The organism is Sphingobacterium thermophilum, from assembly GCF_039541675.1.
GTDB lineage: Bacteria > Bacteroidota > Bacteroidia > Sphingobacteriales > Sphingobacteriaceae > Sphingobacterium > Sphingobacterium thermophilum.
The window spans coordinates 1-57671 of the sequence record NZ_BAABGR010000029.1; the positions used below are offsets into that span (position 1 = coordinate 1).

Annotated in this window: 46 protein-coding genes, 3 tRNA genes and 1 CRISPR repeat array (1 of these 50 running past the window's edge); of the genes, 27 read left to right on the forward strand and 22 right to left on the reverse strand. The window is 39.8% G+C overall.

What is annotated here, in order from left to right:
- Window positions 1–128 precede the first annotated feature (128 nt).
- A complete protein-coding gene (locus ABD873_RS09745) occupies window positions 129–803 on the reverse strand; it encodes a superoxide dismutase (protein WP_345067859.1) in 675 nt (224 codons plus the stop codon).
- A 330-nt stretch (window positions 804–1133) separates the two neighbouring features.
- On the opposite strand from ABD873_RS09745, the gene cas9 reads away from it, so the two are divergent.
- The 3 genes from cas9 to cas2 are packed head-to-tail and all read left to right on the forward strand — an operon-like array spanning window position 1134 to window position 6839.
- Window positions 1134–5603, forward strand: a complete 4470-nt coding sequence (gene cas9, locus ABD873_RS09750; RefSeq protein WP_345067861.1) for a type II CRISPR RNA-guided endonuclease Cas9 — start codon at window positions 1134–1136, stop codon at window positions 5601–5603.
- A 9-nt stretch (window positions 5604–5612) separates the two neighbouring features.
- Window positions 5613–6506, forward strand: coding sequence for a type II CRISPR-associated endonuclease Cas1 (gene cas1, locus ABD873_RS09755; RefSeq protein WP_345067863.1), 894 nt, complete (start codon window positions 5613–5615; stop codon window positions 6504–6506).
- Between the two features lie 27 nt (window positions 6507–6533).
- A complete protein-coding gene (cas2, locus tag ABD873_RS09760) occupies window positions 6534–6839 on the forward strand; it encodes a CRISPR-associated endonuclease Cas2 (RefSeq protein ID WP_345067865.1) in 306 nt (101 codons plus the stop codon).
- Window positions 6840–6947: 108 nt separating this feature from the next.
- Window positions 6948–11779: a CRISPR direct-repeat array (repeat unit 46 nt; unit sequence GTTGTTGTAAATATCGGAAAACCTAAGTTTGAAAGCAATTCACAAC).
- A gap of 330 nt (window positions 11780–12109) precedes the next feature.
- Here cas2 and nrdI read toward each other — a convergent pair.
- The 5 genes from nrdI to ABD873_RS09785 form a co-directional block, all read right to left on the reverse strand.
- Window positions 12110–12730: a class Ib ribonucleoside-diphosphate reductase assembly flavoprotein NrdI gene (gene nrdI / locus ABD873_RS09765; RefSeq protein ID WP_345067867.1), complete on the reverse strand. Its 621-nt coding sequence runs from the start codon at window positions 12728–12730 to the stop codon at window positions 12110–12112.
- Entirely contained in the window at window positions 12730–12966 is a 237-nt protein-coding gene (locus ABD873_RS09770; protein WP_345067869.1) for a hypothetical protein, read from the reverse strand. The genes nrdI and ABD873_RS09770 overlap by 1 nt, the downstream gene beginning before the upstream one ends.
- A gap of 176 nt (window positions 12967–13142) precedes the next feature.
- Window positions 13143–13457 carry a hypothetical protein gene (locus ABD873_RS09775; RefSeq protein WP_345067871.1) on the reverse strand — a complete coding sequence of 105 codons (315 nt, stop codon included), beginning with the start codon at window positions 13455–13457 and terminating at the stop codon, window positions 13143–13145.
- 151 nt (window positions 13458–13608) lie between these two features.
- Window positions 13609–14094, reverse strand: coding sequence for a beta-barrel fold lipoprotein (locus ABD873_RS09780; protein ID WP_345067873.1), 486 nt, complete (start codon window positions 14092–14094; stop codon window positions 13609–13611).
- A 30-nt stretch (window positions 14095–14124) separates the two neighbouring features.
- Entirely contained in the window at window positions 14125–14343 is a 219-nt protein-coding gene (locus tag ABD873_RS09785; protein ID WP_345067875.1) for a hypothetical protein, read from the reverse strand.
- Window positions 14344–15137: 794 nt separating this feature from the next.
- Between ABD873_RS09785 and ABD873_RS09790 the strand changes: the two genes are divergently transcribed.
- Window positions 15138–15554 carry a nuclear transport factor 2-like protein gene (locus ABD873_RS09790; protein WP_345067877.1) on the forward strand — a complete coding sequence of 139 codons (417 nt, stop codon included), beginning with the start codon at window positions 15138–15140 and terminating at the stop codon, window positions 15552–15554.
- Between the two features lie 204 nt (window positions 15555–15758).
- Here the strand turns inward: ABD873_RS09790 and ABD873_RS09795 are convergent.
- A tRNA-Ile gene (locus ABD873_RS09795) sits at window positions 15759–15832 on the reverse strand.
- A gap of 81 nt (window positions 15833–15913) precedes the next feature.
- Between ABD873_RS09795 and ABD873_RS09800 the strand changes: the two genes are divergently transcribed.
- Complete coding sequence (locus ABD873_RS09800; RefSeq protein WP_345067879.1) at window positions 15914–16546, forward strand: HAD family hydrolase; 633 nt, start codon at window positions 15914–15916, stop codon at window positions 16544–16546.
- Between the two features lie 113 nt (window positions 16547–16659).
- Window positions 16660–16854, forward strand: a complete 195-nt coding sequence (rpsU, locus tag ABD873_RS09805; protein ID WP_039053706.1) for a 30S ribosomal protein S21 — start codon at window positions 16660–16662, stop codon at window positions 16852–16854.
- A gap of 84 nt (window positions 16855–16938) precedes the next feature.
- Here the strand turns inward: rpsU and rpoN are convergent, their stop codons facing one another.
- On the reverse strand, window positions 16939–18402 hold the full coding sequence (gene rpoN, locus ABD873_RS09810) for an RNA polymerase factor sigma-54 (RefSeq protein ID WP_039053705.1): 1464 nt from the start codon (window positions 18400–18402) through the stop codon (window positions 16939–16941).
- Window positions 18403–18764: 362 nt separating this feature from the next.
- Here rpoN and ABD873_RS09815 point away from each other — a divergent pair, with 362 nt between their 5' ends.
- Together ABD873_RS09815 and ABD873_RS09820 are read left to right on the forward strand one after the other, a co-directional pair.
- On the forward strand, window positions 18765–20960 hold the full coding sequence (locus ABD873_RS09815; RefSeq protein WP_345067882.1) for a transglycosylase domain-containing protein: 2196 nt from the start codon (window positions 18765–18767) through the stop codon (window positions 20958–20960).
- A gap of 69 nt (window positions 20961–21029) precedes the next feature.
- A complete protein-coding gene (locus ABD873_RS09820) occupies window positions 21030–24059 on the forward strand; it encodes a tolB protein precursor (protein ID WP_345067884.1) in 3030 nt (1009 codons plus the stop codon).
- Window positions 24060–24114: 55 nt separating this feature from the next.
- Here ABD873_RS09820 and ABD873_RS09825 read toward each other — a convergent pair whose 3' ends face one another.
- A complete protein-coding gene (locus ABD873_RS09825) occupies window positions 24115–24432 on the reverse strand; it encodes a GIY-YIG nuclease family protein (protein WP_052258527.1) in 318 nt (105 codons plus the stop codon).
- A 103-nt stretch (window positions 24433–24535) separates the two neighbouring features.
- Between ABD873_RS09825 and ABD873_RS09830 the strand changes: the two genes are divergently transcribed.
- The 9 genes from ABD873_RS09830 (at window position 24536) to ABD873_RS09870 (ending at window position 36155) form a co-directional block, all read left to right on the forward strand.
- A complete protein-coding gene (locus ABD873_RS09830) occupies window positions 24536–25312 on the forward strand; it encodes an XRE family transcriptional regulator (RefSeq protein WP_345067886.1) in 777 nt (258 codons plus the stop codon).
- Window positions 25313–25415: 103 nt separating this feature from the next.
- On the forward strand, window positions 25416–25880 hold the full coding sequence (gene rimP, locus ABD873_RS09835) for a ribosome assembly cofactor RimP (protein WP_345067887.1): 465 nt from the start codon (window positions 25416–25418) through the stop codon (window positions 25878–25880).
- 1 nt (window position 25881) lies between these two features.
- Window positions 25882–27120 carry a transcription termination factor NusA gene (gene nusA, locus ABD873_RS09840; protein ID WP_039052851.1) on the forward strand — a complete coding sequence of 413 codons (1239 nt, stop codon included), beginning with the start codon at window positions 25882–25884 and terminating at the stop codon, window positions 27118–27120.
- A gap of 105 nt (window positions 27121–27225) precedes the next feature.
- Window positions 27226–30216 carry a translation initiation factor IF-2 gene (infB, locus tag ABD873_RS09845; protein WP_345067890.1) on the forward strand — a complete coding sequence of 997 codons (2991 nt, stop codon included), beginning with the start codon at window positions 27226–27228 and terminating at the stop codon, window positions 30214–30216.
- A 90-nt stretch (window positions 30217–30306) separates the two neighbouring features.
- Window positions 30307–31353, forward strand: coding sequence for a 2Fe-2S iron-sulfur cluster-binding protein (locus ABD873_RS09850; RefSeq protein ID WP_345067892.1), 1047 nt, complete (start codon window positions 30307–30309; stop codon window positions 31351–31353).
- A gap of 1 nt (window position 31354) precedes the next feature.
- On the forward strand, window positions 31355–32227 hold the full coding sequence (locus tag ABD873_RS09855) for a hypothetical protein (protein WP_345067894.1): 873 nt from the start codon (window positions 31355–31357) through the stop codon (window positions 32225–32227).
- Window positions 32228–32233: 6 nt separating this feature from the next.
- On the forward strand, window positions 32234–33043 hold the full coding sequence (locus ABD873_RS09860; RefSeq protein WP_345067896.1) for an alpha/beta hydrolase: 810 nt from the start codon (window positions 32234–32236) through the stop codon (window positions 33041–33043).
- An 8-nt stretch (window positions 33044–33051) separates the two neighbouring features.
- Window positions 33052–35370 (forward strand): TonB-dependent receptor, encoded by a 2319-nt coding sequence (locus ABD873_RS09865; protein WP_345067898.1) that lies wholly within the window; start codon window positions 33052–33054, stop codon window positions 35368–35370.
- A gap of 2 nt (window positions 35371–35372) precedes the next feature.
- Window positions 35373–36155 carry a DUF4249 family protein gene (locus ABD873_RS09870; protein ID WP_039053195.1) on the forward strand — a complete coding sequence of 261 codons (783 nt, stop codon included), beginning with the start codon at window positions 35373–35375 and terminating at the stop codon, window positions 36153–36155.
- A gap of 5 nt (window positions 36156–36160) precedes the next feature.
- Here ABD873_RS09870 and ABD873_RS09875 read toward each other — a convergent pair whose 3' ends face one another.
- Window positions 36161–36769: a polysaccharide deacetylase family protein gene (locus ABD873_RS09875; RefSeq protein ID WP_039053196.1), complete on the reverse strand. Its 609-nt coding sequence runs from the start codon at window positions 36767–36769 to the stop codon at window positions 36161–36163.
- 80 nt (window positions 36770–36849) lie between these two features.
- Between ABD873_RS09875 and ABD873_RS09880 the strand changes: the two genes are divergently transcribed.
- Both ABD873_RS09880 and ABD873_RS09885 read left to right on the forward strand, forming a co-directional pair.
- Window positions 36850–37749 (forward strand): ComEA family DNA-binding protein, encoded by a 900-nt coding sequence (locus tag ABD873_RS09880; protein WP_345067901.1) that lies wholly within the window; start codon window positions 36850–36852, stop codon window positions 37747–37749.
- Between the two features lie 3 nt (window positions 37750–37752).
- Window positions 37753–38283, forward strand: a complete 531-nt coding sequence (locus ABD873_RS09885) for an adenine phosphoribosyltransferase (protein WP_345067903.1) — start codon at window positions 37753–37755, stop codon at window positions 38281–38283.
- A 135-nt stretch (window positions 38284–38418) separates the two neighbouring features.
- On the opposite strand, the gene ABD873_RS09890 is transcribed toward ABD873_RS09885, so the two are convergent.
- A tRNA-Arg gene (locus ABD873_RS09890) sits at window positions 38419–38492 on the reverse strand.
- Window positions 38493–38697: 205 nt separating this feature from the next.
- On the opposite strand from ABD873_RS09890, the gene ABD873_RS09895 reads away from it, so the two are divergent.
- Entirely contained in the window at window positions 38698–39222 is a 525-nt protein-coding gene (locus ABD873_RS09895; protein ID WP_345067905.1) for a YceI family protein, read from the forward strand.
- A 91-nt stretch (window positions 39223–39313) separates the two neighbouring features.
- Window positions 39314–39398: transfer RNA gene (locus tag ABD873_RS09900), tRNA-Ser, on the forward strand.
- Between the two features lie 213 nt (window positions 39399–39611).
- On the opposite strand, the gene ABD873_RS09905 is transcribed toward ABD873_RS09900, so the two are convergent.
- The 5 genes from ABD873_RS09905 to ABD873_RS09925 all read right to left on the reverse strand — a co-directional run bounded on the left by ABD873_RS09905 (window position 39612) and on the right by ABD873_RS09925 (window position 44362).
- Window positions 39612–40322, reverse strand: coding sequence for a hypothetical protein (locus ABD873_RS09905; RefSeq protein ID WP_345067907.1), 711 nt, complete (start codon window positions 40320–40322; stop codon window positions 39612–39614).
- 129 nt (window positions 40323–40451) lie between these two features.
- Window positions 40452–40790 carry a DUF2853 family protein gene (locus tag ABD873_RS09910; protein WP_345067909.1) on the reverse strand — a complete coding sequence of 113 codons (339 nt, stop codon included), beginning with the start codon at window positions 40788–40790 and terminating at the stop codon, window positions 40452–40454.
- Between the two features lie 127 nt (window positions 40791–40917).
- Window positions 40918–42090, reverse strand: coding sequence for a Na+/H+ antiporter NhaA (nhaA, locus tag ABD873_RS09915; protein ID WP_345067911.1), 1173 nt, complete (start codon window positions 42088–42090; stop codon window positions 40918–40920).
- A 39-nt stretch (window positions 42091–42129) separates the two neighbouring features.
- Window positions 42130–43452 carry an ABC transporter permease gene (locus ABD873_RS09920; protein WP_345067913.1) on the reverse strand — a complete coding sequence of 441 codons (1323 nt, stop codon included), beginning with the start codon at window positions 43450–43452 and terminating at the stop codon, window positions 42130–42132.
- On the reverse strand, window positions 43439–44362 hold the full coding sequence (locus ABD873_RS09925) for an ABC transporter ATP-binding protein (RefSeq protein WP_345067915.1): 924 nt from the start codon (window positions 44360–44362) through the stop codon (window positions 43439–43441). Before ABD873_RS09925 ends, ABD873_RS09920 begins: the two co-directional genes overlap by 14 nt.
- 96 nt (window positions 44363–44458) lie before the next feature.
- On the opposite strand from ABD873_RS09925, the gene yihA reads away from it, so the two are divergent.
- The 5 genes from yihA (at window position 44459) to cmk (ending at window position 49472) form a co-directional block, all read left to right on the forward strand.
- Complete coding sequence (gene yihA, locus ABD873_RS09930; RefSeq protein WP_345067918.1) at window positions 44459–45076, forward strand: ribosome biogenesis GTP-binding protein YihA/YsxC; 618 nt, start codon at window positions 44459–44461, stop codon at window positions 45074–45076.
- Window positions 45077–45079: 3 nt separating this feature from the next.
- Window positions 45080–45943: a UbiA-like polyprenyltransferase gene (locus ABD873_RS09935; protein ID WP_345067920.1), complete on the forward strand. Its 864-nt coding sequence runs from the start codon at window positions 45080–45082 to the stop codon at window positions 45941–45943.
- Between the two features lie 78 nt (window positions 45944–46021).
- The gene (topA, locus tag ABD873_RS09940; protein ID WP_345067922.1) at window positions 46022–48376 is read left to right on the forward strand and encodes a type I DNA topoisomerase; all 2355 of its coding nucleotides are present in this window, start codon (window positions 46022–46024) and stop codon (window positions 48374–48376) included.
- Between the two features lie 2 nt (window positions 48377–48378).
- Window positions 48379–48792, forward strand: coding sequence for a hypothetical protein (locus ABD873_RS09945; RefSeq protein ID WP_345067924.1), 414 nt, complete (start codon window positions 48379–48381; stop codon window positions 48790–48792).
- 2 nt (window positions 48793–48794) lie between these two features.
- Window positions 48795–49472 (forward strand): (d)CMP kinase, encoded by a 678-nt coding sequence (cmk, locus tag ABD873_RS09950; protein WP_345067927.1) that lies wholly within the window; start codon window positions 48795–48797, stop codon window positions 49470–49472.
- A 44-nt stretch (window positions 49473–49516) separates the two neighbouring features.
- On the opposite strand, the gene ABD873_RS09955 is transcribed toward cmk, so the two are convergent.
- The 6 genes from ABD873_RS09955 to ABD873_RS09980 form a co-directional block, all read right to left on the reverse strand.
- Window positions 49517–50674, reverse strand: coding sequence for an MFS transporter (locus tag ABD873_RS09955; protein WP_345067929.1), 1158 nt, complete (start codon window positions 50672–50674; stop codon window positions 49517–49519).
- 139 nt (window positions 50675–50813) lie between these two features.
- Window positions 50814–51329 carry a hypothetical protein gene (locus ABD873_RS09960; RefSeq protein WP_231561425.1) on the reverse strand — a complete coding sequence of 172 codons (516 nt, stop codon included), beginning with the start codon at window positions 51327–51329 and terminating at the stop codon, window positions 50814–50816.
- A 60-nt stretch (window positions 51330–51389) separates the two neighbouring features.
- On the reverse strand, window positions 51390–52520 hold the full coding sequence (locus ABD873_RS09965; RefSeq protein ID WP_345067932.1) for a serine hydrolase domain-containing protein: 1131 nt from the start codon (window positions 52518–52520) through the stop codon (window positions 51390–51392).
- Between the two features lie 15 nt (window positions 52521–52535).
- Window positions 52536–53264 (reverse strand): DUF3307 domain-containing protein, encoded by a 729-nt coding sequence (locus ABD873_RS09970; RefSeq protein ID WP_345067934.1) that lies wholly within the window; start codon window positions 53262–53264, stop codon window positions 52536–52538.
- Window positions 53258–53863: a hypothetical protein gene (locus tag ABD873_RS09975; protein WP_345067936.1), complete on the reverse strand. Its 606-nt coding sequence runs from the start codon at window positions 53861–53863 to the stop codon at window positions 53258–53260. Before ABD873_RS09975 ends, ABD873_RS09970 begins: the two co-directional genes overlap by 7 nt.
- A 196-nt stretch (window positions 53864–54059) precedes the next feature.
- The gene (locus tag ABD873_RS09980; protein WP_345067938.1) at window positions 54060–56612 is read right to left on the reverse strand and encodes a TonB-dependent receptor; all 2553 of its coding nucleotides are present in this window, start codon (window positions 56610–56612) and stop codon (window positions 54060–54062) included.
- A gap of 464 nt (window positions 56613–57076) precedes the next feature.
- On the opposite strand from ABD873_RS09980, the gene ABD873_RS09985 reads away from it, so the two are divergent.
- Window positions 57077–57671 carry the start of a TonB-dependent receptor gene (locus ABD873_RS09985; protein ID WP_345067940.1) on the forward strand. Its footprint extends 2690 nt past the window's final position, so the window shows 595 of its 3285 coding nt (coding positions 1–595); the start codon lies at window positions 57077–57079; the stop codon falls past the right edge of the window.

Genomic DNA, 57671 nt, shown 5'->3' on the forward strand with positions numbered 1-57671 from the left:
CGACAAAAGGATAAGAACTAATTTAAATGGAATGAGCCCGGTAGAATACCGAGCTCATCATATCAAAAATATTGCATAAATTCGTCCAACTTTTTGGGGGTAGTCCAATGTTCAGGGCTTTGTTGTTTTTATTTTTTCAAGGCTTTCTCATATCGTGCCGATACTTCCTCCCAGTTGATAACATCCCAGATCGTGGTGAGGTAGTCCGCTCTCTTATTTTGATATCTTAGATAGTAGGCATGTTCCCACACATCTATACCCAAGATTGGCGTTCCCTTTTCTTTAGTAATATCCATGAGCGGATTGTCCTGATTAGGGGTGGAGGTTACCTGCAGCTTGCCTCCATTGTCCACGATAAGCCATGCCCATCCCGAACCGAAGCGCGCCGCACCTGCAGCATTGATTTTTTCTTTCAAGGCATCCAAGGAACCGAACGCTTCGTCTATAGCCTTCTGTAAGGCTGCCGAAGGTTTAGTACCCTTGTTAGGGGTTAGGATAGACCAAAACAGCTCGTGATTGTAGTGGCCTCCCGCATTATTACGCACGGCATCTGAATATTGTGACACCTTAGCTAAAATATTTTCTATAGATTCTTTCTCTGCCGGCGTTCCTGCAATAGCTTTGTTCAGGTTGGCCGTATATCCTGCAGCATGCTTGCTGTAGTGGATCTCCATGGTCTTGGCGTCGATAGCTCCTTCCAAGGCGTCATACGCATATGGAAGTGGGGTCTGTTTGAATTGTGCAAATGTCGTCTGAGCAGCAAATAAAGCTGTAGCTACCAGTGCAGTCTTAAAAATATTCATCTTCATCATTTTATCGTTTTTCAAAAATAGTTCCAAGTACTAAATATAGTAAGCATATTTAATAAATTTATTAATATAACGTCATTTTAAAGGAATTGTTTGGAGAAGCGGTGCGCAAAAAAGGATTTGATAAATTTTAAAAGGGGAGAATAAAAAATGCCTCCTGATTTATGGACAAGAGGCAACCCAAATGTTTTCACAACGGAATAATCCTTATTGTGAATTGCTTTCAAAAGCAAATATAATAATATTTTGAATTAGCAAAATACGGGAAACCGTAAAATTTTAATAAATTTTGATATTAAATTTAGATACTTAAAAATCTGGATTATGGGTAAAAATATTTTAGGCCTCGACTTAGGCACCAACTCTATTGGGTGGGCATTGATTAATCATGATTTTGAAAAGAAAGAAGGAAGAATTTTGGGGTTAGGAAGTAGAATTATTCCTATGACTCAAGATATAAAGGATGATTTTGGGAAAGGAAACTCTATTTCACAAACACGAGACAGGACAACATTTAGAGGTACACGTAGATTAAGGGAAAGACACCTTTTACGTAGGGAACGTTTACATCGTGTTTTAAATGTATTAGGATTCTTACCTAAGCATTATTCTCAATCAATAGATTTTGACAAGAGGATAGGTAAATTCAAGAATGAGACAGAGCCTAAAATAGCTTGGAGACAGAAGAACGAAGGAGAATATGAGTTTGTTTTTACGTCTTCATTTCTAGAAATGGTTGAGGATTTCAAAGCGAATGGTTGGGATAAACCCATTCCTTATGATTGGACTATATATTATCTAAGAAAAAAAGCCTTATCACAAAAAATTTCTAAAGAAGAATTGGCATGGATAATATTGAATTTTAATCAGAAGCGTGGGTATTATCAATTACGAGGCGAGGAAGAGGAGGAAAGCCTCAACAAACTAGTAGAGTTTCATTCTTTAAAAATTGTAGATGTTATTGCTGATGAAGAAGTTAATAAAAAAGGCGAAAGATGGTATTCCTTACAATTGGAGAATGGCTGGGTTTATAGACGGTCTAGTAAAATAGATTTATCGGATTGGAAGGGATTAACTAAGGATTTTATTGTTACTACAGAATTAAATGATGATGGTTCTGTTAAGGTGGATAAAGAGGGTAATGAACGCAGAAGTTTTAGGGCTCCGAGTGAAGATGACTGGACCCTATTAAAAAAGAAAACAGAAAAGGATATTGAAAGTAAGAATCAAACTGTAGGTACTTATATTTATGAGAATCTTCTCAAAAATCCCTCTCAGAAAATTCGTGGTCAGTTGGTAAGAGCCATTGAAAGAAAGTTTTATAGAGAGGAATTAATCGCAATTCTTAAGAAACAAATCGAACTTCAACCTGAGTTGTTTGATGATGGCAGGTATAACGATTGTATTAGAGAGTTATATAGAAATAATGAAGAGCATCAATTTCAATTGAGCAAAAGAAACTTTGTGCATCTTTTTGTAGATGATATCATTTTTTATCAGAGACCTCTAAAAAGTCAAAAATCTACAATAACCAATTGTTCGCTGGAATATCATATTTATAAAGTCACAGACGTAAAAGGAAATTCGGTTGAAAAAAGACAGTACCTTAAAGCAATCCCCAAATCACATCCTTTGTATCAAGAGTTTAGAGTATGGCAGTGGATGTATAATTTTAGAATTTATAGAAAAGATGATAATGCTGATATAACAGATGAATATTTAAACTCTGTCCAGGATTGGGAAAATTTTTTTGATTTTTTGATGCAACAGAAAGAAGTTAATCAAAATGATGTATTAGCTTTTTTCTTAGAGCCTAAAATAAAAATCTTAAATCCTGATTTAAAGCCAAAAGCTTTAAAGGAGAAACTCACACAAGAACTTGCTAAATATAGATGGAATTATGTATATGATGAAGAAAAGAATCAATCTAAAACTTATCCAATGAATGAAACTGGATATGAGATTAGAAGACGGATTGCCAATGTCGATGGAATATCAGCGGATTTCTTGGATAGGGAAAAAGAAATTCATCTATGGCATATAATATACTCGGTTACAGATAAATTGGAGTTTGAGAAAGCTTTAAGATCTTACGCTAACCGCTATAGTTTAGATGAGGAATCGTTTGTCAAAAGCTTTATTAAGCACCCTCCGTATAAAAGTGAGTACGGTAGATTTTCATTAAAAGCTATTAAAAAGTTATTGGCTTTGATGCGTTCAGGGAAATATTGGAAATGGGATGATATTGACGAGAATACGAAAAAAAGAATCCAGAAAATTGTAGATGGTGAGTTTGATGATAAAATAAAAGATAGGGTGCGTCAACAAGCTGAAAAACATCAACTAAAAGTAGAATCTGATTTTCAAGGTTTACCTTTGTGGTTGGCTCAATACGTAGTGTATGATCGTCATTCAGAAAATGAAAACCAAAATAAGTGGAAGTCTCCTGAGGATATTAGATGGTTCTTGGACTCTAAAAATCCAGAAGGATTCAAACAACATTCATTGCGTAACCCAATAGTTGAACAAGTAGTTACCGAAACATTACGCGTAGTAGCAGATATTTGGGACAACTATGGTAAGGGAGAGAAGGATTTCTTTAGAGAAATACATATAGAACTTGGTCGGGATTTAAAGAATCCTGCAGAAGAAAGAAAGAGATTAGCTCAAAAAACAGATGAAAATGAAACTACAAATCAACGTATAAAGGCATTATTGATAGAGTTAAAAGAAAGTACAGACGGAAACCTAAGAGTTGAGGATGTTAGACCTCATTCCCCTTCTCATTTCGAGGCGTTAAAATTGTATGAAGAAGGTGTTTTAAGTTCTGCAACTGATATTCCAGAAGAGTATTTAAAAATCAGTAAAACAGCAGAACCTACAAAAGCAGAATTAGTGCGTTATAAGCTTTGGTTAGAACAAAAGTATCGATCGCCTTATACTGGAGAAATTATATCATTAACCAAGTTATTTTCGGCTGAATATGAAGTAGAGCATGTTATTCCTCGAATGCGTTATTTTGATGATAGTCTGAATAATAAAATTATTTGTGAATCATCGGTTAATAAATTAAAGGATAAGCAATTAGGATTGGAGTTTATTAAAAAGCATGGTGGAGAGATTGTAATAGATGGGGATAAGCGATACCGCATATTAACAGAGAATGAATACAAAGATTTGGTTAAGGAACAGTTTAGTAAAAATTCAAGGAAAAGAAATAATCTTTTATTAGAAGAAATTCCGGATAAAATGATTGAAAGGCAAATTAACGATACAAGATATATCAGCAAATATATTTGTTCGTTACTTTCAAATATTGTGAGAGAGGAGGGAGGAAAAGATGAGGAAGGGAACTCAAAAAATTTGGTGATGGGAAATGGGAAAGTTACTGCGATTTTGCGGAAAGAATGGGGTTTAGATAATGTTTGGAATGCACTTATCCTTCCTCGTTTTGAACGAATGAATCAACTTCTGAATACAGATACATTTACATCCATTAGTAAGGAAGGGCATATAATTCCAACAGTTCCATTTGAATTGTCAAAAGGTTTCGAAAAGAAACGATTAGATCATCGCCACCATGCTTTGGATGCTTTGGTAATTGCGTGTGCAACAGTAAATCATATCCAATACTTGAACAATGAAAATGCTAAAGCTCAAAAAAGACATTTGCAATTTCAATTAGCGAAAACGTTAAGAAACACAGAAAAAGTCTCTGTAGATAAATGGATTAAGGAAGGTAATGTGTGGAAAAAAACGGGAGATAAAAAAGATAAAGAAATTTTAAGTGAGTATATAAAACCATGGTCCACTTTTGTATTAGATGCGAAGCAAGCCTTAGAAAGGGTTGTAATAAGCTTTAAACAGAATCTTAGAGTTATTAATAAAACTACAAATAAGTATGAGAAATTTGTTGAGGAAAATGGTAGACTTATAAAAAAATTAGTTCCTCAAACTAAAGGTGATAGATGGGCTATACGTAAATCTTTACATAGGGATACGTTTTACGGAATTGTCCATCTTCCATGGGTTAAAGTTCCTAAAGGTAAAATCCTTACAGCTACTCGTAAAGCCATAGATATTTCTTTTAATAAAAAGACAATTGCTTCTATAACAGATACAGGAATCCAGAAGATATTGAGAAACTATTTATATTTAAAGGCTAAGGGGTCCCCTGAAGTTGCTTTCTCTCCAGAAGGTTTACAAGAACTCAATGCCAATATTGCTTTGTATAATGAAGGCAAATCTCATCAACCTATAAAAAAAGTCCGAGTTTTTGAATTAGGAAGTAAGTTCCAATTGGGAGAAGCAGGAAATAAAAAGCTCAAATACGTAGAAGCAGACAAAGGAACAAACTTATACTTTGCTATTTATGAAGATGAAAAAGGTAAAAGAAATTTTGGTACGATTCCATTAAATATAGTAATAGAAAGATTAAAACAGGGTTTATCCCCTGTCCCTGAAACTAATGAAAAAGGTCATAGTTTATTATTTTATCTTTCTCCAAACGATCTGGTTTACGTGCCTACTGAAGAAGAAATATATAATGGATTAGATATTGATTTAACGGAAGTTACTAAAGAAAAGGCAGAGCGAATCTATAAAATGGTCAGCTCATCAGGAAGTCAATGTTTCTTCATTCAGCATAGTGTAGCTACTGCTATTGTAAATAAGGTAGAATATTCTGCTTTAAACAAGATGGAAAGAAGTATTGATGGTTTAATGATTAAAGAAATTTGCAGAAAAGTTGGTATAGACAGAATAGGAAATCTAAATCCTAATAGTTTGCTATAGTTGTTAAAAATGATAAAAAAGACTTTAGTATTTACTAATCCTTGTTATCTGTCTTTGCAAAATAGTCAATTGGTTATTACCAATACCGAAAAGGAGGTGAGGACAGTGCCCATAGAAGATATTGGTGTTTTAGTTTTGGAACATCAACAGATTACCATTACGCATGGCGTTATGGCCGCATTAATTCAGAATAATGCGGCCGTAATCACCTGCGACCAGTCGCATATGCCTATAGGTTTGCATCTGCCTTTGGATGGGGGTCATACTCAGACAGAAAGATTTCGATATCAACTGGATGCTTCTTTACCGTTGAAGAAGCAGTTGTGGCAACAGACCGTGTCTGCAAAAATATGGAATCAGGCTCGGGTGCTGGAGAAAATAGGATTTGAGGTAGACAATATGTACCGCTGGTCTAAGGAGGTGCGATCTGGGGATCCGGAAAATTTGGAAGGCAGGGCGGCAGCGTTTTATTGGCAGAGTATTTTTAGCCATAAGTTTCAATTTTACAGAAATAGAGGAGGAGATCCGCCAAACAATCTGCTGAATTATGGTTATGCTGTTTTACGTGCTGTTGTTGCACGAGCACTAGTGTCGTCAGGACTGTTGCCTACCTTAGGCATTTTTCATAGAAATAAGTATAATGCCTACTGTCTGGCGGACGATATTATGGAACCTTACCGCCCTTTTGTGGATTGGGTGGTTTATCGTATAGTGGACGAAGGTTTAGCTTATCAAGAGTTGGATACCACATTGAAATTGCGACTTCTGCAGATTCCTCAAGTGAATGTCTATTTCGACGATATGACAAGTCCTTTGTTAGTTGGTGTATCCCGAACAACAGCTTCTTTGGCCCGATGTTTTGAAGGCAACGCTCGCAAGATTACTTATCCGGAGATAAATTAATTGGAAAGGCTAAATCAATATAGAATTTTGTGGATTCTTGTATTTTTTGATCTTCCTACCGAAACAAAGAAGGATAGGCAGAATCATGCCCGATTTCGAAAAGAAATCATGCGTGATGGATTCGTTATGTTTCAGTTTTCCATTTACATCAGACATTGTAACAGCAGGGAAAATGCGGAGGTCCATGTCAAACGTGTCAAAAGACTGTTGCCCGACAAAGGGAAAGTTGGAATTTTGGTGATTACAGACAAGCAATTTGGAGACATAGAACTTTTTAGCGGTAAAAATCCGGACATACGCCCTGAAACTCCACAGCAGTTGGAACTATTTTAGAATTAAAAAAATATACCAAAATAAAAAATGCAGCTTTACTAAGCTGCATTTTTTGTTTTCTAAAATTTGGTTTAACGATTTGAAACTTAGGTTTTTAAGGCTGTTTACGTTGTTGTAAATATCGGAAAACCTAAGTTTGAAAGCAATTCACAACCAGGCGATGACAACGAACGATTGGTATTTGGTTGTTGTAAATATCGGAAAACCTAAGTTTGAAAGCAATTCACAACAATCGGCGCTTGATGCACTCGTTGGCTTAGGTTGTTGTAAATATCGGAAAACCTAAGTTTGAAAGCAATTCACAACTCGGCAAACCACTCTTTATATTTAGCTGTGGTTGTTGTAAATATCGGAAAACCTAAGTTTGAAAGCAATTCACAACAGCGTCTCTCCGAGCATCTGCCCAAATGTAGTTGTTGTAAATATCGGAAAACCTAAGTTTGAAAGCAATTCACAACTTGTTCTCCTGCGATGTCGTGATGAATAAAGTTGTTGTAAATATCGGAAAACCTAAGTTTGAAAGCAATTCACAACTCCAATATTTTGAAGCCTGGACACAATTTTGTTGTTGTAAATATCGGAAAACCTAAGTTTGAAAGCAATTCACAACTGCATGAAAACAGAATATGAAAAATTTTTAGTTGTTGTAAATATCGGAAAACCTAAGTTTGAAAGCAATTCACAACTGCCTTTGTTACGTTATCACCCTCCCAGATGTTGTTGTAAATATCGGAAAACCTAAGTTTGAAAGCAATTCACAACATAGGTTGTAGGTGTTTGTACTGTATTTACGTTGTTGTAAATATCGGAAAACCTAAGTTTGAAAGCAATTCACAACTCGTAATTCAACAGAACGTTGAAAACGCTAGTTGTTGTAAATATCGGAAAACCTAAGTTTGAAAGCAATTCACAACTTTTGTTGACTTAAGTATTAAAAACTCCATGTTGTTGTAAATATCGGAAAACCTAAGTTTGAAAGCAATTCACAACTTTTTGCTAGTACAAGTTGGTCAAGCGTAAGTTGTTGTAAATATCGGAAAACCTAAGTTTGAAAGCAATTCACAACAGAACGTGGTAGTTTCTTTTTTGTAATAGGTTGTTGTAAATATCGGAAAACCTAAGTTTGAAAGCAATTCACAACCATATTCATTGCCAAATTAAGCTTATTATTGTTGTTGTAAATATCGGAAAACCTAAGTTTGAAAGCAATTCACAACGCTTCGGAAGATGATTTATGCATAATCCTTGTTGTTGTAAATATCGGAAAACCTAAGTTTGAAAGCAATTCACAACTAGGGTCGATATAAGTTGTCAAATCTTTAGTTGTTGTAAATATCGGAAAACCTAAGTTTGAAAGCAATTCACAACTACACCTTAGTGATATACTCGTGTAGTTCCGTTGTTGTAAATATCGGAAAACCTAAGTTTGAAAGCAATTCACAACAGGACCGTGTGGCTAAGTTGGAAGCGCAGTGTTGTTGTAAATATCGGAAAACCTAAGTTTGAAAGCAATTCACAACTCGGTTTGGAGGGTTTGATCTGGAAACAGACGTTGTTGTAAATATCGGAAAACCTAAGTTTGAAAGCAATTCACAACTGTAATTGTGACCGAATTGACCAGAAGAGGGTTGTTGTAAATATCGGAAAACCTAAGTTTGAAAGCAATTCACAACACGCCCCACCCCACTATTACCGGAAGCCACGTTGTTGTAAATATCGGAAAACCTAAGTTTGAAAGCAATTCACAACTACGCTAGTTGCTGATGATCAAGTATTCTTGTTGTTGTAAATATCGGAAAACCTAAGTTTGAAAGCAATTCACAACCTAAATATCTTGGAATTGCTGTCGAAAAGGGTTGTTGTAAATATCGGAAAACCTAAGTTTGAAAGCAATTCACAACTCAGCCAAACGTGTGGCAATAGCCGTGGTGGTTGTTGTAAATATCGGAAAACCTAAGTTTGAAAGCAATTCACAACAATTATGGATGGAAGGGTGAATACAACCGCGTTGTTGTAAATATCGGAAAACCTAAGTTTGAAAGCAATTCACAACCTTCTGCAGGATTCCCTGATGTACGGAACCGTTGTTGTAAATATCGGAAAACCTAAGTTTGAAAGCAATTCACAACCATAGGAGAACACGTCGCCTGCCTTATGGAGTTGTTGTAAATATCGGAAAACCTAAGTTTGAAAGCAATTCACAACAGGTTAAACAATAAATTAAAGTGTTGGAATGTTGTTGTAAATATCGGAAAACCTAAGTTTGAAAGCAATTCACAACTCGACTTTTAGTAGTGCTTCTCTTACTTTAGTTGTTGTAAATATCGGAAAACCTAAGTTTGAAAGCAATTCACAACAGTAATGCTTCTCTTATACTGTCGAGGTTGGTTGTTGTAAATATCGGAAAACCTAAGTTTGAAAGCAATTCACAACCGAGAAAATGAATAGGGAAATAAAAGATTGGTTGTTGTAAATATCGGAAAACCTAAGTTTGAAAGCAATTCACAACAATCCGCAACTAACCATATGCGTGTTCTGTGTTGTTGTAAATATCGGAAAACCTAAGTTTGAAAGCAATTCACAACTATCCATCGGACTATAGTAAGCACCACATTGTTGTTGTAAATATCGGAAAACCTAAGTTTGAAAGCAATTCACAACTCAATGCTAATTTGAGTAATGAAAATCTATGTTGTTGTAAATATCGGAAAACCTAAGTTTGAAAGCAATTCACAACAGATATTCACTAACTCCGAGAATGTTTTTTGTTGTTGTAAATATCGGAAAACCTAAGTTTGAAAGCAATTCACAACTTTCAAAATACAACACATTCTCATTGAAGTGTTGTTGTAAATATCGGAAAACCTAAGTTTGAAAGCAATTCACAACGAGCTTTGATATATGGTCAAAGCCAAACAGGTTGTTGTAAATATCGGAAAACCTAAGTTTGAAAGCAATTCACAACAACCGCAATAAACTATCTATATTCGCATCGGTTGTTGTAAATATCGGAAAACCTAAGTTTGAAAGCAATTCACAACGAAATGCTTTATTTGGTTTTCGATTTTATCGTTGTTGTAAATATCGGAAAACCTAAGTTTGAAAGCAATTCACAACTCCAGTCAGGGTTATTTTGCTGGAACCTTTGTTGTTGTAAATATCGGAAAACCTAAGTTTGAAAGCAATTCACAACGATATGAGATTGAGTGATAAAATAATTAAGGTTGTTGTAAATATCGGAAAACCTAAGTTTGAAAGCAATTCACAACTGCGACCCGCCTTGGGAATTAAGAAATGTGTTGTTGTAAATATCGGAAAACCTAAGTTTGAAAGCAATTCACAACTCCCAGCCGCTATTTTCTGCACCATAAGCTGTTGTTGTAAATATCGGAAAACCTAAGTTTGAAAGCAATTCACAACTGTATCCTTTCGTTGTTGATACGTCCACTTGTTGTTGTAAATATCGGAAAACCTAAGTTTGAAAGCAATTCACAACTTGCAAAGTGATGCATTAATAAACTTCCTGGTTGTTGTAAATATCGGAAAACCTAAGTTTGAAAGCAATTCACAACCAGCGTAAAAATAACGATGTATATACTATGGTTGTTGTAAATATCGGAAAACCTAAGTTTGAAAGCAATTCACAACTCCCAGCCGCTATTTTCTGCACCATAAGCTGTTGTTGTAAATATCGGAAAACCTAAGTTTGAAAGCAATTCACAACTGTATCCTTTCGTTGTTGATACGTCCACTTGTTGTTGTAAATATCGGAAAACCTAAGTTTGAAAGCAATTCACAACTGGAATACAATTTTTTTGCTTAGTCCTCCCGTTGTTGTAAATATCGGAAAACCTAAGTTTGAAAGCAATTCACAACTTGTCAAAGCCTTTTTGTGTAGTGTCTTCCGTTGTTGTAAATATCGGAAAACCTAAGTTTGAAAGCAATTCACAACTTACAGTGAAACCATTATTATCATCTCTTAGTTGTTGTAAATATCGGAAAACCTAAGTTTGAAAGCAATTCACAACGACACACAAAGTACCCAAAGTTTGCCGTTTGTTGTTGTAAATATCGGAAAACCTAAGTTTGAAAGCAATTCACAACTACTAACCGAATTAGCAACACGCAAGAAATGTTGTTGTAAATATCGGAAAACCTAAGTTTGAAAGCAATTCACAACTCTCCTTTCTTTGTTTTGTTAACACAAAATGTTGTTGTAAATATCGGAAAACCTAAGTTTGAAAGCAATTCACAACGCACATACTCCCGATGGTCTTTATCAAATTGTTGTTGTAAATATCGGAAAACCTAAGTTTGAAAGCAATTCACAACTATCTCCTTGTCGCTCTGTATCCGATTATCGTTGTTGTAAATATCGGAAAACCTAAGTTTGAAAGCAATTCACAACCACAACATGGGAATGGCTGAATAAGGGTGTGTTGTTGTAAATATCGGAAAACCTAAGTTTGAAAGCAATTCACAACTAAGCCGCGACAATATATCATGGTTATGCGGTTGTTGTAAATATCGGAAAACCTAAGTTTGAAAGCAATTCACAACCAGCTAAAGGGTGGGATATCAGATATACCGGTTGTTGTAAATATCGGAAAACCTAAGTTTGAAAGCAATTCACAACTAAGTTTGCATATATAAACTCATGAACCTAGTTGTTGTAAATATCGGAAAACCTAAGTTTGAAAGCAATTCACAACTCTAATGGCATATATATATATTGCCTTTCTGTTGTTGTAAATATCGGAAAACCTAAGTTTGAAAGCAATTCACAACCGACATCCGTAGGGAAGTAAACCTATTCTCGTTGTTGTAAATATCGGAAAACCTAAGTTTGAAAGCAATTCACAACTAATCCTTTGCTGCATAATATTTTTGGCCGGTTGTTGTAAATATCGGAAAACCTAAGTTTGAAAGCAATTCACAACTGTACAAGGGTACGGTGAAATTCCTCGTCATCGATATTGAATGTATCAGGGTTGATGCTGATTTCATGAACTTTCTTAATCCCGTCTGGGTGCATCCACCGTTCAGGTGCAAAAAAGCCCGCTGTGCCGTTTTTGCGTGATAGGTTAAGCATACAGTCGTTAAGCTGATTGTTGAATAGCTCTTTATTGTAATAGTCAAACAATGCCTCGATGGTGCCGAATTGTTCTCTTGTAATCATATTGTAAATATAATGAATGAGGGTAAATAAGTGTAATGTACATTACACTTTTTGGAAATAAAAAAACGCATAAACCATGCTGTTAGCGAAATTATTCTTTCGCTAACCTGACCAACTGGTCAATTTCAGAAGGCTTGAAACCTACGGTTCTTGCTAACTCGGTATCACCTTCCATAACCAACAAGGTAGGAACTGTTTTTACTTTATGTTTGATAGCCTTTTCGGGATTATTGAAAGCATTTATGCTATCGTATTGGACATTCAGGCTATTCAGGTAATTAGATACTTCCTGACATGGCAAGCAGTTGTCTTTTTCAAACTTGATAATCGTTTTCATGGCATTTTGTTTAAAAGAGTTAATGAATGTTTTGGCTTCGCTGTTGGTTCCTGACAACTCAAATTTCAATAGCGTAGGCAGGTTGTATTTTTCGGATAACCTGTCGGCAGATAGAGCGAAATTACTGCCCCAATTACGGTTTCCTGATGCTGACACGCTTGATATTAGGTGAGAAAAGCGTTGCATAAAATAATCCGTTGTTACTGGGACTTGGCCATGTCCGGTGGTAAACGTGATTAGATGGCCTTTGTCATCGAAATGCTCGGCCTCGTTTATATTAAGGAATTTCCAGTGTGGACATAAGGCTTTAAGCTTATCGACAAACCGAGCAACGTTGCCTGTTTTGCTATCGAAATATATGGTTGTCTTTTCCATCAGAATATCGTTAATTGATTGTTCAACATAAGGTAATTTCTTAATTCTCTTTCAAATGAAGAGACATGATTTTGAAGTATCGGGCAGCGATTAAGGTAGAAATCTGCATTGTAGCCTAATCTCAAATCATATGCTGATATTGCGGCATCGCCTTTCTCTTGCACTTCTTTAAGCTTTGCCTTGGCTGCGTCAAGGTCTGCTTTAATTTGTTCTAATGTCCTTTTTTGTTTGCTCATGATTTTTTTTATAAGCAATAGACCGTAGAGTAGCAAGCCGTCAAGGGCGTGAGGAACGAACGTTTATATACCCTTGACGGTTTTAGCGCAACGTAGGTACATTTGCTGGCCATAAAAAAATGAGCAATAAAGGACAAACAATTGGGCCGATTCGATAGCCAATGGCTAACTGTGCATCACTGGGTAAACGGCCTTATAGATTCAAGCTCGCTTTTCATGATTAACCGATAAGGCCAATTTTCCATCACCTGTTGAAGTTTTGCAGCTTCATGGGATTGCGCTGTGAGTAAGCTGTCTAACATTGTTTTGGTACTGGGGTCGTTTGTGTTCTGACCGATACGCTTATAATTTGCGTAATGTGCAGCAAAGTCCTCGATGGCTGCTGCCGACATATATTTTGCTGTATAAAGGATGGCAATAATTGCCGTTAGCGTGGCACACATTATCGAGATAAGTATCACACCCATCTTTTTCTTTATATTATCTTTCATAGTCATAAAATAAAAAATAAAAAAGCGCTTTTTTGTCGGGCTGCAGCTGCGCCCGGAACAAAAAAACGCTGAAAAAAGTCGCCTAATTTTTTTCAATCTTGGCCCGATCCGTTCGGGCCTCCCCAAGAGCCGCTAATTTTTTGGCGCTTTTTTAATAATCCGCTACTACGATTGGTATGGAAAAATTGCTGATTTGAGTAGGCGTAGAAATTACGGTTTCACTTTTTACCTGTTTGCCATCGACAAAGAAGGTTATTTTAGTCGTTAGGTCTGTTGCATTTTCAACGTCATATTCTTTCGGAGTAATAACTCCTGCTACGGTAACCGACCTAACCTTTTTAGACGTTTCAAGGGTTCTGCTCTGGGCTGTGATATCCCCTGCTCTAATGAACCAAGCAGCTACGCCCTGTACCCTTTTTACTTCTCCCCATTCGATTCCATTCAGGTTGACAGTTTGGCTTTCATTGCCCAAAACTTGAATATTAAGGGTTTCGTCATACTTGGCGAAATTGGCAGAATGTTCAATCGTTACCTTAACGATTGCTTCGTCTGATGACGGCTGTGGGTTATCATCTTTGGAGCATGATGCAGCCAGTGCCACGATAGCTATCGCAGCCATTCCAAAAAATTTCTTCATGGTATTGAGTTTAAAAATTTATGGATATGATTAATTTGCGTTTTTCAAAACATCCTTCATCAGGTTCCTATCACGTTCGGAATAATTCACGGTGTCTTTTTCGGCTGTATCAGTTTCGACAGTGTCCTGCGGAATAGGACGGATTTCTGAATTAACCGTGTCGGCATTCTGTTCGTTTTCCCTTTGGGAACCTGTTCCGCAAGCTGACAATATGAGGGTAATTGCGGATAACATGATAAGAGTTTTCATAGTCTACAATTGTTATTAATTTACTTCAAAAATACGATTGTTTATGCGTGCTATGTTGTTGTAAATATCGGAAAACCTAAGTTTGAAAGCAATTCACAACTAATGCCGACTTGATACGTCACTCTTGCGGGTTGTTGTAAATATCGGAAAACCTAAGTTTGAAAGCAATTCACAACAGCTGAAGAGCTCAGGGTTATGAATCCTGCGCTCTCATTGGGAAGAGTCGTAATGAAATATAATTTGGTTAATAGTTTTAATGTGTTGAAATACAATTTGTTGTGTTGTGTTTTGTGAAATAATAAATTTTTTATGGATTATGGCCTGAAATTTGCTATATTTCGCATGAAAATATAAGTGGACTGGAATAAATTTGGTAGATGTTTTATTATTCTAGAGTATTCATTTATTAAGCAGCAGCCGAACAGGCTGCTGCTCTTTTTTTATATGAGCCTTTTCAGAAACCGTTTATTATAGTTCTTCTCCTTGTTTTTTCTGTAATTCTTAAACTTTTATACTCATTAAATTTACATTATGATTATTGTCTGAAAGCACAGATGTTTTGAGATAGGTTTTCGCTCTATATCGCCACTATAATGGTACCGGATGGTTCTACGCTGCCCGGGAACGGAAAAAATGGAGTGGTTTACGCTAGGTCAGGAGCTTTGCTTTTTTATCTCTGTATGATGTCGGTGTGTATCCGTACCAGTTTTTTTCTGATTACTTTTTCTTTCTTCGTCTTAAATACCGCACTGAGCAACCCCATCCTTAAAGGCCGAACTAAAATTATAATAGCTTTGGATATAGTCAGGCTGATAGTTAGCGATGTCGCTGTCGCTATATTATTTTCATTCATCAGCATGATGGAGACAGGTGGTATTGTCACCATAGCGGTGTGGGGAGGCACCATAGCTTTTTTTGCAGTGGATAAACTTAAGATCGCTTTAGTGATGAGAGCTACGAGAGTAATTGTCAATATCTTCCTTGAATCTTTGAAGTGGAGAGATAAGGAAAGGATAATGCGTCTTTTTGCCGATAGGATAAGGTGGTACATTCCAGGAAATGAAGATGCGACAGAGTGGATAGGGTACCAAACAACCAAGGGAGAGGTGGAGGCATATTTCGACCTTCTGTGGTCTGCTATAAAGCCCATCTTTGCAGATACCTTGCCGGAAGACAGCTATGCTGTCCTACGTGCCTTGTCGACAGAGTAAGTTGAGGAGTAAAAATTATATGTCCGATGATATGGAAGTACTATTTACAATAACGCTAAACTGTTCTACTACTAAGATTATTTTAGCTCTTATTGCTTCAATTATCAGAATGTTTGCAGGTTCTATTTTTATTGATAAGGTTAAATATTTGAATAGATGACGTTTATAAACAAAAAAATCCCCACATTTCTGTGAGGATTTTTGTGCTCCCAACAGGGCTCGAACCTGTGACCAAAAGATTATGAGTCTTCTACTCTAACCAACTGAGCTATGGGAGCATTTTTGTTTGTCAAATTGAGATTTATTCCCGTTTTGACGATGCAAATATTGATATTTGTAGGGAAAAAAACAAATTTAAAATGCAAAAAATTGAAAATATTATCCTCGATTATGGCAATGTGATTTTCATGATTGACTTCGCAAAATCGCAACATGCTTTCTCTCAATTAGGTATAGAAAATGCGGGTGAAATCTTTGCTCATCATGGCCAGATCGAACTTTTTGACAATTTTGATAAGGGGCTTATCTCTTCGGCCGAGTTTCGTGACGGAATACGTGCTTTGGCCGGAAAGCCGGAGCTGACGGACACGCAGATCGATGAGGCTTGGAATGCGCTGCTTATCGGCGTGCCCCAAGGCAAGCATGAACTCCTCCTGCAGCTTAAAGAAAGATATAGAACCTTCTTGCTGAGCAATAACAATCCTATTCATTATGCACGCTGTATGCAACAGATAAAAGAAGAGTACGGGGTAGAGGACAACACGCCATTCTTCGAGAAAACCTACTATTCCCATCTTATGGGTATGCGAAAGCCGGATCCTGAAATTTTCGAATATGTGCTGCAGCAGCATAATCTGAATCCACAGCATACTGTATTTATTGACGACAGTCCACAGCATTTGCGTACGGCACAACAATTAGGTCTGAAGGTTGAGCTGTGTACTCGTGAAAGACCTTTGGAAGTTATCGTAAAAGAATTAGCACTGATATAAAGGAAATAGAAATAATTTCTAAGAAATTGTGAAATAATGTTTGCTAGTATGAAACAATTTCCTACCTTTGCAAGCACAAAGAATTTTACAACGAAAGGAGGTATACAGAGACTATGATTATCGTAAACGTTAAAGAGGGCGAATCTTTAGATAGAGCGTTAAAACGCTTTAAGAAGAAGTTTGAGAAGACAGGTGTTTTACGTGAGCTACGTGCGCGTCAAGCGTACGAGAAGAAGTCTGTAACTCGTCGTACACAACTTAAGAAAGCTATCTACAAACAATCGTTACTTAGAGAAAATCTTGGTTAATCGGTAGTTTGTATCGAGATAAAGAGGTCAATTGCGAAAGCAGTTGACCTTTTTCCTTTTCCAAAAGAAAAGAAAGGAATTATTTTATAATTCCTTTCTCAAGCGTGCTACCGGGATATTCATGGATTCCCGATATTTGGCGACGGTACGTCTGGCTATGGAGTATCCCTTCTCTTTGAGGATTTCTGTCAGCTTTTCGTCTGCCAAAGGTTTGCGTTTATCTTCGTTAGCAATACATTCTGCCAAAATTTTCTTCACCTCCTTATTGGATACTTCTTCGCCGGAGTCGGTTTGTATGGCTTCCGAGAAGAAAGATTTTAGAAGGAAGGTGCCAAACTCGGTCTGCACATATTTAGAGTTGGCCACACGAGACACGGTGGAGATGTCCATGCCTATCTCTTCGGCTATATCTTTCAGGATCATGGGTTTGAGCTTGCGCTCGTCGCCAGTCAGGAAGTATTCGTATTGATAGTTCATGATGGCGTTCATTGTCTTTAGCAGCGTTTGCTGCCTTTGTTTGATGGCGTCGATGAACCATTTTGCGGAGTCTATCTTAGCCTTCACAAACTGCACGGCCTCCTTCATTTTTTTGTCGGTCTTTTCTGCCTTTTCGTAGTGCTCGAACATCTCTTGGTAGGTGCGCGAGATACGAAGCTCTGGAGCGTTGCGTCCGTTGAGTGTAAGATGGAGTACGCCGTCGTTGTTGGTGATATGGAAATCCGGAATAATCTGCAGCTGCTTTCCCGATGCCGAAGAAGAATCACCCGGCTTAGGATTCAACTTCAGGATCTCGTTGATGATTTCCTTGAGCTCATCCGAAGTCACGTTGAGCTGCTTTTCGATTTTGTCGTAATGTTTTTTGGTGAACTCATCCAAGTAATTTTCTACCACCTGGATAGCTTTTTGTATGATTTCGTTGTTTTGGTCTTTTTTACGCAACTGGATAAGGAGACACTCTTGAAGGTTGCGTGCGCCGATACCTGCAGGTTCAAAACCTTGGATAATATGAAGCATATCCAATACTTCACTCTCTTCGGCCATGACGTTCTGCGAGAAGGCCAAGTCGTCGATAAGTGAAAGGATAGGACGACGCAGATAGCCATCGTCGTCCAAGCTGCCAATAATTTGATTTCCTATGAGGTATTCCTTATCGGTCAGCGGAAGGAGATCCAGCTGATTCTGTAGTTTCTCAAAAAAAGAATACTGTACCGGTATGGGAATCTCTTTGTGCTCTTCTTCGTCGTCACTATTGTAATTGCTCCCATAGTCTTTATAGTCGTCATCCTGTATATATTCTTCCAGGGAAAATTCTTCTTCGAAAGAATCTTCTCCTTCCTTTTCGTAGTCGTCGGGATCTTTGTCCGGATATTCCTCCAAGGGTTCGTTCATGTTTACCAAACTAGCATCCTCCAAGGCAGGATTTTCTTCCAGTTCCTCTTTTATGCGGGCATCCAATGATGCTGTAGGAACCTGCAGCAGCTTGATAAACTGTATCTGTTGCGGAGATAACTTTTGTAATAATTTCTGTTGTAAAGTCTGTTTTAACATGTTTCTCGTTAGAATATCACAAGGTAAATTTACTTAAATAAAATGAATAATTTTAGGCATAGCAAGACTTCATTTTGTCTTTGTCCTTATTATACTACAGAAGTATTTGGGAATGTAAGATTTAATCCATTATTATCTTTTGTTAAAAATCGTTAATTTTATTAACAGGGGTTTATTTATCCGGATTTTTCGTAGGATAATAACAAACTATTTTTCATATTTACTCTATGTTTAGACGTGTAAAAAATCGGCCCTTACGATACCTTATAATAACAGTTTATTGTGTCGTATTGTTCACCTGTGCCGTACAGCTTAACTTTTTATGGTTGTTTGGTTATTCTCCTACGCGGAAAGATATTCTAATGCCTACACTCAATGTGGCATCAGAGCTATATACTGCCGATTCGGTGTTGATAGGAAGGTACTTCGATGAGGATCGTGATCCTATACCTTTCGACAGCATTTCGTCGGATGTTATCAATGCGTTGATTGCTACGGAAGACATTCGTTTCTACAAGCACCATGGGGTGGACTTTCTCGGCTTGGCGTCGGGGATTGTTTCTACCTTGAAGGGTGATCAGCGGGGAGCTAGTACCATTACACAGCAACTCGCCAAGAACTTGTTCAAAACACGTTATAGCCATTCCCAAGGCTACTTGAGTAAAATTCCAGGCCTACGCATCTTAGTCACCAAGTATAAAGAATGGATGACGGCTTACAAACTGGAAAGCAAATACAGCAAAAAGGAAATCATCACGATGTATCTCAATACGGTGTCGTTTAGCAACAACGCCTTCGGCATCAAGTCGGCATCGCTACGCTATTTCAATAAGCTTCCTTCACAGCTGAACACCAATGAGAGTGCCCTACTGGTGGGGATGTTGAAAGGTACTACAATATATAATCCCATCCGTAACCCTAAAAATGCACTGCAACGTCGCAATGTGGTGCTCTCGCAGATGCAGAAAGCGGGATTTCTATCTTCGGATGAAGTAGCACAATTGGCACAAGATTCGTTAAAGTTAGACTTAGGTTACCATGCCAAGGTGGATGCTAACGACTCTTACTTGCGATCGGCCGTATATAGATGGCTGGACAAGTGGAGTCAGGACAATGAAATCGATATCAATAAGGCGGGACTAAAAATATATACCACTATAGATTCGAGGATGCAGAAGATTGCCGAAGAGGTGGTAGCCAAAAAGATGAAAGAGCTGCAGCGACGTCTGGAAAACACTTGGTCCGGCACAGAACCGTGGCGCGACAAAGGGGGTAATGTTATTCCGGACTTCCTTGAAAATCAGGCACGCAAGCTGCCTATTTATCAGAGTTTGATGCAGCGCTTTAATAATAATGAAGATAGTGTGTTTCAGGAGCTTCGTAAGAAGAAAGAAATGGAGGTGTTTACCTGGGATGGCATGAAGAAGGTAAACTACTCCACTATGGATTCGCTGAAGCATTATGTCATGATGCTGAATACAGGTATGATGGCGATGAATCCGTACTCTGGAGAGATCAAGGTGTGGGTAGGAGGTATCAACCATCATTTCTTTAAGTTTGATCATGTGAATCAGGCTAAAAGACAGGCAGGCTCTACCTTCAAACCTTTTGCTTATCTGGCGGCATTGGAGTCCGGCATGAGCCCCTGCGACAAGTTCGTCGATAAGCCCGTGAAAATAGAGTTTATGGGTAAAGATGGCCTCGAAACATGGGAACCTAAAAATGCAGATTGGTCGGTGTCGTATCAGGAAATGTCGCTGCGCCACGCTATGGCGCGCTCGCTAAACACCATCACGGCCCAGGTAACAGAAGTTGTAGGGCCTGAGAAGGTGGTAGAGATTGCGCACAAATGTGGTATTGAAAGTAAGTTGCAGGCAGTGCCTTCCGTAGGTTTGGGACCGAACGATGTATCGGTATACGAGATGGTGAAAGCGTATTGTACCTTCATGAATGCCGGTAAAACTACCGAGCCTATACTGGTAAGCAAGATTGTAGATCAAGAAGGTAATATTATCGCTTCTTTCGAGACTGAACATAAACAGGTGATAAGTCCGGAGAATGCATGGTTGATGACCTATATGTTGCGTGGAACCATAGAAGAACCGAGAGGTACTTCGCAGGCCCTTTGGGAGTGGGATCTGTTTAGAAACAACAACCAAATAGGAGGTAAGACCGGAACATCATCAGACTATGTGGATGCCTGGTATATGGGAGTGACAAAAGATTTGGTCGCTGGCGTGTGGGTAGGCTGTGACGAGCAAAGTATCCACTTCCGTAACTCAGCCTCGGGAGAAGGATCGAGAACAGCACTTCCAATATTTGCCATGTTTATGGAGGAGGTATACAAACATCCTGAATTGGGGGTCACTTTTGGTAAGTTCCCGGAGCCTACCGTAGAAATTAAGAAGCCTTACCAATGTGAAACACCTCGACATATTTATCAGCCGCAGGAGCCGGATTCTACTCAGGTAGAGGAAGGTGAAGATTTGGAAATAGATCCAGAGCTGCAGCAAAACGAAGAAACACAAGAAGAAGAACATACGACTCAAACACAATAAAAAGAAAGCTGTTTAACCCTACATAACTGATTAATTATGAGTTGCTATAAGAATCGCAGCTTGACCAAAATGTTATTTGCACTTCTGCTGGTGCTGTTCATGACGGGTAGCGCTACAGCCCAATATTTTGGTCAAAATAAGATGCGCTATAAGAAGCTGAATTTTAAGGTGTATGACACCCCTCATTTCAATATCTACTATTACCTGAAAAATGACTCGGTGATGCGTTGGCTCGCTAAAGAGGCAGAGGTATGGTATGATATGCACCAACAGGTGTTTCAGGATACTTTTATCCGTAAAAATCCAATTATCCTTTATAATAACCATCCGGAATTCCAGCAGACTACAGCCATCAACGGTGAGATTTCGGTAGGAACAGGTGGGGTTACGGAAGCGTTCAAGCAGCGTGTAGTCATGCCTTTGATGCAGATCAACCAGCAAACACGACATGTCTTGGGACACGAGATGGTGCACGCTTTCCAATACCGTGTCATCATGGAAGGTAATGACTCTACCCGACTGGAAAACATAGGAAACATTCCCTTGTGGATGATTGAAGGGATGGCCGAGTATTTTTTCATAGGAAAAAAAGATGCTTTTACGGCGATGTGGCTACGAGATGCCTATCTGCATAAGGATATCCCTTCTCTGAAGCAGATGACCGAGCAGTCGTACGACTATTTTCCTTATCGCTATGGACAGGCCTTTTGGTCTTTCATAGGCTCTACATATGGAGATACTGTCATCATGCCGTTGTTTTACGAAACCGCAAAATATGGGTATGAGTTTGCTATGCGCCGTGTGTTTGGTTATGATGCGCAGACCATGTCCACCTTGTGGCGCAACAGCATAGAGCAGGCCTACCGTAACCTCGGTAAGGATACCACTACAAGACCTATAGGGATAAACCTTATCAATGCCCGTAATGCTGGTAGTATGAATGTGTCGCCAAGTATATCGCCCAACGGCAAATATGTCGTATATCTGTCAGAACAGGACCTCTTTAGCATAGACCTTTATCTGGCCGATGCTAGTACAGGTAAGCGTATCCGTAAGTTGGGAAGTAAGCTTACCAATAAAGATATAGACGAATTCAGCTTTTTGGAATCTGCAGGTTCCTTCTCACCCGACTCCCGAAAGTTTGCCTTTTCGGTCTTTTCTCAGGGCAAAAATAAGCTGATGATTGTGGATGTAGAGACAGGCAACCCGGTGTTGGTAGAAGCTATGGGCGATATTGTAGAATTTGCCAACATAGCATGGGCTCCCGATGGAGAGACTGTAGTGTTCTCCGGTCTGGTGGAAGGACAGTCTGACCTCTACACCTATAATATTAAGACGAAGGAACTAAAGCAGCTCACAAATGACCCTTACTCGGACTATCAGCCTAACTATTCTAAGGATGGTAAATATATAGTCTTTAGTACGGACCGTGTAGCTTTACAGGGTGACAGCCGCTCAGTAGATATTCCAATGAACCTAGCTTTGTATGAAGTAGCTACAGGCAAAATCGTTAATATCGATGTATTCCCAGGAGCAAATAATCTGAACCCTCATTTTGCGGCCAACGGAGAAGATATTTATTTCCTGTCAAATGCCGATGGCTTCCGCAACCTGTACCGCTATAACCTTTCGTCAGCAACGGTAGAGCGTATGACAGACTATTTTACAGGTATTTCCGGCATAACGGAATATTCCCCTGCAATTTCTATTTCTGATAACGATGAAATCGTTTATTCTTTCTTTAAGAAAAAAACATACGACATCTATAAAGCAAAACTATCGGAGTTTACACCGGAAAGGGTAGACCCTCAGTATGTGGATATGACTGCCGCCATTTTGCCTCCTAATATTGATCGAGGTGTAAATGTGGTGAATAGAAATTTGATGAATTTCAATGTTTTTGAACGTATTTCTGATGAACAAATCACCAATATCCCATATTCTCCGAAGTTTAAGCTTGACTATCTTGCAAATGCAGGGATAGGTATGTCAGTAGGTTCACGCTATGGTGCAGGTATCAGCTCGGGTGTGCAAGGACAGTTTTCTGATATTTTGGGGTACAATCAAATATTTGCTGCACTAAATATCAACGGTGAGATTTATGATTTCGGTGGACAGGTAGCTTATATTAATCAGCGTAGCCGATGGAACTGGGGGGGAGCGATCTCTCATATTCCGTATATGACGGGGTTTTCGGTATATGGATATGAGGATTTCGGATATGGAAATGAGCCGGCTGTAAGTACTTATATCATCCGTTCTTTTCAAACACAGGCTGAAGCCTTTGTGGCATATCCATTCAATCGAAGTCATCGTTTTGAGGTGGGGGGGGCAATAGCGCGCTATGGCTATCGCGTGGATAAATGGAGACAATCATATTATTTCGGCTATGGTGACAGACAAAAGATATCGAACGAGGAAGCATCGCAGCTAGGCTTTGGTAACCTTGATCCTTTTGTTATCCAGCAGGTGAATGCCGGCTTCGTGGGCGATAATGCTGTGTTCGGTCTTACTGCTCCTCTGCAAGGTTTCCGCTACCGTATTGGAGCTGAACAGTACTTCGGTGATTATAACTTTTCCGCCATAAATATTGATTTGAGAAAATATAATCGCTATAATCCGGTAACTCTTGCGGCACGCTTCTATTCGTATATGCGTGTGGGCAATGATAGTAAAGCTTTATATCCGTTGTATATCGGTTATCCATATTTAATCCGTGGTTATGAAAGCGGAAATGTAGATGTGACAGGAAATGTAGGTTTTGAACAGCTGTCGGGAGCTAAGATGGCTGTGGCGAATTTCGAAATACGTATTCCTTTTACAGGACCGGAAAAGCTGGCGGTAATAAAATCAGGACTTTTGTTCTCGGATCTAAACTTCTTCGTGGATGGAGGTGTGGCATGGGATAAAGTGCAATACGACAATGCTACGCCGAACCAAAGCGGAACAAAAGATTTCCGACCGGTGTATAGTGCCGGTGTCTCACTTCGTGTGAATCTCTTTGGCGCCATGATATTAGAACCTTACTACGCCATACCTTTCCAAAAGACAAAGTCTAAATTTGGTACTTTTGGATTAAACTTTGCGCCGGGATGGTAGTCTAAATTGTAGAAGTTGCGATTAGGTTAAGGTTGTCAAAAGCTGTTGTTTGTCATTAAGCGCAAACAGCAGCTTTTGTTTTTATGCTTCCCTGAAAGGTGTGTATACCTAACCAGTTGGGATTATAACGTCGGATAAGACGTTCCTTTTGCATATGTGTATAGCTGTTGAGCTCTTGCGTTCTTTTCTCAGCCTGCTCCATGCTATCGTATTCTTCCACATGGATAATACGCGTAAACTTAGGCCCCAGAAGAGACGTATGACGCGCTGCCTCCTGCAGTTCGAATAGTTTCAATGCTAAATCTTCACAATATCCTGCTTCCAAATATATTCTGTTGGCGTCTGTCGTAATGTAAACAAAGCATTTTTTCATAATATTTGCTAATTTATTTGGGGTTACGAATAATCTTTACTAATTTTATTGGCACAATATTACTAATAATTTTAGTATTTAAAAATAATTTTGAAAAAATATTATGTCAAACATCGCATCAAATCTCAAGTATCTACGTAAGAAACATAATCTGACCCAGCAACAATTTGCTGATATTATGGAAATTAAGAGGGCTTCCGTAGGTGCTTATGAAGAAGATCGCGCCGAGCCAAAATATGATTTGCTAAAAAAAATAGCTGAGTATTATGGTTTGACGATGGATGAATTGGTAAACGAACAGATAGATGATAAATGGAAACCTGCAGCCAAAGGTGCTGCTTCCAACTTGAGAGTGCTTTCTATCACCGTAGATAAAGAGGATAGGGAAAATATAGAGATAGTGCCTGTGAAGGCTAGCGCCGGATACCTCAACGGATATGGTGACCCGGAATATGTACGAGAGCTTCCTAAATTTTCTTTACCTATATTTAATCAAGGTACGTATCGTGCTTTTGAAATCAAGGGAGACTCTATGTTGCCTCTGCCTAGTGGCTCCATCATCATCGGCGAATACGTAGAGAACTGGCATGATATCAAACCTGGCCAAACCTATGTTATCATTTCGAAGGAGGAAGGTATCGTTTACAAGCGTATAGGTCAGAAATACCGGGAGGATAAAGGATTGAAGCTGGTGTCTGACAATAAAATTTATGAGCCGTACTGGGTGGCCTCTGCCGACATTCTTGAAGTATGGAAGGCCAAAGCCTATATCTCTACCGAATTTCCAGAGCCAAGTCCTGAACCTACTATAGAGTCGCTAACCGCTATGATGGCCGAAATGCAGAAAACCATCAAGTCTGTTGTGGAAACGAAAAAATAAAGTGCAAAATTTTTTGCACAAGAAATAATTGTGTATATTTGCGCTAACAGAAAGGAAAGGGGGCATTGTATTGCCCCCTTTTTTAGTTCATTTTTGAAAATTTATGCAAATTGAAAAACGTGTTCGAGAGTTAGTCGAAGAGAAAATTGCCGACAGACCGGATTTATTTATTGTCAGCATCACCATGCAGAAGAATAACACCTTGTCGATTCTGTTGGATGGTGACAATGGCGTTTCGATTGATGACTGTGTAAGCGTGAGCAGACATGTGGGCTACTTTCTGGAAGAAGAAAATGTGATAGACCATGCCTACCGCTTAGAGGTTTCCTCACCAGGGATAGATTCGCCGCTACTGCTTCTACGTCAATATATCAAAAATACAGGACGTGAAGTAAGGGTTAAATTAACTAACGGCGACAAAAAGGAAGGTAAGCTTCTTTCCGCTGATGAGTCGCAGATAGTAATCGAAGAGAAAGTAAAAGAAAAAGGCAAGAAAGCCTATCTACAAGAGACAGCATTGCCTTTCAATCAAATAAAGGAAACAAGAGTATTAATTTCATTTAAATAAAATGAGCAGCAATATTAATTTGATTGACTCTTTTCAGGAGTTTAAAGAGTTCAAAAATATTGACCGTCCTACGGTAATTACAGTACTTGAAGAAGTATTTCGTAGTATGATACGTAAACGTTTCGGTACCGACGAAAACGTGGACGTCATCGTAAACCCAGATAACGGAGACTTAGAAATTTGGAGAACGCGTGTGGTGGTGGAAGATGGATTTTCAGAAGATGATGACTTGGAAATCGAACTTGCCGAAGCACGTCAATATGATCCGGATTTAGAAGTAGGGGATGAGTATATCGAACCTATCACGCTAGAAAGCTTCGGACGTCGTGCCATCCTAGCTGCTCGTCAAACTTTAGTTTCAAAAATTTTGGAACTAGAGAAAGATGAAGTTTACAAAAAATACAAAGACCGCGAAGGAGAGTTGGTGATTGGGGAGGTATATCAAATCTGGAAAAAAGAGATTTTGGTGCTGGATGAAGACGGTAACGAATTGTTGTTGCCTAAATCAGAGCAGATACCTGCTGACTACTTCAAAAAAGGAGATTCTATACGTGCGGTAGTGCACAAGGTAGAGATGATAAACAGCAATCCAAAGATTATCATTTCACGTACGGCTCCAGAATTCTTACAGCGTCTGTTTGAACTAGAAGTACCTGAAATCTTCGATGGATTGATCACCATCAAGAAGATTGTCCGTGAGCCGGGAGAACGTGCTAAAGTTGCGGTAGAGTCCTACGACGACCGTATCGATCCGGTAGGAGCATGTGTAGGAATGAAAGGATCACGTATCCATGGTATAGTACGCGAGCTACGCAATGAAAATATCGACGTGATCAACTACACAACCAACGCGTCGTTGTATATCACTCGTGCCTTGAGTCCAGCACGTATTTCGTCTATCAAGATCGACGAAGAAAACAAAAGAGCTTCGGTATACTTGAAACCGGACCAAGTGTCATTGGCTATCGGCCGTGGCGGTCACAACATCAAATTGGCAGGCAAGCTTACCGGTTATGAAATCGACGTTTATCGCGAAAGTGACGAATACGAAGAGGACGTGGACATCGAAGAATTCGCAGATGAAATCGATGGCTGGATTATCGACGAATTGAAACGTGTAGGTTTGGACAGCGCCAAAGCAGTATTAGCTTTGTCACAAGAAGAGTTGGTACGCCGCACAGACTTGGAAGAAGATACTATTGCAGAGATTCTTCGCATATTGGCTGCTGAGTTCGAATAGGACTCAGCCGCTAAATTTATTGCATATTAAAATGTAAATTTTTGTTAAAGCGAACGAAAAAATCATATTTTTGTAAAGAACAAAATTTTTAGAGGTTAACATTAGATGACAGAAGGTAAAAGCATAAACTTACTCAAAGCAGCAAAAGAGCTCAACATTGGGATTGGTACAGCAGTAGAATATTTAAAGGAAAATGGTTTTGAGGTTGAAGCAAAGCCTAATACCAAGATATCTACTGAGATGTACGATGTTCTTTTGCGTAAATTCCAAGGAGACAAAATCGCAAAAGATGAAGCTAAACAGATAGTTATTGGCAAAATCCGTCGTGATGAGGCACCTTCGACGGCTACATCGGCTGGTCCACATGGGTCATCTAACTCTAAAAATGAGGATGCAGAAAATGAAATCCTAATCAAAACGCCTTTGACTCCTCCACCAGCACCGTTTGTGAAGTCTGAAGATAAGGAAGAGTCGCATACCGGCTCTTTAAAAGTGGTAGGAAAAATTGATTTGGACGCTTTAAACAAGCCTAAGAAAAAGGTAGAAGAGAAGGTCGAACCTAAAGGTGCTGAGGAAAAAACTCAACCGGCAGCGAAAGCGGAAGAGCCTAAGGTCGACCCCGCAAAACCTGTCGTTGAAACTCCAAAGGCGGTAACAAAGGGAGAACCAAAAGAGGAAATTCAACCTAAGGCGGAAGCTCCTGCTCAGGAAGAAGTGAAAAAAGAGGCTGTAGCTCCAAAAGAAGAACCTAAAAAAGAAGAGAAAGCAGTAGAACAGCCTAACGCTAAAGTGGAAAATATTGAAAAGGCAGAACCTAAGAAAGAGCTTTCTGCCGAAGAACAGCATACGGACGATGTCATTCGTGCCCGTTCTGAGAAGTTAGAAGGACCTAAGGTGGTAGGTAAGATAGAATTGCCTGTTTTCAAGCCTAAAGAAAAGCCTGTAGCGTCATCATCTAATGTAAATCAGGAAAACAAACGTAAACGTAAGCGTACGAATAAACCTGGAACACCTGTTTCTGCTACGGAACAAGGTCATCACGGTGGCCCTAACAAGCAGGGAGGAAAGCAGGGAGATAATCGTTCAAACCAGCAGGCAGGAGGTAAGAACCGCCCTGCAGGCAAAGGTAAATTTGATCACAAGGGTAAAGGTCATAAAAATGAGCCTGTAAAAGAGGAACTCTCGGAAAAAGAAATCCAAGAGCAAATCAAGGCTACATTGGCCCGCCTGAGTGGTGCCGGTAAGTCAAGTAAGTTTGCACAACGTGCTAAGCTTCGCCGCCAGAAACGTGATGATATAGCACACTCAGCGGAAGAGGCTGCATTGGAACAAGAAAAGTTGGCAAAGGTGTTGCGTGTAACGGAGTTCGTTACTGCCAACGAGTTGGCCAACCTGATGGATGTTCCTGTAACACAGGTAATCTCTACCTGTATGAGTTTGGGTATGTTCGTTTCGATCAACCAACGTTTGGATGCCGAAACACTTACCATCGTTGCTGATGAGTTCGGCTATCAAGTAGAATTCATCAAACCTGAGGACGAGCAGGTTGCAGAATTGGAAGAACCTGATAAAGAAGAAAACCTTGTTCCTCGTGCTCCTATTGTTACAGTGATGGGACACGTTGACCACGGTAAGACCTCTTTATTGGACTACATACGTAAAGCCAACGTAACGAAAGGTGAGGCAGGGGGGATTACCCAGCACATCGGTGCTTACTTGGTAACATTGGACGATGGTCGCAAGATCACGTTCTTGGATACTCCGGGTCACGAGGCCTTCACGGCGATGCGTGCCCGTGGTGCTAAAGTGACGGATATCGTTATTATCGTTATCGCTGCGGATGACGCGGTGATGCCTCAGACCATAGAGGCTATCAACCACGCTCAGGCTGCAGGATCTCCAATAGTATTTGCCTTCACAAAAATCGATAAGCCGGGAGCTAACTCAGACAGAATTCGTGAACAGTTGGCAAATATGAACATCTTAGTAGAAGAATGGGGTGGTAAATACCAAACCCAAGAAATTTCTGCTAAGACGGGTGAAAACGTAGAACTGCTATTGGAAAAAGTGTTGTTGGAAGCTGAGTTGTTGGATCTTAAGGCGGATCCTAAGAAACGTGGCGTAGGTTCTGTCATCGAATCAGCGTTGGATAAAGGTCGCGGTATTGTGACCACAGTGCTGGTACAAGGAGGTACATTACGTGTAGGTGATCCTATTTTGGCAGGGCCATATTCAGGAAAGGTAAAAGCTTTGATCAACGAAAGAGGAGAACGTGTGAAGGAAGCCGGTCCTTCGGTTCCTGTCCAAATCTTGGGTATGTCGGGAGCACCGACAGCGGGAGATAAGCTTTACGTAATGGAAAGTGAATCGGAAGCACGTCAGGTGGCAAACAAACGCTTGCAGCTGCAGCGTGAGCAAGGCATGCGTGCTACTAAACATATCACATTGGATGAGATCGGTCGTCGTCTGGCGATTGGAAACTTCAAAGAGCTTAACATCATCGTTAAGGGTGACGTGGACGGTTCTATCGAAGCGTTGTCGGATGCCTTGTTGAAACTTTCTACCGATGAAATCCAAGTGAATATTATCCATAAGTCGGTAGGTGCTATTTCGGAATCCGACGTCTTATTGGCTTCAGCTTCTGATGCTATTATCATTGGTTTCCAAGTACGTCCTACACAGGGGGCACGTAAGTTGGCCGAGCAAGAGCAGATCGATGTGCGCTTGTATTCGATTATCTACGATGCTATTGAAGAAATCAAGTCCGCAATGGAAGGAATGTTGGCACCTAAATATGAAGAGAAAGTTGTGGGTGAAGTGGAAATCCGCGAAACCTTCAAAATCTCTAAAGTGGGTACCGTTGCAGGATGTATGGTTACCAGCGGTAAAATCGCACGTAACAACGATATTCGTGTAATCCGTGATGGAGTGGTGATCCATACCGGTAAACTGGCTTCTTTGAAGCGCTTCAAAGACGACGTGAAAGAGGTTACACAAGGGTATGAATGTGGTCTAAACATCGACCGTTTTAATGATATCAAAGTTGGTGATATCATAGAAGTATACGAACAAGTAGAAGTAAAACGTAAGTTATAGTCTTACAAATTATAGTTAATATTTTGTAAAATCCCGGCCCACAGGTCGGGATTTTTTATGCAGTAGCAATTTATTGTTATCTTTAGCCTCATGTATGATTTTAAGGTATCGGAGATCATCAGACATCCGAACGACGTTATAAGCATCCGTTTCGAAGATTTATCGCGAAGTTATCCATCCTATAAGGCCGGGCAATTTCTGACTTTACATTTTCAATTTGGAGACCGTGAGGTAAGAAGATCTTATTCTTTTAGCAGCTCCCCGGCATTGGATGAGCCGCTGGAAATTACCGTCAAACGTGTGGATAATGGCGAGATCTCACGCCTGCTCCACCATCGTTTGGAGGTAGGAGATATCATACAAGTGCTTGAACCCTTAGGGCAGTTCACCTACGATACAGAACCGGAGGTAGAGAGGACCGTATTTTTATTTGCTGCAGGAGTAGGCATTACCCCTTTATATTCTATTCTGAAAACTGCTTTGGTAGAAGAGCATAAGTCCAAGGTTGTGTTGGTGTACAGTAATGGATCTAAAGCAAGGACAGTATTTTATGAAGAACTTTTGGAATGGCAGCAGCGTTATCCGGATAGATTATTTATAGAGTTTATCTGGTCTGACTCCAAAAATCTGGCAAAAGCTCATCTTAACCGTGAATATCTTATCGCCATAGTCAAGCAACACCTTACAAATCAAACGACAGAGACTTTGTTTTATACTTGTGGTCCACTGTTTTATATGGATTTGGTCCGCTACACCTTGTTGGGAATGGGCTTTCCTGAGGAAAATGTCCGTAAGGAAACTTTCTACTTTCCTGAAGAAGAAGAGGATGATGACGAACATGAAGAAGTGGTGGAAGAAGTGGTAGACTATAATGTGGTTTTACACTTTAATGGAGAAAATCATCATCTGGTAGTTCCAAGTAATGAGACTATTTTGAATGTAGGTCTTAAGCATCATCTTAAGTTACCTTACTCGTGCAAGTCGGGCATGTGTAGCACCTGTGTGTCGCAGGTTGTGCAGGGTAGCGTAAAAATGGACTATAACGAAGTGCTGACAGATCGTGAGGTGGCAAATGGCAAATGCCTGATATGCGTATCTCATCCAGCAGAAGATAATACCATAGTCGAAGTATTATAATATGAAGAAAAGAGTTGACTTATTGTATAAGACTTTGGTCGTTAGCATAATGCTGCTGTTATCACTTTCGGCGAGCTATGCTCAGGAGTTTATGCGCTTAGGGAAAATCACCCATTCCAGTATCACAGAAATTTCGGGGATAGTTCCTTACAGTTATGAAAGAGGTTACTTTTGGGTTCATAATGACAGTGGTGACGGTCCCTATATCTATAGAATCGACTCTTTAGGCAATCTCCTTCAGAAAGTGACAATCAAAGGCATTAGACCTATAGATGTAGAAGATATTGGGCGTGTAAGCTATAAAAACGAAAATTATCTCCTTCTAGCTGATATAGGTAATAATCTTCGCAACAGGGAAATTTTATCTTTATATTTGATAAAAGAACCGAAGATAGATAACACACATAAAGAGATAACGGTAAATTTGGAGAGACATATCCAGATTAAATATGCAGATAAAAGACGTGATTGTGAAGCTGTTTTTATCGACCCTTTAGATAATAGGGTATATCTTGTTTCGAAACGTGATTTTGAGTCTACGGTTTTTTCTTTTTCTCTTTTAGAGGAAAATAAGGGAGATGAAGTTATTGAACTGCATCCTCTGCTGACATTACCTTTTACGTTTACAACTGCTGCCGACATTTCGAAAGATGGAAAGCATATTCTCATCAAGAATCTTACTACTGTGTACTACTGGGAAAGAAAAGAAGGAGAGAAACTGACAGAAACCTTGAAGAGAAAGCCTAAGCAGATGCCGTATAAGGTAGAACCACAGGGGGAAGCTATCTGTTTTGATTTGGATCAAAGAGTTTATTATACTGTATCGGAAAGACCTTTTGGATTAGATGCTTTTATTTACAAATACCATTATTAACGAACTATGAAAAAACTGAAATCAGTACTTTTCGCCTTTTTTGTAATTGTGTCTGCAGCAGTATCAGCTGCTACGGTAGATACTATTCAGGTGCAATCGCCAAGCATGAACAAAAAGATTCAGGTAGTTGTTATAAGACCAGAGAATTCTTCGGATAAAGCTATCCCTACTTTATACTTATTGCATGGGTATGGTGGCAATTATTCAAATTGGATACTAAAAGTACCTCACATCAAAAATTTGGTAGATCAATATAATTATATGGTTGTATGTCCTGACGGTGGTGTAGGAAGCTGGTATTGGGATACCTCATCAGAATACCAATACGAAACTTTCGTGACCAAGGAGCTTATAGCTCACATAGAGTCGAACTACAAGGTTTGCACCCATCGTTCGGGAAGAGCCATCACCGGTCTAAGTATGGGGGGACATGGCGCCTTATATCTGGCTATACGTAATCAGGATATCTATGGTGCTGTAGGCAGCACAGCAGGAGGCGTGGATTTCCGCCCTTTCCCGCACAAATGGGAAATAGCCAAACGTTTGGGAGAATACTCGGACAACAAGCAGAAGTGGGATGTGCACACCGTGATGGAATCCTTGCATCTTATCAAACCAAACAGCCTGAAAATTTTTATAGACTGTGGATATGAGGATTTCTTTTTCCAAGTAAATGAAGAGTTGCATAGAAAACTTACTTATTTGAATATAGAACATACGTATCTGAATATGCCGGGTAAGCATAATTGGGACTATTGGGCACAGTCTATCATCTACCAAATGGCGTTCTTTGATCAGTATTTTAGATTACCATAAACACCTATATGTTACGACTGAGTACATTTCTTATTTTCTTTTCTTTTGTTTTGCAGGCTTTCGCTCAGGATAAAATTTCCATCAGCGGCTATGTGAAGGATGCTTCTTCCGGAGAGGTGCTGATCGGTGCTACCTTACAGGTAAAGTCCAATTATAGGGCTGTACGGACAAACACTTACGGTTTTTTTTCGTTGGAATTAGAACAGGCCAATGATAGCCTCTTCATATCCTATGTGGGTTATCAGCCTCTAGCTGTAGAGGTCAATGCCGACCAGCAAAAAAGATATTCCTTCGAGCTGACCCCTCTGGGGAATACTATTGAAGAGGTAGTGGTATCCGGAAAGAAGCAGAATAAGAATGTGACTAGTCCACAGATGGGGGCTTTTAACTTTACTATTGAAGAGATAAAAAATGTACCTGTCATCTTTGGTGAAAGGGATATCTTGAAAACCATACAGACCCTTCCTGGCGTAGGTAAGGGAGGAGAAGGTTCGTCGAGCTTTTACGTACGTGGTGGAGGAGGAGACCAAAATCTTATCTTGCTGGATGAAGCTACGGTATATAATGCATCCCATCTCTTAGGATTTTTTTCAACCTTCAATTCGGATGCCATCAAAGATGTAGAGCTTTTTAAAGGAGGTATTCCGGCGCAATATGGGGGGCGTATTTCATCGGTGATGGACATACACATGATAGATGGAAATAATAAGAAGTTTTCCGGCGAAGGAGGATTAGGCCTTATTGCCTCACGCCTGAAGCTGGAAGGACCTTTGCAACGGGAGAAAAGTTCTTTCATGCTCAGTGGCCGACGTACCTATGCCGATATGTTTCTGAAGGCTTCCAAAGATGAAACGGTGAAGAAGAGTAAACTTTACTTCTACGACCTAAATGCCAAGCTGAACTACCGCCTTGACGATAAAAATACGATCTATGCTTCCGGTTACTTCGGGAAGGATGATTTAGGCTATGGGGACCTTTTCAGCTTCGACTGGGGAAATGCTACTGCCACCTTACGCTGGAATCATATCTTCAGTGAAAAGCTGTTCAGCAACACCTCCTTTATCTATAGTGATTTCACTTACAATGTGGATGTAAATAACGATGAAAGTGAGTTTGTCATAAATTCCAAAATAGAAAACCTGAACCTCAAGCAGGACTTTTCCTATTATGCAAACAGCCGGAATACATTGAAATTCGGATTCAATGCATTGAAGCAGAAGATATCACCTGCAAGTTTACGGGCTACGCAAACTTCAGCCGTGAATTCTTTGATTATACAGAAAAGACACGGCATAGAACTTGCTGCCTATATCACGCATGAGTGGAACCCCATCTATTGGTTGTCCATGCTTTACGGATTGCGTGCCACGGATTTTATGGTAATGGGGCCTGGAACCTTCTACTCCTTTGATGAAGAGGGAGAGGCTATCTCCTCGAAGAGTTATTCGTCGGAAGTCATAAAACATTATCTGCGTTTGGAGCCGCGTCTATCAACTTCTTTTATTCTTAATGATAGACAAAGTATCAAAGCTTCTTTCAATAGGATAGTGCAGAATCTTCATCAGCTTACCAACACTACAGCTTCGTTACCAACAGACCAATATGTGTTGAGCAGTCTAAATATTAAACCTCAGTATGCGGATCAGGTGGCGGTAGGCTATTTCCAGAATTTCGCCAACAACAAGTACGAATTTTCGGTAGAAGGATACTATAAGTATATGGGTAATCAGATCGATTTCCGAAATGGTGCCGATCTGCAGGCCAACGAGTTTCTGGAAGGAGAGCTTCTCTTTGGCCAGGGCGAAGCCTATGGCTTGGAATTGTTTCTCCGAAAGACCAAAGGACGTCTTAATGGATGGATAAGCTATACCTTAGGGAAAAGCCAACGTCAGTTTGATCAGATCAATGAAGGAAGATGGTTTAACGCACGACAGGATCGTACGCATGATGTCTCCGTAGTGGGGTTGTTTAAGCTCACTGAAAAGTGGAATCTGGGAGCTAACTTCGTCTATTATACAGGTAATGCGATAACGTTTCCTAGCGGTAAATATACGGTCGACGAGAAGACAATGTATTATTATACAGAGCGGAATGGCTATAGAATGCCAGACTATCATAGACTGGATCTATCTGCCACTTATGAGCCACAGATAAAAGATAAAAGATTCAAGTCCAGTTGGTCCTTCGGCTTGTATAATGTATATAACCGTAAGAATGCTTATATCATTGACTTTAGGGAGAATGAAAACAACCCTAATATTACGGAAGCATATAAGATAGCATTATTTGGCATCATTCCTTCGGTGACTTGGAACTTTAAGTTTTAGACATGAGACAAGTAATTTTTTTATTCATAAGTATATTGTTTTTGGGATTGACTTCATGTGAAGAGTTGATTCATTTGGATCTGAATGCTGCTGATCCCCGTTATGTCATTGAGGGCGATCTGACGGACCTATCCAATGAGCAGATTATTAAGGTGTCACAGACCGTGGCTTTCGATGAGGCACGTCGTTATAATCCCGTGGAGAATGCATCTGTAGTGGTTACGGATGATAGAGGACGCATATATACTTTTCAGCATATTGGCGATGGTCGATATAGAGCAACATTCAGACCACGAGAGAAAGGAACTTATAACCTGTTAGTAACAATCGAAGGGGAAGAGTTTCGTGCTTCATCCTATGTGAATCCGTATATCGATGTAGATTCCTTAGGCGTAGTGGAAGATGTTATTTTCTCAGATACATTATACTCTGTAACTTTAAAGTTTTACGATCCTCAGAATGAGCCCAACTATTATAAATACAATATTTCGGTGAATGGAGAAGAGTTTAAGTTTTCCCGTGTATATAGCGATAAGTTTAATGACGGACTATATGTGACACATCAGCTTTCCGATGAGGATATTCGTTGGGGAGATTCTGTGGTGGTGCGTAGACAGATTGTAGATAAGCCTGTGTTTACATACTGGAATGAGGTGCAATCCACTAATCCCGGCAGTGCAGCACCAGCAAACCCTACTTCTAACATTTCTAATGGAGCGCTAGGCTATTTCAGTGTCAGTCTAGCAAAGAGGTATGGCTTCCGGGTAGAGTTTGAGCGCGAGTAACTCGTTTATAGGGTGCCGAAGTTATACCCCTTCTTCAAGAAGATTTCTATAGCTTTTGGCAAAGCATATTGTATACGCGGAACCGCTTTGAGGTTGTCGTGAAAGACAATAATAGATCCGTTTCGCGTATATGTCAATACATTGTGTAGACATTTCTCAGGAGATAGAGTGAGGTCGAAATCTCCAGATAGCACATCCCAATATATAAATTCGAAATCCTTACGCAAAACCTTGAGTTGAGACTTCTTGGCTCGAGCATAGGGAGGTCTAAATAGCTTGGATTTTGTCAATGCATGACACTTGTACACGTTCTCTATATACTCTGAATCTGTATGATCCCAGCCACGAAGATGATTATAAGTATGGTTGCCTATCTGATGCCCCTCTTCTTTGATACGTTGGAAGATTTCCGGATGCTTCACGATATTCTCTCCCACACAGAAGAATGTTCCCTTAACTCCGTACTGTTTTAAAGTGTCCAGCACCCATGGTGTAAGCTCCGGAATGGGGCCATCGTCAAATGTGAGATATATTTTCTTCTCTTTTCGACTTTTGTTCCATATGACGAAGGGATAATACCAGCGCAGGAAGAAGGGTGCATTGACAAAATACATTTTAATTTTACGTTATTATTTTGCAAATTTAAGTAATAAAGCGTTTTTAAGATAACCAATTCTTTTCGGACTTTTTTGTAATGCGTCATTTTTTCGAGTTTTTTCATTTTACGGCGACCGAACGTAAAGGTTTTATCGTATTGTGTCTGGGGATAGCGTTGATCCAGGTTAGCCTTTTTGTACATAAGCATTTTCGTCCTCAGGAAGAAGTGTCGCATCATCTTTATGAGCTTCAAGCTGAAAGAGCATCATATACGAAGGAAGAGGTTTTTGATGATCATTCGGCTCCTGTCTTTTCGGGGGAAAAGCGTGTGGTCAGCTATTTCCCTTTCGACCCGAATACGGCAAGTTTAGAAGAATGGAGGAAATTGGGGCTTTCTGACCGTAAGATTCAAGTAATACTCAATTATAGGAATAAGGGAGGAAAGTTTTATGAGAAGGAAGACTTGAAGAAAATTTACAGCCTATCGGAGAATGATTACCGAAGGTTGGAGCCTTATATACGTATACGGCATGAGGAGGCAAGTGAGAGAAGGACGACGGGGTATAATCCTTCTGCTCCTGCTGCGAAGAAGAGGGAGGCGCTACTGGTAGAAATCAACAGTGCCGACACGAGCCAACTGAAGAGATTGAAAGGAATAGGTACGGTGCTGTCAGCCCGTATTGTCAAGTTTCGTGAGGCTCTGGGAGGCTTTTTTTCGGTTAGCCAACTGAAGGAGGTGTATGGAATGCCGCAAGAAACCGTAGATGCTAATGCTCCTTTTTTAACGGTAGATACCATCCTGTTGCGACGTATTCCTGTCAATGAGGCAGACGAAATGCGTTTGAGTAAACATCCCTATATCAGCAGAAAACAGGCTCAGACCATCGTCAACTACAGAAAGCAACACGGTCCTTTCCGTTCCATAGAAGATTTATATGAAATAAAATCTTTTGATCCAGATTTTTTGCGTAAAATTGAACCATATTTACAATTTTAAGCAATGGTTGAGCAGAACTTAAGAAATGCTATTCGTGATATTCCCGACTTTCCTAAACCGGGAATTATTTTCAAAGACATAACACCTATTCTCAAAGACCCTCAGCTGTGTGAAGATATTGTCGACGCCTTTGTGGACAGAATCAAGCACCTGAAGCTGGATGTTATCGCCGGCATTGAGAGTCGTGGTTTTCTGTTCGGATTAATGGTTGCCAATAAGCTTAAGATTCCTTTTGTGCCTATCCGCAAGCAGGGAAAATTGCCGGCAAAGACCGTAGCAGAGTCTTACAAACTGGAATATGGACAGGCTACTATAGAGGTGCATGAGGATGCCTTTCCGCAAGGCAGCAATGTGCTTATCCACGACGATCTGTTGGCAACTGGAGGTACAGTAGTGGCGGCAGCCAAACTTATTGAAAAGTTGGGCGGTCATGTGGCCGGATTTTCGTTTTTGATAAGTCTTGACTTTTTGAAAGGGGAGGGACGTCTCCATCGTTTTAGTGAGAATGTTTACTCTTTAGTAAGATATAATTAAGGCATAAAGCTGAAGGTAGAGAAAGCTGCTTCAAAGGTGGGGCAGCTTTTTTATTGAAAATTTGGTTCGAAAATTGAGCGTTAGAAATATTACTATAAAAAAAGCCTCTCCTTAAGGAGAGGCTTTCAAAAGAAGTACGCCAAAAGGGATTCGAACCCCTGACCGACGGTTTAGAAAACCGTTGCTCTATCCAGCTGAGCTATTGGCGCTTCGTTTTGGTAACACAAAAGTAGTATTTTGATTAGAATTTGCAAAATTTCCAGACCAAAATTTGTTGAATTTTGAATAACTCTTTGCTACACAATACAATATTTTTTTGAAAATCTTAATCTATATTAAGATACAAAAACAGCGTTACTCCTAACTTTATAATAAATCGTAAAACAGGGTCTAAAACTTAAAAAAATAACAATTATGGCAACATGGCAATTGGATAATGCGCACAGTGAAATAGAATTTAAAGTGCGCCACATGATGATTTCTACCGTTAAAGGACAGTTCAGTGCTTTCGAAATCAATGTTACCGAGGATGAGAAAGACTTTGAAAAGTCTTCGGTAGAAGTTAAGATAGATGTTAGTTCTATAAGCACCAACAACGATCAGCGTGACCAGCATCTAAAGAGTTCCGACTTCTTTGATGTGGCTACCTATCCTTATATCACGTTCAAATCTACGTCTATCAGTAAAGATGATGAGGATAGCTATAAGATAACTGGCGATCTGACGATAAGGGATGTCACTAAGTCAGTTACTTTTGATATCGAGTATGGGGGCACTGCCAAGGATCCTTGGGGTAATGATAAGGTGGGCTATACGGTACAAGGTAAAATTAATAGGACAGATTTCGGCCTTACTTGGAATGCGGCTTTGGAAACCGGAGGAGTAATGGTATCGGAAGAAGTGAAATTTACTGCTGACTTGCAATTTGTAAAGTCTTAATTTCCAAAATACTGGCCTAATCATGGCAAGAAACTGCTTTTTATCTTAAAATAAATTTTGGAAATCGAGAGGGAATTTCTACTTTTGTGGCGGAGAGTTGGCAGAGTGGTCGAATGCGGCGGTCTTGAAAACCGTTGACTGTAACAGGTCCGGGGGTTCGAATCCCTCACTCTCCGCAAGGGAAGCTTCATCTGATGATGAAGCTTTTTCTGTTTTAAGTCAATTTCCATCATCAAAAGACATTTACTAATCATCGTTATCATCGCTTTCAAAGCGAAGAGGTAGGACAAGCGTTTTAGGAGCTAACCATAATAAAAAAGTCTTCCAAGGACTGGAAGACTTTGTCAGAGAAATTAAATAGATATATTGATTAAAACGGGTGTAACTTTTTATAAGCGGTACTGCTCAAAGATGAGGATTTCATAAGTATTACTTTCTTCTTTATTTATCAAGAATATACTGTACTGTCTTCGTGCATTTAGTTTAAGTTCTTTTTCAGCCACAACTTCATCTTGTTGGTTTTTTACGATTATTTTCTGTGCTGTGGCTGATGCCTTCACGAAGTCGAATTTGTCATGGTTGCTGGTCGGAATGCCGTCGAATGTTCTGTCATCAACAAGTTGAGTATTGTCTACAAATACATCTGCGGTAATATTGCTTTTGGCCAAGTTGAAGAAGCGTAAAGCCACTTGACTGTCCTCTAGGTTTTCTACAAGTTGGTCGTCAATAAGTAGTTGTCCTACCGTAGCGTTAGGTTTGCTGAAAACGACAGATGTATATAGTAAACTGTCTTTAATCGTATATACACTATCCAGCAGCACATTTCCGTTCAGGGATAGAGTTTGTATCCTTCTGTTTCCAGGATATAAATAAACGAAGTTGATTCCTTTGTATTGAAGAGGGCTGTTCATAGCCTGTATGTAGTTGTTGTCCGCTTTGTGGATGATGCCGTTTGCTTGATCATAAAGGTTGATCATGGTAAAACCGGCTTGCGGAACATTGGAATAATCTAAATCGTCTTTAAGACAGCTTTGTTGTAGCGTAGTGGTTACAGCAATGCATGCTGCAAATAATACTTTTAATATCCTCGATTTCATCATAATCTGTTATTCTTTCTTTTGTAGATATAACGCAAGAGGGAAAGCAAAAGCTACAGCAGCAACTCATAAAATACAAAAAGGCATTTTAGAACTCCTAAAATACCTTTTCATTAATGATATTTGTTGCTTTTATTTATATACAGACTCTTTTTTGAATTTTTTCACTAGCCAAGCATAGACGATAGCCCTATACTTATTTCTGTTGGATTTGCCTACGGCTTCGATGACCTCTTCTAAGGCTGCGTCAAGCTTTCCATCGTCTTTGAGTCCTAGCTTTTTAATCATGAAATTGGTTTTTATACGCTCCAATTCTGATTTGTCTGATGCAGCGATGGTTTCAGCATCTGCATTATAGATTGACGGTCCTAAACCTTTTGTCACTGCAGCAATCAATGATTCATCCAAATCCAGATTTAATTTTTTTGCTTCTGCTACGTAAGCAGCGATTTTTTCATCTAATTTGCTCATCTTAATATTGTATTTAGGTTTATGAATAGTTTTATGTTTTTGACCTTATATTAAAATTAACAAATTATTGTCAATGAGCCTATAGCAGAAGCTATATCTTTTATTTTATGGTAGTGAAAATTCTACACTAAATGGATTTTTTGCTTATCATTTTTAGGTATAGATATCCCAATACCCCTGCTAATAGGGAGGCTACCAAAATGGCTAACTTGGCTTCTTCAATGTGAAGAGCATCCGAAAAAGAAAGCATGGACACGAAAATGGACATTGTGAAGCCTATACCTCCCAGTAGTCCTACCCCGAACATATGAGACCATTTGGCTCCTTCAGGCAAGGAAGAAATCCCTGATTTCACGCAGATCCAACAAGTGGATAATATCCCTAGGGATTTCCCTAATATTAATCCCAAGATTATACCCATTCCCATACGTGAGGTAAGCCCTCCAAACATATCGGCACTTAACACTATAGCAGTATTCACAAATGCAAACAGGGGGATGATGATGAAGTTTACAGGTTTGGCTATAAGATGTTCTAATCTTTCCAGAGGAGACTCTACATCGTCTTCTGTCGTTGGAAGGGTCATTGCCGTCAATACACCTGCTATCGTGGCGTGAACGCCAGAGTGATGTATGAAATACCACATGAAGACTCCTGGAATCACATATGCTAAGATATTTTTTACCCCAAACTTATTGAAACCTATCTGGATGAGGAATAAAATTCCGGCATAAAGCAGATAAGTTAGATGTAAGTCGGATGAGTAAAATATGGCAATTACCAATATGGCTAATAAGTCATCCACGATGGCTAAGGCTGCCAAGAAAACTTTTAGACTTGCAGGCACACGTTTGACAAGCATGGAAATTACCGCAAGAGCAAAGGCTATATCCGTAGCCATAGGAATACCCCATCCGTGATGGGTGTCTTCAGAGAAATTTAATATACCATAGATAGCTGCCGGAAGCAAGGCACCACCTACTGCCGCAAAAATGGGAAGAGCGGCTTTCTTGGGTGAGGCCAATTCGCCTTCTACCAGCTCTCTTTTAATTTCTAAACCTACTAATAGAAAGAAAATAGCCATAAGGCCATCGTCAATCCATTGTTTGATAGAATATTTAAGATGGATAGATTCATTTTCAAAACCTACTTGTGTCGAGAGTAAAGTCAGCAAACTGTCGCCGAGAGGAGAGTTGGCCACGATCAAGGCTAAAACAACACAGACCATCAATAATATTCCTCCTCCTGTACTGGATTCGAAAAACTCTTTAAAAGAACGTAGATTAATAAGTTTTGACATAGTAGTATAAATATTTGTTTAGGTGAACAAAAATAGGGTTTAGCTTTTATATTTAAACCATTTTATCAACTCTTTATAGGAAGCTTTCTTGCCGTGCATTAAAATTCCTACTCTGTAAATACGGGCTGCCACCCAGGTTGTAAAGATAAAACCAACGACCAATAAGGAAGCGGACAGGATAATTTGCCATAATGGTACCCCAAAAGGGATGCGTACCAACATCGCTATGGGAGATGTAAAAGGGATGAAGCTTAACCACATGGCTATTGCGCCGTTCGGATCGTTGATGAGCACCCCAAATGATAAGGCATAGGTGAGCAGGAGCGGCATAGTTATAGGCATAGTAAACTGAGAAGCTTCGGTTTCGCTATCTACGGCCGACCCTACGGCAGCAAAGAGCGCACTGTAAATTAAGTATCCTCCGAGGAAGAAGATAAAGAAACAAACGATAATTTCTGTAAAATTAACAGTCTGAAACATCGCCATGATTTCTGCCATATCGCCGGAGGCTTCAACGGAAGAGACAGTTAGGGTATCTACAGGCATTTTGTTGCCGAAGACTTCTTGGGTAAGTTCCTGCTTTGATATCAAAAAGGTCGATGCTACGCCTGCCAAGGATAGCGATACTACAATCCATAAGGCAAATTGGGTAAGCCCTACCAGCCCTATGCCTACGATTTTGCCCATCATCAGCTGAAAAGGTTTTACCGAAGAGATGATAACTTCGACGATGCGGTTGCTTTTTTCTTCTATGATGCCTCTCATCACCTGAGCACCATATAGGAACAAGGTAATATAAACTAAGATAGATAGGGCCATAGCTATTACCATAGCAACTTCTGTATTGGAGTCTTCAGCTTTACCGTCAGCACGGATTTCTTTAGCATTCATGATGACCTTGCTCTTTATACTGTTCCGGATGTCAGGTGAGATGCCGAGCTGTTCGTATTTTTTGTCTGTTATGATTTTGTTAAGCGTATCTTTGATTTCTGATTGTACATTTATGTTAGGTTTATCCTGCGACAGATATTCTACTTTCATGCTTTCATAGAAGTCCCCAGGAATATATAGTATGCTGGTATGTTTTTTCTCTCCTAGCTTTGCAATCTGTTGTTGTAAATCTTGAGCTTCTTTGAGATAAGTGACATTCTTTGAGGAGTTTAACTTGTGGATGACTTCTTGGGTATCATCGACGATATAAACAAAAGCATGGCTATCTTCAAAACTTTTCTTGGTCAAAAAGATTACCCCAATGTACATCCCTATAAAAAAGAGTGGTACAATAAAAGTGGTAAGCAGAAAAGATTTTTTTCTAACTCGTGTGATGTATTCTCTTTGTATGATAAGTTTAATTTTGTTCATAGATAGAAGTTTGTGTTACTTTTTCTATAAAAATATCATGAATAGTAGGTATTATTTCCTGCACTTGATGTATCTGCACATGAGGGATAAGTGACAATAATACATCATTGATGGTGTGAGGGATTTTGAGTTTTATTTTTATACGTGTAATATCATGATTTTCTGTTGTTTCTATCAGTTCAAAGCTTTCGTTTGACTGAATACTGACATTGCTTTTCAGGAATTCTATGGTGTATGTCTGGTTTTTGTATTGGCTTTTGATTTCGTAGAGTGCGCCGTCCAGTATCTTACGTGATTTATTAATTAAGGCAATGTTGTCGCACAGCTCTTCTACAGTTTCCATGCGATGAGTAGAATAGATGATGGTGGCTCCTTTATGATTGAGCTCTAGGATTTCATCCTGAATGATTTGTGCGTTGACCGGGTCGAAGCCTGAGAAAGGCTCATCCAAAATAATCAACCGCGGCTCATGGATTACGGTAGCGACAAACTGTACTTTTTGTTGCATGCCTTTGCTTAGGTCTTCAATAGTTTTGTTCCACCAGTCGGCGATATTCAATTTGTCGAACCAGTAATTTAACTTTTTCTTTGCATCAATTCTGTTAAGACCTTTTAGCTGAGCTAGATAAATCATTTGTTCACCCACTTTCATTTTCTTGTATAGACCTCTTTCTTCCGGAAGATATCCTATTTGTTCAATGTGTTTGGGAGACAGGATTTCGTTATCAAAGTATACGACACCTTCATCGGGAGCGGTAATCTGATTTATTATTCGAATCAGAGAAGTCTTACCAGCACCATTAGGACCTAGAAGACCAAATATTTTACCTTTCGGAACATCAATGCTTACGTGGTCTAACGCCCGATAATTAGCATAGTCTTTTACTATATTCTGTAATGAGAGCATCATTATGAATGTATCTTATGGAAATAAAATCTTAATGAAAAAAATAGTTCGAAAAGATACGACTTTTATATTATATAAAATTAATTCTACCTTTGTTTTATGGTAGTAAAAACCGCAGAATTCGTTTGTAGCAATACGCAGGTGAATAAGTTGCCTGCTCCAAATTTGCCTGAATATGCATTTATTGGACGTTCAAATGTAGGGAAATCCTCTTTGATAAACGCCCTTACAGGAAGGAAGGGGCTGGCGAAGACTTCCCAAAAGCCGGGCAAGACGCAGCTAATCAATCATTTTATAATTAATAAGGAGTGGTATCTCGTGGATTTGCCGGGCTATGGTTATGCGCAGACTTCCAAGAAAAACAGGGCGGACTGGGAAAAGTTTATCCGCAAATATCTTACTACGAGGGAGAATCTGCAATGTGTATTTGTGCTTATCGATTCGCGTTTGGAGCCACAGAAGATTGATTTGGATTTTTGTTGTTGGCTCGGAGAAAACGGTCTTCCGTTTATGTTGATTTTTACGAAAGCAGACAAGCTGTCGCGTGTGAAATGTGACCAAAATATGGCTAAATTCCGTAGAGCCTTGTTAAAATGGTTTGAAGAAGTGCCACCACGTTTTCTGACATCTTCGGAGGAGAAAACAGGGTTGGAACCTATTCTTGACACTATTGCAGATATTAATGCGGCATTTGTACCGCCAACAAAGAGTATTTAAGTTATGAGGAAATATATGTCATTGGTGCTTTTTGCACACAGTGTTTTTGCGTTGCCTTTTGCCTTTATAGGATTTTTTTTAGCAGTAAGCACCACAGACGTTGAGTTCCGTTGGTCTTTATTGGTATTGATGTTGGTATGTATGGTTACGGCGCGAAATGCAGCTATGGCCTTCAACCGTTACTTAGACAGGGATATTGATGCGCTGAATCCTCGTACAGCAGTAAGGGATATTCCCGCAGGGCGTGTTACGCCACAGCAGGCTTTACGCTTTACGATAGTAAATTGTCTTATTTTTGTGGTGGCAACCTATTTTATAAATCCCTTATGTATGGCGTTATCGCCTGTAGCCTTATTTGTGGTGTTATTTTATTCCTATATGAAGAGAATCTCGCCATTATGCCATCTGGTGTTAGGGCTTGGATTGGGCTTAGCGCCGGTAGGTGCTTACATGGTTGTTACAGGACAGTTTCATATTGTGCCTATATTATATGGTCTTGCAGTATTGACTTGGGTAAGTGGTTTCGATATCATTTATGCGTTGCAGGATGAAGAGTTTGACAGGGCGCATGGATTAAATTCCATACCTGCAAATTTTGGAGGAGCTAAAGCCTTGCGTATTTCCGAGATATTGCACGTATTATCCTTTATCCTTATTGTATTGCCTATTTTCTACATAGAAGTAGGTCTTTTATATTATTTAGGAGTATTGTTTTACGGCGGTTTGTTGGTCTATCAACACCGCATTGTAAGTTTAAAGGATTTATCACGGGTGGACAAGACTTTCATGACTACCAATGGTGTAGCCTCTGTAGTGTTTGCTATATTCTACTTATTGGATTTAGCAAGCGGACATTGGTTTTTTTAGTTTTATATTGAATAAAATCAAAAATTATTGTCATTCCATTTTGAATTACTTTTATTTGCAAAAATCTTAACACATTAAATGATTAAAAACTTATTAATTGTAGAGTCGCCGGCGAAGGCTAAGACGATAGAGGGATATTTAGGAAGTGACTTTCTTGTGAAGTCTAGTTATGGGCATATTCGTGATTTGGTAAAAACCGATGACGCAATTGATACCGAAAATAAATTTAAACAAAAATATGAGGTTCCGGCAGATAAGAAGGCTGTAGTCAGTGAGTTAAAGAAGTTGGCAAAAGAAGCTGAGACTGTTTGGTTAGCATCCGATGAAGACCGTGAGGGAGAAGCTATTTCGTGGCATCTTTTTGAGACGTTGGGACTAAAGGAGGAAAAGACCAAGCGTATTGTCTTCCATGAAATCACCAAGCCTGCTATCTTGAAAGCTATTGAATCTCCAAGAAAGATAGATTACAATTTGGTGCATGCCCAGCAGGCTCGTCGCGTGTTAGACAGGCTTGTAGGTTTTGAGCTGTCGCCCGTGCTGTGGCGTAAGGTGAAGCCTTCATTGTCGGCAGGACGTGTGCAGTCCGTTGCGGTGCGTCTTATTGTGGAACGTGAGCGCGAGATTAACAAGTTCGTGCCGGAAGCTTCCTTTAAGATTGTGGCTATCTTCAGTACGGGAAAGGCTAAAGAATCTTTCAAGGCTGAGCTTCCTCATCGTTTTGCCACGAAAGAGGAGGCTGAGTATTTTTTGAGAGATTGTGTTGAAGCTTCTTATACTGTAAAAAGTTTGGAGAAGAAGCCGGCCAAACGTTCACCGGCGGCACCGTTTACGACGTCAACTTTGCAACAGGAAGCTAGCCGCAAGTTAGGCTATTCGGTAGCACGTACCATGCAGATCGCACAGCGACTGTATGAGGCAGGGCATATCACCTACATGCGTACCGACTCAGTAAACTTATCGGATACCGCTATAGAGGGGGCTAAAGCCGAAATTCTGAAAGCCTACGGCGAGAAATATCATAAGAAGAGACAATATAAGACGAAGACTACAGGCGCTCAGGAGGCGCACGAAGCTATCCGACCAACCTACTTCGCCAACCACACCATTCAGGGGGAGCCTTCGGAAGTACGCCTTTATGAGCTCATATGGAAGCGAGCTATAGCTTCACAGATGAGTGAGGCAGAATTTGAAAAGACTGTAGCCAAGATTTCCGTGTCTACAAGAGAGGAAGAGCTTTCTGCTTCGGGGGAGGTGATGAAATTTGACGGTTTCCTTAAAGTGTATATGGAATCTGTCGATGATGAGAATGATACTATGACGGAAGAGGATTCGGACAACACCTTATTACCTCCATTGGAGATTGGACAGCTGTTGCACCTTAGTGAGATGACAGCTACGCAGCGCTTCTCGAGACCTCCAGCGCGCTATACGGAAGCCTCATTAGTGAAGAAATTGGAAGAGTTAGGAATTGGACGTCCTTCAACCTATGCACCTACCATCTCTACTATACAAAATCGAGGTTATGTAGTAAAAGAAGATCGTGATGGAAAACCTCGCGATTATAAGGTGCTTAAACTATCGGGAGGACAGATTTCCGAAGTGGTCAAGAGTGAGATGACAGGAGTGGAGCGCAGCAAACTGTTCCCGACGGACATAGGTATGTTGGTCAACGATTTCTTGGTAGAGCATTTTAAGGGAATTGTAGATTATAATTTTACAGCCAAGGTAGAGCGTGAGTTTGACGAAATTGCGCAAGGGCAAAAAGAATGGACCGACATGCTGGAAAAATTCTACCGTCCTTTCCACGAGGAGGTGCAGGATACTTTAGAGCATGCCGATCGTGCAACAAACGAGCGTATTCTTGGAATAGACCCTCAGACCGGAAAGCAAGTCAGTGTGCGTGTAGGACGCTTCGGGCCTTTGGTACAGCTAGGTACCCAAGACGATGAGGAAAAGCCTAAGTTTGCTTCTCTACGTAAAGGGCAGATGATTGAAACCATCACCTTTGAGGAGGCTATGGATTTGTTCAAGCTTCCTAAGAAGGTAGGAGAGTTTGAAGGTAAGGAAATGGTAGTAGCTGTAGGACGTTTTGGTCCTTACATACGTCACAATTCTGCTTTCTATTCCTTACCTAAAGGTTTGGATCCTTTGGATGTCACCGAAGAGCAAGCAATAGAAATTATAAAGGAAAAACGCCAAAAAGATATTGATAAGGTGATACGTGTTTTTGAAGAAAATGAAGAAGCACGTATTGAAAATGGCCGTTGGGGACCTTTCATTCGTTTTGGTAAGCAAAACATCAAGATTCCGAAAGGTACGGATATAAATGCCATCACCTATGCAGATGTGTTGAAATGGGTTGAGGAGGATCCTAAATCATCCAAAGCCAAAACAAGTACAAAGAAAACGACAAAGTCTACGAAAAAGAGTTAAAGATGAAGAAGGATTTGCCGGTTAATATTGTAGAAGATATATCGGTGGCGGTAGTTCTGGAAAGCCAGACGCCGGAAGCCAGACATTGGACGGTTTATCTTGTCAATGAGAAAGATGTACCTTTACGTAATGTGTTAATCTCCTCCAAAGGGTATGGTGAAAAAGATGGCAAGGAAGTGAAGACTACGGTCTTGCGTCATTTCTTGGGAGACGTAGAGGCGCAGAGTGCAGTTCAGATTGAGGTTATAGATTCTCAGGTGTTCGGCCTTACAAACGAATATTGGTTGAGTTATTATATTGAAAGTACGATTTACGATAAAAAGTATATCTTTTTACCTGAAAGTATCGTGGACGAAAATTTAAGTAAAGTTCCTCTGGTAAATAAGCCGGGAGTTATTATTGGGGGGAATATCTAATTATGGCAAGAGACAATTTTATCATAGCGATAGACGGATTCTCCTCTTGCGGTAAAAGTACGGTAGCTAAGGCCATTGCCAAGGAGCTGAATTTTGTTTTTGTAGATAGCGGCGCCATGTATAGAGCGGTGACGCTTTATTTTTTGAGGAATAATATAGACTTCACGAACGAACAGGCTGTTAAGAAAGCTTTGGATAATATCCATATTGATTTTATTCCCAATACCGAAAAGACATTGATTTTGTTGAACGGTGAAGATGTCTCGGATGCCATACGCCAGATGGAGGTATCGGACAAGGTCAGTGAGGTGAGTGCCATTAAGGAGGTACGTAAAGCTTTGGTAGCGCAGCAACAACAGCTGGGGGCCAGACGTAATATCGTCATGGACGGTCGCGATATAGGGACTACAGTTTTTCCGGATGCAGATCTGAAAATATTTATGACGGCAGATCCTTTGGTGAGAGCAAACCGTCGTTTCGCAGAGCTTACATTAAAAGGTGAGGACGTCACCCTAGAAGAAGTCATAGAAAACCTAGCGCACCGCGATCATATTGATAGCACTAGGGCAGAGAGTCCACTTCGTCAGGCCGCAGATGCTATAGTGCTGGATAACTCACATATGACGCAAGAGCAGCAACTTCAATTTGTTTTGGAGCATTATAATAAGAAGAAGAAATAAAAAAGGCGGTATTGCAATACCGCCTTTTTTATTTCTATATATGTTTAATATTTGCGTTCTACTTGAGTATAAAAAATATACGTCAGAAGTGCTCCTATACTGGCCATTACTACCCCAACTAAGGAAGGATAATTATATGTTAGTCCATATAGCAAGGGGATAGCGCCGAAATAAGCGCCTAAAGAATTACCTATATTGAAAGCAGCCTGACCTGCTGAGGCCGCAAAAGTTTCGGCACCTTTGGCATTATTGATGAGCATCATCTGTAATGAAGGACCTATGCTGAAGGCTATCATGCCTGTAATGAAGGCCATGGGATAAGCAAAAATCTGGATATGGGCAATGAAGAATAATACCAAAAGGCAGCATGCCATGGCGCCAAAGCTGGTCATCGCAGCTTTGCTAGGAGAGAGGCTGTCAGCTACCTTTCCTCCTAATAAGTTACCCACACACATTCCTGCTCCTATTAGCACCATAATTATGGAAACACTGTCTTCAGAAAGACCGGATACAGTGGTCACCAGCTTTGAAATATAGCTTATCCAAGCAAACAGCCCTCCTGTGCCGATGGATATCACCGCTATGATAAGCCAAGCATCCCATCGTTTGAAATATCCAATTTGTTTTATGACGTTGCTGTCTTTGTTGGCAGGGAGGGCTGGCATCCAGAAGTAGATGGTTAGGAAAGTCAGCAATCCTAAAAAGCTTATTATACCGTAGGTGATTCGCCAATCATAATGATGTCCGATAAAAGTTCCCAATGGCACACCAGCAAGGTTGGCTATGGTCATGCCTGTAAACATGATGGCTATGGCTTGTGCTTCTTTACCACGTGTAGCCAGCTGGGAGGCTACTACAGATCCTATACCGAAAAAAGCGCCGTGTGGTAGTCCCGAGATAAAGCGTGCTATAAACAGACTCCAATAGTTAGGTGCGATGGCGAAAAGACCATTAAATACAAAAAATAATAGCATCAGAAATAGCAACACCTTCTTGGCCGGAAAACGGGAGGTGGCAGCTACCAATGTGGGAGCACCCACCACTACCCCTAAGGCATAGAGGCCGATAAGGTTGCTGGCAGTGGGAATATCTATATTTATGTCGTTGGCAATGTCGGGGAGTATACCCATCATGGTAAATTCGGTCATACCTATTGCCAATCCACCGAATGCTAAAGAAATCAGACCTTTGTTTAGAGACATATTATAGACCTTTGTTTAGAGACATATTATAAAACTATTTTAGGAGGGCAAAGGTACTTAATTATAGGATAGGAAAAATGGATTAGATGTCAAATCCAATGGGCATGAATGTTTTTGTTAGATAGAGAAAAGGGGATAGCTATTTGCTTAACTGCTTTAATTCGTCCTGGCTGAAAAGTTTAGTTCCTTTTAAGAAGTTAAAAATGATTGTTTTAGCTTTTTCGTCCGTCATCTTGTGAAGGTTGGCAAGAAGAAACTGTTTATCTTCAGTTAGGTTATCTTTATATCCCAAGAAATCAGGGGTATAATGCTGTATGCAGAAACGTATAAAGCGTAGCTCCGGATTCTGAGGGTCTTGTTGGATCTGCTGTTCCAGCATTTTACGTCCTTCCTTGAAGTGACTCATCTTTTTAAAAGGGTTGATTGTATGTTTGGCTGTAAACATGGTAAAAGCCGCTAGATATCCTCTTTCTATGGAAGTTTTGGGATTAGTCTTTAGAACCTGCAAGTATTGTTTGCATAGCTTCTCGTCCTTTACGCCCTTGTTGAAATCTTTTCGGATATCGTATAGGTCGATATCGGATATATCTTGTCCCTTAACGGTAAGAGCAAAGCAGCTGTATGTTAAGGCTATAAGAAGGACGATATTTCTCATAAAAAACAAAGGTTAAGTTTTACCTTAACCTTTGCAAATAATAAGCCAAATATTTTGTTGTTATTTGATGAGTTTGTTATACAGTAAGTTGATGATTTCCGCGTTCATCGCCACAAAGCCGTCTTTATATTTCAATACACATCCGTTGGTAATGACGACGATGCCGTATTTGGTTTTAGGATTGAAGAACATGGCGCTATAGAGACCATATGCCGATCCTGTATGACCTACGAGGTGCTGTCCGGGAATCAGCTTATCCGTTTCCTGTAGTGCCAATCCGTAACCTTCGTCATCCGATATTTTTGTCTGCATGAGCTTGGAAGTTTTCTTGTTAAGAACCTTCACTTTTCCGGACTTGCCGTAGTTCATGTGCATGATCATGTATTTGGCCAGGTCTACTGCCGATATTTTCATTCCACCGGTTGGAGAGAATATAGGGGTTGTTTCTCCCAACTTATGGTTTTTAATATCCTCACTGCGCGGGTTGTATGCTGCCGGCTCTAAGACAAATTGGTCATTTTTCTGATTGTAAGAATATAGGGAAGCAAAGCGTGTATTGTCCAAGGAGTCTATGCAATAACCTCCATATAGTCCTAGTGGGTCGAGAATCTGCTGCCGTATGTATTGGTCGAAGCGTACATTGGTTAATCTTTCTAGGATAGCTCCCGCCATGTTGAAGTTGAGATTACAGTATTGATATTTTGTTCCCGGTTCGTAGTCGTTATAGCTCTTTTGCCAGTTTGGGTTTTTTGAAGGGTTGATAACATCCAGCTCAAAATATCCGTTGGCATCATTGATGCTGGAAGTATGGGAAAGAAGCATTTTCAAGGTTATTTTTTTATCCGGGAATTTAGGGTTACGGATAGGAAAACCTACCAAGTCGCTGCAGTCGTCTTCCAAGCTTATTATCTTTTTTTCTACCAGCTGCATGAGCGCTGTGGCGGTAAACGATTTAGAGATGGACGCTATACGGAAGATATGTTTGTCCACGTCCAGTTTTTCCTGCGTTTCTAGCGAGCTGTATCCTATAGCATTTTTTTCTATGATTTTGTTGTTTTTGACGACGACGTAGGCGACACCCACGGCTTTATATTTATCCGCTATGGACTGTACATCGTCTTTTACTTGCTGTGCTAAGAGAGGGGATACGGTTGTTAACGTTGCGAATAATGACATTAAAAGTTTTTTCATAGTTATAGGTTGTTATTAAATGATGTTCAATAGAAGTTTTAGGCCGTAGCCTATGCTTATGGCAATCATGAAGCTTGCTAAGGTCCCTACGAGTATGTATTCTGTGAATTTGGTGTCTTTGGCGTTGGCCAAGTCTCCGAAGCGGAAGATGGATTTTGCAGCTAGCAGGAAACCTATTCCTTCCCAAAAGTCCACCAGTATGAACAATACTATAAGCAGCCTTTCGATTATACCTATCCATAATCCGGCATGCATTAGACTGTCTTGCTTCTTGTTGTAAAATTCGGATTCCTTTTGCCACTTGGAAAAGAATAGCCTTAAGATTACGGGTGTGACAATGGTGATAGCTACGAAAGCAATGCTGTATAGCAACACCTTTTCGAAGGAAATCTGTTGGAGAGGAAGAGCATCCCATCCAAAGGAGAATATCACTACGATGAAGATGATACTTATATGTAAGATTTGGTCAATGACAAAGAGCAGAAAGGGATTGCGAGGAAATTTTTCCTCCATCCATATTTTTAGACTGTCGATTGCCAGATGGGAAATAGCGATGGTTGCGATGACCAAAGCGTATTGTTCTTTATCCTTCCAAAGGAAACCGACTAAAAGGGCGATATGGATAAGGATGTGCAAGAGAAGGTAGCCAACATTATCTTTTCTTCTAAGGACCATCGTCTTCGTCTGTAGGGCGAAGTCTCCGATAAGATGTGCTAATAATAATTTTAGTAATAATGTTAGCATGTGATTAGTAATTGCTTTGTACAATATTCTATGGTCAGTTTGATCTTTTGCCAATTAGCTTTCTTTAGCTCGGTGCTAATTTGACTTTGGTGCTTTCTATGCAATAACTTTGTTAATTCCAGTTGACTGGCTTCGGGATGTTCTATAGCGGTTTTTACTGTTTTTGCCATATTCACTGTCCATCTGTTTGCCAGTTCAGTAGCCAGCTGCAACATGATATTGGTAGATTCATCCCAATGGTCAAACGGTGATCGAACACGAATCAGCTCTTTGTCCAACGTATCAAACGCTTCGCCCGAAAAGATATAGGCTTCTCCCGAGGAATCTTTTACATGTTGTCGTTCCACTTCTATTTTACCTATGCCCAATCCGAGCCGTACATCAAGTTTTTCTATGGTACGTATACTTGCTTTTATGTAAAATACCGCTTCAATGCATTTCTCTAACGGTAATTCTATTTGAAAGCTATCGCCTCTAAAAATATCAAATTTATTTGAATAGTGACGTAGACAATCAGTCAAAACCGACAGCCATATTTCAGAACTTACTTTTCTGGAATGTACGATATCACCGGTAAGGATAGCTTTTAGGGAACTCATTGTTTTATTTTATAATCAAATGTAATGATAATTTATTATATCATCAATATGAGTGATAATTTATTATATCATTATTTTTAATGATAATTTAATTTATTATTAGAATTAGTGATATTTTATGGAGGAGACAAAAACAAAAGGCTTCTATCTTGATAGAAGCCTTTCGGAGATAAATAATATAGGTGTGTAAAATATCCTAGAACGTGAATTTCACTGAACCAGTCCATGTACGTCCCCAACCTACTAACACATAGTTAGAAGTGTTGATACCTTTCCAAGTAGCGTCGTTAGGGCCAGCGGTACGGTATGAAGTAGCTTCAGAGATGTAGAACTCGTCGAACAAGTTGTTTACGTTGACACGGAAGCTGATAGTGTTTTTGTCGCTAATTACTACTTTGTACGATAGACCGGCGTCCACTAAATCGTAAGAAGGCAATCTTAATGTTTGTGAACCGTTTGATGGAAGAGCACCGTACAATCTGTCGTGGTAGCGGTAATCAGCATCTATAGCCAAGTCTTTGATGATAAAGTATTTGAAACCACCACCGAAAGTAGTTTGAGCGGCATCGCCAACTTTTACGCCAGTAAGGTCTTTTTCTTCGATACCTAACTGGATGCGGTCTTCGTTACGTAGGATAGTCTTAGCTAAACCATCATATTTCCAATCACCCACAGAGGCAAAACCTTTCAATGTAAATCCTTTGAAAGGACGTGCTGCGAAGTCTAATTCCAAACCTTTGTGATCTTGTTTTACACCGTAATTTGTTTGGTAGATCAATTCGCCTATAGCGATTAAGTTAGGATCATATTTCGCTACATCTTTATCTGAAGCGATGAATGAGCTACTTGTTACGCGGTTTTCCCATGTAGTGCGGTAAGCGTTCAAGTTAGCATCGAAGTATTTCGAAGTGAATTTATAGCCTAACTCAAGACCTAAAATTTTCTCATTGTATGCAAAAGGGTTAATATCGTTTGCATAGTTCATGAAAATATTGTTTTGGTATGGTTGGCGAGAGTAGTACCCGGCATTACCGAAGATTGTGTGTCCGGCTAAAGTGTAGCTCAAGCCACCTTTTGCGTTGTAACCGAAGTTGTTAACGGCATCCGATTTTTGTTTACCCGGTTCATATTGATAATAGTCTTCACGGATATTTTGTTGTTCGGAAATTGAACCTTGGAAGAATGCTGTAAATCCATTTTTAGCATATTCAATTTGACCGAACAAACCGCCATAACGAATGATTTGGTCGTATTCCCAAGCTATACGATCTTCTTTGGCAGTGGCGCTGTTAGTCCATGTTTTCCAAGGGTTGGTAGAGAATACATTGGAAGTAACGTAAAGTTGGGATTGTGAAGGAACTAACATTTTAACTTCATGAGTGATGCTAGGAGCACCTAACAAGTCAGTAACTTGTCTGTAGTGAGTTCCTTTATAATCACGCAAGTCAAAACCAATGTTGAAGGACAGGTTGTCATTCAGCTTACGGTTATAGTTTGATACGATACCATACCATTGGTGGTTGTTCATATCTGCTGCCAAGTAAGGAACTTTAGCTTTTGTAGCGTCAGTACGTTGTGACTGCCCACCACCGCGTGCCATAGAAGCATATAATACGGTAGCTAAAGACGCTTTTTCAGAGATTTTCCAGTCCCAGTTGAAGTTGGCAACAGGTTTATGGTAGAAGTTTTTACGTACGTTGGTTTCTACGCCATTGATGATAGAAACGTTGTCGTTATATTTTCTACCTTTTTCTAAGAAGTTTTTCAAACTTGCTGTATAACCTTGCATATGCCATTGTGGGGCACCGGTTACCATTAAGTTTAAGTTATGTTTATCGTTGACTTTGTATCCCACAGATAGGAAATAGGTTTGTCCAGCACCTCCGGTTTGGTTCATATAGCCGTCGCCTTTCCAGTCGGTAAGCATCAAAGATACGGCAAGTCCGTTTTTCATCAAGCCGGTGTTATAGGCAACTGTAGTTTTGCGGTACATGTCGTTACCTACAGTGCGTTTTACGAAACCGCCTTGTTGCATCTCTGTAGATTTGGTGATGAAGTTTACCGTACCACCTACTGACGAGATAGCCAATTTTGAAGAACCTAAACCACGTTGGATCTGAACAAGTGAGGCTACATCCGAAAGCCCGTTCCAGTTAGACCAGTACACACGACCATTGTCCATACCGTTGATAGGTTGTCCATTCAATAAGAATGCCGTGTTAGATTGGTCAAAACCACGAGTAGTCATCGAGGACTCACCAAATCCTTTAGCTTGACTTGTCACATACACTGAAGGCGTGTTGATTAAAGCGGCAGTGATATCTTGACCGCCCACTTTTTCTTCAATTACATCTCTCTTGATTGTAGATACTGCAATTGGAGTCAAACGGTCTTCAGCCACATCCAATAAAGTACGACCTACTACAAGAATTTCATCCAATGCTTGTTCGCCACTTGGAACTAAAATAATAGTACCAATAGGTGTGTTAGCAGAGAAATTAACTTGTTTTGTTTCGTGGCCGAGGAATTTGATTTGAAGCTGGCCGCTTGTTTGGTTGGTGGTTAATTTGAAGTTACCTTCCGCATCGGTAGAAGTTCCTTCCTTACTTCCTGCAACCATGATTGTGGCACCCGCGATAGGTTCCGTGCCGTTGGTAACTTTACCAGTGATAACTTGTTGAGCAAGAGCGACGTTACTGGTAAGCATGAATGCCATAGAGGCATACAGTAGGGTAGAATTTTTGTTCATCTTGTTAGATAAAATATTTCAATTGGTTGCAAAGGTAACTTAAAAACTTAAAAATGTAAAATATTGTTAAAGTTCAAATAAAGCACTTAATTTTATTTATTTATATCTGCCAAAAATATATTCAAAAATAATTTGATTGTTTAGTTAACTAATTGAGTGACAGAAATTAATCTGTTGCTATTGTATTTAAAAGCATTTTTCTCCGGTAGTAAGCTAAGGTAAGTCTTTCTGTCAGATTATTGTAAATAGTTGGTTGTTATAATTTTTGTAAAGATGAAGAAAAGGAAAAATAAAATTGCCTTAGCACTGCAGCCCCAAAAAGTGCTATAAACCTTATTTAATAGGTAAAATCTTTTATTGTGATTTAAGATGTTGAAATGTGGATATTAAGTTTTTGTTAACCCTATTTAAATCAGGAATTTGTTGTGTAACTTTACACCGTTGACCAATCAATTTTACGTTTAATGAAAACATATTTACTCCTTTTTGCTTTGCTGTTTGCTAGCTTAGCGACGGTACAAGCACAAGTTACTACCAGTAGTCTAACCGGGGTAGTGACCGAAAGCACCGGAAAATCCACGGCAGGTGCGACAATCAAAGCAACCCACATTCCTTCTGGAACCACGTATTCGGGGGCGACGAATGCTCAGGGAAGGTTTAACTTGGCTAACATGCGTGTAGGCGGTCCTTATCGCGTGGAGATCACCTATGTGGGACAAAATCCTATTGTTTATGAAGATGTTTATCTTCAGTTGGGACAACCCTTTGTATTGAATCCTGTTTTTGGGGAAGATGCTTTGCTAATCGATGAGGTAACTATCACAGGCAGTCGTACAAAGAGTGACAAAAATGGTGCTTCCACTGTAGTAAACCGTTCGCAGATTGAAAATTTACCTTCCATCTCTCGTAGTGTTAACGACTTGACACGTCTTACGCCACAGGCAAATGGTACAGCGATAGGGGGAGGTAACTACCGTGCAAATAACTTTACGGTGGATGGTGCGAATTTCAACAACCAATTTGGTATAGGTCAAAATATTCCTGCCAATGGTTCACCAA

Coding starts and splice junctions, on each gene's coding strand:
- ABD873_RS09745 (WP_345067859.1), bottom strand. CDS start 803: ATGAATATTTTTAAGACTGCACTGGTAGCTACAGCTTTATTTGCTGCT.
- cas9 (WP_345067861.1), top strand. CDS start 1,134: ATGGGTAAAAATATTTTAGGCCTCGACTTAGGCACCAACTCTATTGGG.
- cas1 (WP_345067863.1), top strand. CDS start 5,613: ATGATAAAAAAGACTTTAGTATTTACTAATCCTTGTTATCTGTCTTTG.
- nrdI (WP_345067867.1), bottom strand. CDS start 12,730: ATGGAAAAGACAACCATATATTTCGATAGCAAAACAGGCAACGTTGCT.
- ABD873_RS09770 (WP_345067869.1), bottom strand. CDS start 12,966: ATGAGCAAACAAAAAAGGACATTAGAACAAATTAAAGCAGACCTTGAC.
- ABD873_RS09775 (WP_345067871.1), bottom strand. CDS start 13,457: ATGAAAGATAATATAAAGAAAAAGATGGGTGTGATACTTATCTCGATA.
- ABD873_RS09780 (WP_345067873.1), bottom strand. CDS start 14,094: ATGAAGAAATTTTTTGGAATGGCTGCGATAGCTATCGTGGCACTGGCT.
- ABD873_RS09785 (WP_345067875.1), bottom strand. CDS start 14,343: ATGAAAACTCTTATCATGTTATCCGCAATTACCCTCATATTGTCAGCT.
- ABD873_RS09800 (WP_345067879.1), top strand. CDS start 15,914: ATGCAAAAAATTGAAAATATTATCCTCGATTATGGCAATGTGATTTTC.
- rpsU (WP_039053706.1), top strand. CDS start 16,660: ATGATTATCGTAAACGTTAAAGAGGGCGAATCTTTAGATAGAGCGTTA.
- rpoN (WP_039053705.1), bottom strand. CDS start 18,402: ATGTTAAAACAGACTTTACAACAGAAATTATTACAAAAGTTATCTCCG.
- ABD873_RS09815 (WP_345067882.1), top strand. CDS start 18,765: ATGCCTACACTCAATGTGGCATCAGAGCTATATACTGCCGATTCGGTG.
- ABD873_RS09820 (WP_345067884.1), top strand. CDS start 21,030: ATGTTATTTGCACTTCTGCTGGTGCTGTTCATGACGGGTAGCGCTACA.
- ABD873_RS09825 (WP_052258527.1), bottom strand. CDS start 24,432: ATGAAAAAATGCTTTGTTTACATTACGACAGACGCCAACAGAATATAT.
- ABD873_RS09830 (WP_345067886.1), top strand. CDS start 24,536: ATGTCAAACATCGCATCAAATCTCAAGTATCTACGTAAGAAACATAAT.
- rimP (WP_345067887.1), top strand. CDS start 25,416: ATGCAAATTGAAAAACGTGTTCGAGAGTTAGTCGAAGAGAAAATTGCC.
- nusA (WP_039052851.1), top strand. CDS start 25,882: ATGAGCAGCAATATTAATTTGATTGACTCTTTTCAGGAGTTTAAAGAG.
- infB (WP_345067890.1), top strand. CDS start 27,226: ATGACAGAAGGTAAAAGCATAAACTTACTCAAAGCAGCAAAAGAGCTC.
- ABD873_RS09850 (WP_345067892.1), top strand. CDS start 30,307: ATGTATGATTTTAAGGTATCGGAGATCATCAGACATCCGAACGACGTT.
- ABD873_RS09855 (WP_345067894.1), top strand. CDS start 31,355: ATGAAGAAAAGAGTTGACTTATTGTATAAGACTTTGGTCGTTAGCATA.
- ABD873_RS09860 (WP_345067896.1), top strand. CDS start 32,234: ATGAAAAAACTGAAATCAGTACTTTTCGCCTTTTTTGTAATTGTGTCT.
- ABD873_RS09865 (WP_345067898.1), top strand. CDS start 33,052: ATGTTACGACTGAGTACATTTCTTATTTTCTTTTCTTTTGTTTTGCAG.
- ABD873_RS09870 (WP_039053195.1), top strand. CDS start 35,373: ATGAGACAAGTAATTTTTTTATTCATAAGTATATTGTTTTTGGGATTG.
- ABD873_RS09875 (WP_039053196.1), bottom strand. CDS start 36,769: ATGTATTTTGTCAATGCACCCTTCTTCCTGCGCTGGTATTATCCCTTC.
- ABD873_RS09880 (WP_345067901.1), top strand. CDS start 36,850: ATGCGTCATTTTTTCGAGTTTTTTCATTTTACGGCGACCGAACGTAAA.
- ABD873_RS09885 (WP_345067903.1), top strand. CDS start 37,753: ATGGTTGAGCAGAACTTAAGAAATGCTATTCGTGATATTCCCGACTTT.
- ABD873_RS09895 (WP_345067905.1), top strand. CDS start 38,698: ATGGCAACATGGCAATTGGATAATGCGCACAGTGAAATAGAATTTAAA.
- ABD873_RS09905 (WP_345067907.1), bottom strand. CDS start 40,322: ATGATGAAATCGAGGATATTAAAAGTATTATTTGCAGCATGCATTGCT.
- ABD873_RS09910 (WP_345067909.1), bottom strand. CDS start 40,790: ATGAGCAAATTAGATGAAAAAATCGCTGCTTACGTAGCAGAAGCAAAA.
- nhaA (WP_345067911.1), bottom strand. CDS start 42,090: ATGTCAAAACTTATTAATCTACGTTCTTTTAAAGAGTTTTTCGAATCC.
- ABD873_RS09920 (WP_345067913.1), bottom strand. CDS start 43,452: ATGAACAAAATTAAACTTATCATACAAAGAGAATACATCACACGAGTT.
- ABD873_RS09925 (WP_345067915.1), bottom strand. CDS start 44,362: ATGATGCTCTCATTACAGAATATAGTAAAAGACTATGCTAATTATCGG.
- yihA (WP_345067918.1), top strand. CDS start 44,459: ATGGTAGTAAAAACCGCAGAATTCGTTTGTAGCAATACGCAGGTGAAT.
- ABD873_RS09935 (WP_345067920.1), top strand. CDS start 45,080: ATGAGGAAATATATGTCATTGGTGCTTTTTGCACACAGTGTTTTTGCG.
- topA (WP_345067922.1), top strand. CDS start 46,022: ATGATTAAAAACTTATTAATTGTAGAGTCGCCGGCGAAGGCTAAGACG.
- ABD873_RS09945 (WP_345067924.1), top strand. CDS start 48,379: ATGAAGAAGGATTTGCCGGTTAATATTGTAGAAGATATATCGGTGGCG.
- cmk (WP_345067927.1), top strand. CDS start 48,795: ATGGCAAGAGACAATTTTATCATAGCGATAGACGGATTCTCCTCTTGC.
- ABD873_RS09955 (WP_345067929.1), bottom strand. CDS start 50,674: ATGTCTCTAAACAAAGGTCTGATTTCTTTAGCATTCGGTGGATTGGCA.
- ABD873_RS09960 (WP_231561425.1), bottom strand. CDS start 51,329: ATGAGAAATATCGTCCTTCTTATAGCCTTAACATACAGCTGCTTTGCT.
- ABD873_RS09965 (WP_345067932.1), bottom strand. CDS start 52,520: ATGAAAAAACTTTTAATGTCATTATTCGCAACGTTAACAACCGTATCC.
- ABD873_RS09970 (WP_345067934.1), bottom strand. CDS start 53,264: ATGCTAACATTATTACTAAAATTATTATTAGCACATCTTATCGGAGAC.
- ABD873_RS09975 (WP_345067936.1), bottom strand. CDS start 53,863: ATGAGTTCCCTAAAAGCTATCCTTACCGGTGATATCGTACATTCCAGA.
- ABD873_RS09980 (WP_345067938.1), bottom strand. CDS start 56,612: ATGAACAAAAATTCTACCCTACTGTATGCCTCTATGGCATTCATGCTT.